Source organism: Kribbella sp. NBC_01510 (assembly GCF_045040325.1).
Lineage (GTDB): Bacteria > Actinomycetota > Actinomycetes > Propionibacteriales > Kribbellaceae > Kribbella.
The window spans coordinates 2266270-2321790 of the sequence record NZ_CP109418.1 but is presented as its reverse complement, the minus strand read 5'-3'; the positions used below and the strand labels follow the sequence as shown (position 1 = coordinate 2321790).

58 protein-coding genes (1 of these 58 only partly in view) are annotated in these 55521 nt (G+C 68.8%); 27 read left to right on the top strand and 31 right to left on the bottom strand.

All coding sequences use genetic code 11. The features are described 5' to 3' along the window. Together OG558_RS11575 and pknB are read left to right on the top strand one after the other, a co-directional pair. Positions 1-907, top strand: the 3' portion of a protein-coding gene (locus OG558_RS11575; protein WP_405070210.1) for a peptidoglycan D,D-transpeptidase FtsI family protein. It extends 548 nt beyond the left edge of the window; 907 of the gene's 1455 nt are visible here — the last part of the coding sequence; the start codon falls outside the window, past its left edge; its stop codon occupies positions 905-907. Positions 908-1019: 112 nt separating this feature from the next. Further along, the gene (pknB, locus tag OG558_RS11570) at positions 1020-2864 is read left to right on the top strand and encodes a Stk1 family PASTA domain-containing Ser/Thr kinase (protein WP_329483200.1); all 1845 of its coding nucleotides are present in this window, start codon (positions 1020-1022) and stop codon (positions 2862-2864) included. A gap of 57 nt (positions 2865-2921) precedes the next feature. Here pknB and OG558_RS11565 read toward each other — a convergent pair whose 3' ends face one another. Both OG558_RS11565 and OG558_RS11560 read right to left on the bottom strand, forming a co-directional pair. Next, the gene (locus OG558_RS11565; protein ID WP_328524918.1) at positions 2922-3539 is read right to left on the bottom strand and encodes an aminodeoxychorismate/anthranilate synthase component II; all 618 of its coding nucleotides are present in this window, start codon (positions 3537-3539) and stop codon (positions 2922-2924) included. Between the two features lie 17 nt (positions 3540-3556). Continuing rightward, positions 3557-4327, bottom strand: coding sequence for a DUF881 domain-containing protein (locus tag OG558_RS11560; RefSeq protein WP_329483199.1), 771 nt, complete (start codon positions 4325-4327; stop codon positions 3557-3559). A 99-nt stretch (positions 4328-4426) separates the two neighbouring features. Between OG558_RS11560 and OG558_RS11555 the strand changes: the two genes are divergently transcribed. Continuing rightward, positions 4427-4687, top strand: coding sequence for a cell division protein CrgA (locus OG558_RS11555; RefSeq protein ID WP_328524916.1), 261 nt, complete (start codon positions 4427-4429; stop codon positions 4685-4687). Positions 4688-4870: 183 nt separating this feature from the next. Here OG558_RS11555 and OG558_RS11550 read toward each other — a convergent pair whose 3' ends face one another. Then, positions 4871-5317, bottom strand: coding sequence for an Lrp/AsnC family transcriptional regulator (locus tag OG558_RS11550; RefSeq protein WP_329483198.1), 447 nt, complete (start codon positions 5315-5317; stop codon positions 4871-4873). A gap of 81 nt (positions 5318-5398) precedes the next feature. Here OG558_RS11550 and OG558_RS11545 point away from each other — a divergent pair, with 81 nt between their 5' ends. The 5 genes from OG558_RS11545 (at position 5399) to OG558_RS11525 (ending at position 9153) form a co-directional block, all read left to right on the top strand. Beyond that, complete coding sequence (locus tag OG558_RS11545) at positions 5399-6016, top strand: PQ-loop domain-containing transporter (protein ID WP_405070209.1); 618 nt, start codon at positions 5399-5401, stop codon at positions 6014-6016. A gap of 47 nt (positions 6017-6063) precedes the next feature. Continuing rightward, positions 6064-6672 (top strand): hypothetical protein, encoded by a 609-nt coding sequence (locus OG558_RS11540; RefSeq protein WP_405070208.1) that lies wholly within the window; start codon positions 6064-6066, stop codon positions 6670-6672. Between the two features lie 75 nt (positions 6673-6747). Next, positions 6748-7272 (top strand): EXLDI protein, encoded by a 525-nt coding sequence (locus tag OG558_RS11535; protein WP_405070207.1) that lies wholly within the window; start codon positions 6748-6750, stop codon positions 7270-7272. 133 nt (positions 7273-7405) lie between these two features. Next, positions 7406-8365 (top strand): ATP-binding cassette domain-containing protein, encoded by a 960-nt coding sequence (locus OG558_RS11530; protein WP_329483194.1) that lies wholly within the window; start codon positions 7406-7408, stop codon positions 8363-8365. Further along, on the top strand, positions 8362-9153 hold the full coding sequence (locus OG558_RS11525) for an ABC transporter permease (RefSeq protein WP_329483193.1): 792 nt from the start codon (positions 8362-8364) through the stop codon (positions 9151-9153). Before OG558_RS11530 ends, OG558_RS11525 begins: the two co-directional genes overlap by 4 nt. Here the strand turns inward: OG558_RS11525 and OG558_RS11520 are convergent. From OG558_RS11520 to sigJ, 3 genes are all read right to left on the bottom strand, one after another. Then, positions 9150-9830, bottom strand: a complete 681-nt coding sequence (locus OG558_RS11520; RefSeq protein ID WP_328524911.1) for a pyridoxamine 5'-phosphate oxidase family protein — start codon at positions 9828-9830, stop codon at positions 9150-9152. The two genes, OG558_RS11525 and OG558_RS11520, sit on opposite strands and share 4 nt — an antisense overlap. A 54-nt stretch (positions 9831-9884) precedes the next feature. Continuing rightward, positions 9885-11057 (bottom strand): NAD(P)/FAD-dependent oxidoreductase, encoded by a 1173-nt coding sequence (locus OG558_RS11515; protein ID WP_405070206.1) that lies wholly within the window; start codon positions 11055-11057, stop codon positions 9885-9887. A gap of 93 nt (positions 11058-11150) precedes the next feature. Next, positions 11151-12095, bottom strand: a complete 945-nt coding sequence (gene sigJ / locus OG558_RS11510; protein WP_405070205.1) for an RNA polymerase sigma factor SigJ — start codon at positions 12093-12095, stop codon at positions 11151-11153. Positions 12096-12113: 18 nt separating this feature from the next. On the opposite strand from sigJ, the gene OG558_RS11505 reads away from it, so the two are divergent. Then, the gene (locus tag OG558_RS11505) at positions 12114-13499 is read left to right on the top strand and encodes a PLP-dependent aminotransferase family protein (RefSeq protein WP_405070204.1); all 1386 of its coding nucleotides are present in this window, start codon (positions 12114-12116) and stop codon (positions 13497-13499) included. Positions 13500-13646: 147 nt separating this feature from the next. Here the strand turns inward: OG558_RS11505 and OG558_RS11500 are convergent, their stop codons facing one another. From OG558_RS11500 to OG558_RS11480, 5 genes are all read right to left on the bottom strand, one after another. After that, a complete protein-coding gene (locus tag OG558_RS11500) occupies positions 13647-14021 on the bottom strand; it encodes a helix-turn-helix domain-containing protein (protein WP_405070203.1) in 375 nt (124 codons plus the stop codon). Further along, positions 14018-14422 (bottom strand): hypothetical protein, encoded by a 405-nt coding sequence (locus OG558_RS11495; RefSeq protein ID WP_405070202.1) that lies wholly within the window; start codon positions 14420-14422, stop codon positions 14018-14020. The genes OG558_RS11500 and OG558_RS11495 overlap by 4 nt, the downstream gene beginning before the upstream one ends. 132 nt (positions 14423-14554) lie before the next feature. Then, the gene (locus tag OG558_RS11490; protein WP_405070201.1) at positions 14555-15457 is read right to left on the bottom strand and encodes a glycoside hydrolase family 43 protein; all 903 of its coding nucleotides are present in this window, start codon (positions 15455-15457) and stop codon (positions 14555-14557) included. Between the two features lies 1 nt (position 15458). Further along, on the bottom strand, positions 15459-17687 hold the full coding sequence (locus OG558_RS11485; RefSeq protein ID WP_405070200.1) for a family 43 glycosylhydrolase: 2229 nt from the start codon (positions 17685-17687) through the stop codon (positions 15459-15461). A 19-nt stretch (positions 17688-17706) separates the two neighbouring features. Beyond that, positions 17707-19194, bottom strand: a complete 1488-nt coding sequence (locus OG558_RS11480) for an alpha-N-arabinofuranosidase (protein ID WP_405070199.1) — start codon at positions 19192-19194, stop codon at positions 17707-17709. Positions 19195-19320: 126 nt separating this feature from the next. Between OG558_RS11480 and OG558_RS11475 the strand changes: the two genes are divergently transcribed. After that, the gene (locus OG558_RS11475; RefSeq protein WP_405070198.1) at positions 19321-20319 is read left to right on the top strand and encodes a LacI family DNA-binding transcriptional regulator; all 999 of its coding nucleotides are present in this window, start codon (positions 19321-19323) and stop codon (positions 20317-20319) included. A gap of 235 nt (positions 20320-20554) precedes the next feature. Then, positions 20555-20815, top strand: coding sequence for a hypothetical protein (locus tag OG558_RS11470; RefSeq protein WP_405070197.1), 261 nt, complete (start codon positions 20555-20557; stop codon positions 20813-20815). A 14-nt stretch (positions 20816-20829) separates the two neighbouring features. Here the strand turns inward: OG558_RS11470 and OG558_RS11465 are convergent, their stop codons facing one another. Further along, positions 20830-21975, bottom strand: a complete 1146-nt coding sequence (locus tag OG558_RS11465) for an FAD-dependent oxidoreductase (RefSeq protein WP_405070196.1) — start codon at positions 21973-21975, stop codon at positions 20830-20832. A gap of 92 nt (positions 21976-22067) precedes the next feature. Between OG558_RS11465 and OG558_RS11460 the strand changes: the two genes are divergently transcribed. Continuing rightward, positions 22068-22619 carry a TetR family transcriptional regulator gene (locus tag OG558_RS11460; RefSeq protein ID WP_405070195.1) on the top strand — a complete coding sequence of 184 codons (552 nt, stop codon included), beginning with the start codon at positions 22068-22070 and terminating at the stop codon, positions 22617-22619. Here the strand turns inward: OG558_RS11460 and OG558_RS11455 are convergent. Then, the gene (locus tag OG558_RS11455; RefSeq protein ID WP_405070194.1) at positions 22616-23401 is read right to left on the bottom strand and encodes a sugar phosphate isomerase/epimerase family protein; all 786 of its coding nucleotides are present in this window, start codon (positions 23399-23401) and stop codon (positions 22616-22618) included. The two genes, OG558_RS11460 and OG558_RS11455, sit on opposite strands and share 4 nt — an antisense overlap. A 129-nt stretch (positions 23402-23530) precedes the next feature. On the opposite strand from OG558_RS11455, the gene OG558_RS11450 reads away from it, so the two are divergent. Then, positions 23531-24613, top strand: coding sequence for an IS110 family transposase (locus tag OG558_RS11450; protein WP_405070192.1), 1083 nt, complete (start codon positions 23531-23533; stop codon positions 24611-24613). 287 nt (positions 24614-24900) lie between these two features. On the opposite strand, the gene OG558_RS11445 is transcribed toward OG558_RS11450, so the two are convergent. Beyond that, positions 24901-26940: a DUF4328 domain-containing protein gene (locus tag OG558_RS11445; RefSeq protein ID WP_405070191.1), complete on the bottom strand. Its 2040-nt coding sequence runs from the start codon at positions 26938-26940 to the stop codon at positions 24901-24903. 301 nt (positions 26941-27241) lie between these two features. Then, positions 27242-27967, bottom strand: a complete 726-nt coding sequence (locus tag OG558_RS11440) for a DUF4328 domain-containing protein (RefSeq protein ID WP_405070190.1) — start codon at positions 27965-27967, stop codon at positions 27242-27244. 109 nt (positions 27968-28076) lie between these two features. On the opposite strand from OG558_RS11440, the gene OG558_RS11435 reads away from it, so the two are divergent. Together OG558_RS11435 and OG558_RS11430 are read left to right on the top strand one after the other, a co-directional pair. After that, positions 28077-28550, top strand: coding sequence for a methylated-DNA--[protein]-cysteine S-methyltransferase (locus OG558_RS11435; protein ID WP_329483178.1), 474 nt, complete (start codon positions 28077-28079; stop codon positions 28548-28550). 177 nt (positions 28551-28727) lie between these two features. After that, on the top strand, positions 28728-29060 hold the full coding sequence (locus OG558_RS11430) for a hypothetical protein (RefSeq protein WP_405070189.1): 333 nt from the start codon (positions 28728-28730) through the stop codon (positions 29058-29060). A 116-nt stretch (positions 29061-29176) separates the two neighbouring features. Here the strand turns inward: OG558_RS11430 and OG558_RS11425 are convergent, their stop codons facing one another. Then, positions 29177-30022 (bottom strand): hypothetical protein, encoded by an 846-nt coding sequence (locus tag OG558_RS11425; RefSeq protein WP_405070188.1) that lies wholly within the window; start codon positions 30020-30022, stop codon positions 29177-29179. Between the two features lie 360 nt (positions 30023-30382). On the opposite strand from OG558_RS11425, the gene OG558_RS11420 reads away from it, so the two are divergent. Both OG558_RS11420 and OG558_RS11415 read left to right on the top strand, forming a co-directional pair. Next, a complete protein-coding gene (locus OG558_RS11420; RefSeq protein ID WP_405070187.1) occupies positions 30383-30925 on the top strand; it encodes a peptidylprolyl isomerase in 543 nt (180 codons plus the stop codon). Between the two features lie 60 nt (positions 30926-30985). Continuing rightward, positions 30986-31726 carry a rhomboid family intramembrane serine protease gene (locus OG558_RS11415; RefSeq protein WP_405070186.1) on the top strand — a complete coding sequence of 247 codons (741 nt, stop codon included), beginning with the start codon at positions 30986-30988 and terminating at the stop codon, positions 31724-31726. Positions 31727-32580: 854 nt separating this feature from the next. Here the strand turns inward: OG558_RS11415 and OG558_RS11410 are convergent. Genes OG558_RS11410 through OG558_RS11400 form a run of 3 tightly spaced genes read right to left on the bottom strand, consistent with a single transcriptional unit; the run spans position 32581 to position 35939 of the window. Then, positions 32581-33612 (bottom strand): S-adenosylmethionine:tRNA ribosyltransferase-isomerase, encoded by a 1032-nt coding sequence (locus OG558_RS11410; protein WP_405070185.1) that lies wholly within the window; start codon positions 33610-33612, stop codon positions 32581-32583. Next, positions 33609-34328, bottom strand: coding sequence for an SDR family NAD(P)-dependent oxidoreductase (locus OG558_RS11405; protein WP_405070184.1), 720 nt, complete (start codon positions 34326-34328; stop codon positions 33609-33611). The genes OG558_RS11410 and OG558_RS11405 overlap by 4 nt, the downstream gene beginning before the upstream one ends. Before the next feature lie 45 nt (positions 34329-34373). After that, positions 34374-35939 (bottom strand): FAD-binding oxidoreductase, encoded by a 1566-nt coding sequence (locus tag OG558_RS11400; protein ID WP_405070183.1) that lies wholly within the window; start codon positions 35937-35939, stop codon positions 34374-34376. A gap of 118 nt (positions 35940-36057) precedes the next feature. Here OG558_RS11400 and OG558_RS11395 point away from each other — a divergent pair, with 118 nt between their 5' ends. The 3 genes from OG558_RS11395 to OG558_RS11385 all read left to right on the top strand — a co-directional run bounded on the left by OG558_RS11395 (position 36058) and on the right by OG558_RS11385 (position 39284). Beyond that, positions 36058-36678, top strand: coding sequence for a helix-turn-helix domain-containing protein (locus tag OG558_RS11395; RefSeq protein WP_329483171.1), 621 nt, complete (start codon positions 36058-36060; stop codon positions 36676-36678). 38 nt (positions 36679-36716) lie between these two features. After that, positions 36717-38249, top strand: a complete 1533-nt coding sequence (locus OG558_RS11390; protein WP_405070182.1) for a glycerol-3-phosphate dehydrogenase/oxidase — start codon at positions 36717-36719, stop codon at positions 38247-38249. A gap of 75 nt (positions 38250-38324) precedes the next feature. Next, entirely contained in the window at positions 38325-39284 is a 960-nt protein-coding gene (locus tag OG558_RS11385; protein WP_405070181.1) for a DUF4328 domain-containing protein, read from the top strand. Here the strand turns inward: OG558_RS11385 and OG558_RS11380 are convergent. Together OG558_RS11380 and OG558_RS11375 are read right to left on the bottom strand one after the other, a co-directional pair. After that, a complete protein-coding gene (locus OG558_RS11380) occupies positions 39281-40036 on the bottom strand; it encodes a protein phosphatase 2C domain-containing protein (RefSeq protein ID WP_405070180.1) in 756 nt (251 codons plus the stop codon). The genes OG558_RS11385 and OG558_RS11380 overlap by 4 nt on opposite strands. A 12-nt stretch (positions 40037-40048) precedes the next feature. Continuing rightward, on the bottom strand, positions 40049-40936 hold the full coding sequence (locus OG558_RS11375) for an NAD-dependent epimerase/dehydratase family protein (RefSeq protein WP_405070179.1): 888 nt from the start codon (positions 40934-40936) through the stop codon (positions 40049-40051). A gap of 124 nt (positions 40937-41060) precedes the next feature. Here OG558_RS11375 and OG558_RS11370 point away from each other — a divergent pair, with 124 nt between their 5' ends. Beyond that, positions 41061-41666 (top strand): pentapeptide repeat-containing protein, encoded by a 606-nt coding sequence (locus OG558_RS11370; RefSeq protein WP_405070178.1) that lies wholly within the window; start codon positions 41061-41063, stop codon positions 41664-41666. A gap of 96 nt (positions 41667-41762) precedes the next feature. Here the strand turns inward: OG558_RS11370 and OG558_RS11365 are convergent, their stop codons facing one another. Continuing rightward, positions 41763-42407: a VanZ family protein gene (locus OG558_RS11365; RefSeq protein WP_405070177.1), complete on the bottom strand. Its 645-nt coding sequence runs from the start codon at positions 42405-42407 to the stop codon at positions 41763-41765. Between the two features lie 323 nt (positions 42408-42730). Between OG558_RS11365 and OG558_RS11360 the strand changes: the two genes are divergently transcribed. The 3 genes from OG558_RS11360 to OG558_RS11350 are packed head-to-tail and all read left to right on the top strand — an operon-like array spanning position 42731 to position 44995. After that, positions 42731-43144, top strand: coding sequence for a hypothetical protein (locus tag OG558_RS11360; protein WP_405070176.1), 414 nt, complete (start codon positions 42731-42733; stop codon positions 43142-43144). Positions 43145-43154: 10 nt separating this feature from the next. Continuing rightward, the gene (locus OG558_RS11355; RefSeq protein WP_405070175.1) at positions 43155-44378 is read left to right on the top strand and encodes a sensor histidine kinase; all 1224 of its coding nucleotides are present in this window, start codon (positions 43155-43157) and stop codon (positions 44376-44378) included. Further along, the gene (locus OG558_RS11350) at positions 44375-44995 is read left to right on the top strand and encodes a response regulator (RefSeq protein WP_405070174.1); all 621 of its coding nucleotides are present in this window, start codon (positions 44375-44377) and stop codon (positions 44993-44995) included. Before OG558_RS11355 ends, OG558_RS11350 begins: the two co-directional genes overlap by 4 nt. Position 44996: 1 nt before the next feature. Here OG558_RS11350 and OG558_RS11345 read toward each other — a convergent pair whose 3' ends face one another. Together OG558_RS11345 and OG558_RS11340 are read right to left on the bottom strand one after the other, a co-directional pair. Next, positions 44997-45608, bottom strand: coding sequence for an FMN-binding negative transcriptional regulator (locus OG558_RS11345; protein WP_405070173.1), 612 nt, complete (start codon positions 45606-45608; stop codon positions 44997-44999). Positions 45609-45699: 91 nt separating this feature from the next. Further along, positions 45700-46338, bottom strand: coding sequence for an SDR family NAD(P)-dependent oxidoreductase (locus OG558_RS11340; RefSeq protein ID WP_405070172.1), 639 nt, complete (start codon positions 46336-46338; stop codon positions 45700-45702). 80 nt (positions 46339-46418) lie between these two features. Here OG558_RS11340 and OG558_RS11335 point away from each other — a divergent pair, with 80 nt between their 5' ends. After that, positions 46419-46634: an amidohydrolase family protein gene (locus OG558_RS11335; protein WP_405072151.1), complete on the top strand. Its 216-nt coding sequence runs from the start codon at positions 46419-46421 to the stop codon at positions 46632-46634. On the opposite strand, the gene OG558_RS11330 is transcribed toward OG558_RS11335, so the two are convergent. From OG558_RS11330 to OG558_RS11315, 4 genes are read right to left on the bottom strand one after another with little or no spacing between them, the layout of a single operon-like run. Further along, positions 46624-47412 carry an LLM class flavin-dependent oxidoreductase gene (locus OG558_RS11330; protein WP_405070170.1) on the bottom strand — a complete coding sequence of 263 codons (789 nt, stop codon included), beginning with the start codon at positions 47410-47412 and terminating at the stop codon, positions 46624-46626. The two genes, OG558_RS11335 and OG558_RS11330, sit on opposite strands and share 11 nt — an antisense overlap. Before the next feature lie 36 nt (positions 47413-47448). Then, positions 47449-48369, bottom strand: coding sequence for an NAD-dependent epimerase/dehydratase family protein (locus OG558_RS11325; RefSeq protein ID WP_405070168.1), 921 nt, complete (start codon positions 48367-48369; stop codon positions 47449-47451). Further along, the gene (locus OG558_RS11320; protein ID WP_405070167.1) at positions 48366-48866 is read right to left on the bottom strand and encodes a dihydrofolate reductase family protein; all 501 of its coding nucleotides are present in this window, start codon (positions 48864-48866) and stop codon (positions 48366-48368) included. Before OG558_RS11320 ends, OG558_RS11325 begins: the two co-directional genes overlap by 4 nt. 9 nt (positions 48867-48875) lie before the next feature. Beyond that, entirely contained in the window at positions 48876-49826 is a 951-nt protein-coding gene (locus OG558_RS11315; RefSeq protein WP_405070166.1) for a PrsW family intramembrane metalloprotease, read from the bottom strand. 336 nt (positions 49827-50162) lie between these two features. Here OG558_RS11315 and OG558_RS11310 point away from each other — a divergent pair, with 336 nt between their 5' ends. Continuing rightward, entirely contained in the window at positions 50163-50738 is a 576-nt protein-coding gene (locus tag OG558_RS11310; protein WP_405070165.1) for a DinB family protein, read from the top strand. Between the two features lie 162 nt (positions 50739-50900). On the opposite strand, the gene OG558_RS11305 is transcribed toward OG558_RS11310, so the two are convergent. Both OG558_RS11305 and OG558_RS11300 read right to left on the bottom strand, forming a co-directional pair. Then, positions 50901-52526 (bottom strand): ABC transporter permease, encoded by a 1626-nt coding sequence (locus OG558_RS11305; RefSeq protein WP_405070164.1) that lies wholly within the window; start codon positions 52524-52526, stop codon positions 50901-50903. Next, positions 52523-53458 carry an ATP-binding cassette domain-containing protein gene (locus tag OG558_RS11300; protein ID WP_405070163.1) on the bottom strand — a complete coding sequence of 312 codons (936 nt, stop codon included), beginning with the start codon at positions 53456-53458 and terminating at the stop codon, positions 52523-52525. The genes OG558_RS11305 and OG558_RS11300 overlap by 4 nt, the downstream gene beginning before the upstream one ends. Before the next feature lie 272 nt (positions 53459-53730). Here OG558_RS11300 and OG558_RS11295 point away from each other — a divergent pair, with 272 nt between their 5' ends. Next, the gene (locus OG558_RS11295; protein ID WP_405070162.1) at positions 53731-54120 is read left to right on the top strand and encodes a nitroreductase/quinone reductase family protein; all 390 of its coding nucleotides are present in this window, start codon (positions 53731-53733) and stop codon (positions 54118-54120) included. A 276-nt stretch (positions 54121-54396) separates the two neighbouring features. Here OG558_RS11295 and OG558_RS11290 read toward each other — a convergent pair whose 3' ends face one another. Further along, the gene (locus OG558_RS11290; RefSeq protein WP_405070161.1) at positions 54397-55245 is read right to left on the bottom strand and encodes a hypothetical protein; all 849 of its coding nucleotides are present in this window, start codon (positions 55243-55245) and stop codon (positions 54397-54399) included. Between the last annotated feature and the right edge of the window lie 276 nt (positions 55246-55521).

Sequence of the window (55521 nt, the reverse complement as noted above, 5' to 3'; positions counted from 1 at the left end):
GCACGATCTGAACAAGGTCGGCGCCGCCTGGAAGAAGCTGAACGCCGACAAGGACAGGCCACTGTCCAACCGAGCGGTCCAGGAGCTCTACCCGCCTGGCTCGACGTTCAAGCTGGTCACCGCCGCCGCGGCGCTCTCGAGCGGCAAGTACACGCCGGAGACCAAAGTGAACTCGCCGGCCGAGCTGCCATTGCCGCAGACCACTGTCCCGCTGGTCAACGAGGACCTGAAGAACTGCGGCGGGAGCAACAACGCGACCCTGACGATCGCGCTGCGGTACTCCTGCAACACCGCCTTCGGCAGCGTCGGCCTGAACCTCGGCCCGGACGCGCTCCGCGAGCAGGCGGCCAAGTTCGGCTTCGGCGACCGTCCGCTGGACGAGGTGCCCGGTGTGGCCACGAGCCAGTTCCCGGGCGACCCGAACCAGCCGCAGACCGCGCAGTCCGCGATCGGCCAGTTCGACGTCCTGGCCACTCCGCTGCAGATGGCGATGGTCTCGGCGGGGATCGCGAACAAGGGCGAGGTGATGAAGCCCTACCTGGTCCAGAGCGTGAAGACGGCGGACCTGAAGACAGTGTCGGAGACCAAGCCGGAGACGCTGCACCAGGCGGTCACCCCGGAGGTCGCGGCCCAGTTGACCACGATGATGGTCGACGTGGTGAACAACGGCACCGGGCGGCCCGGCCAAATCAACGGCATCCAGGTGGCCGGCAAGACCGGTACGGCACAGACCTCGAAGGAACGCCCGCCGTTCGCCTGGTTCACCGCGTTCGCGCCGGCCAACGACCCGAAGGTCGCGGTGGCGGTGTTGATCGAGGACGCGAACATTCCCCGCAACGACATCGCCGGTGGCACCTTGGCGGCACCGATCGCCAAGAAGGTGATGGAGGCGGTGCTGGGGCAATGAGCACGATACGGAATGATGCCGTCACAGCGCGTCTTTCCAACGGGGCTCCACGTGTGGCGGCCGCTACCGTGGGCAAATTGAGTGTTTCCGGACAGGTTGGAAGGCTGAGGTCATGACATCGCAGGCACGTCTCGTCGGCGGCCGATATGAAGAAGGCGAACCGCTCGGCCGCGGCGGCATGGCCGAGGTCCGCAGGGGTGTGGACAACCGGCTCGGCCGGTCCGTCGCGATCAAACGACTCCGGGTCGATCTGGCCAGCGACGCCACCTTCCAGGCCCGATTCCGCCGGGAGGCCCAGTCGGCCGCCTCGCTGAACCACCCGACCATCGTGTCGGTGTACGACACCGGCGAGGAGCCGGACCCGAACGGATCCGGCGTCACCATCCCGTACATCGTGATGGAGTTGGTGACCGGCAAGACGCTGCGGGACCTGATCCGCGAAGGCCGCAAGATCATGCCGGAGCGCGCCCTGGAGATCACCTCCGGTGTGCTCGAGGCGCTCGACTACAGCCACCGGGCCGGCATCGTGCACCGCGACATCAAGCCCGGGAACGTGATGCTGACCCCGCAGGGTCAGGTCAAGGTGATGGACTTCGGCATCGCCCGCGCGGTCGCCGACACCTCGTCCACGATGACCCAGACCGCGGCCGTCATCGGCACGGCGCAGTACCTGTCGCCCGAGCAGGCCCGCGGCGAGACCGTGGACGCCCGCTCCGACCTGTACTCGACCGGCTGCCTGTTGTACGAACTGCTCACCGGCCGGCCGCCGTTCGTCGGTGAGTCGCCGGTCTCGGTGGCCTACCAGCACGTCCGGGAGCAGCCGCTGCCGCCGTCGTCGTTCGACCCGGACATCCCGCCGGAGGTCGACGCCGTCGTCCTGAAGGCGCTGGCGAAGAGCCGCGAGGAGCGGTACCAGAGCGCGTCGGAGATGCGCCAGGACATCCACCGGGTGCTGGCCGGCCAGCAGGTGACCGCGCCGATGGCGCCGGTGGCCGCGATGTCGGAGACCCGGGCGATGGCCCCGACCGCCGTCGCGGCGGCCGCTGCGACCCAGGCGTACCGGCAGTCCGGGGACGACGACCTGCTGCCCCCGGGCGGCGACGACCTCGACGATCAGGACTCCCGGTCCCGGCGCAACCGCGGCCTCGCCTACTTCCTGCTCGGCCTGGCCATCGTCGCGGTCGCGGTCGGCGCGTACGCCCTGTTCACCAACCTCGGCAACAACAACGGTGGGGCTACGGCGACCAACACGCCGCCGGCGAAGGTCGCCGTACCGGATGTGAGTGGCAAGTCGGTGGCCGACGCGACTGCGTTACTCGCCGACAAGGGCCTGAAGCTCGCAGTGGGACCGGCGGAGACCAGCGACACGGTCGGCCGCGGCTCCGCGATCCGGCAGACCCCGGAAGCGGGGATCGAGGCCGACCAGGGTTCGACGGTCACCGTGGTGTTCTCGTCCGGGCGGAGTGCGTTCCCGGTGCCGGATGTGATCGGCAAGTCGGAGAACGCGGCCCGCAAGGCGCTGGAAGGCACGGCCGGGAACTTCAAGGTCAAGGACGCGACGGTCAAGCAGGACAGTTCGGAGAAGGAGGGGACCGTGCTCGCGGTCAGCCCGGACCCGAACGGACAGTACCCGTCGGGCCAGGAGTTCACGCTGACCGTGTCCAGCGGCAAGGAGCAGGTGGAGGTCCCCAACGTCGTCACCCAGGTGCAGGACGACGCGGCCGCCACCCTGAAGCAACTCGGCTTCCGGGTCGGCTACACGTCCGGCGTCGACCCGAGTGCTCCCGATCAGACGGTGCTCCAGCAGAGCGTGAAGGGCGGCACCAAGGCGCCGAAGGGCAGCTTGATCACGCTGACGATCAACAACCTGCCGCAGAACTCGCCGCCGCCGAGCCAGCCGACCGACACTCCGTCGAGCACGCCCACGGACACGCCACGGATCACCATCGGCGGCTGAGCACCGTAGGCACGAAGAAGCCTCCCGCGGGGTCCGCGGGAGGCTTCTTTTCTTGGGTCAGCTGACGATCGGGGCCAGACCGGCGGAGCGGGCGACCGCGTCGGGGTCGCCGCAGATGGCCAGCCAGTTGGCCAGCATCCGGTGGCCACCCTCGGTCAGCACCGACTCGGGGTGGAACTGCACGCCCTCGACCGGGCGGTCGCGATGCCGGGCCGCCATGATCACGCCGGCCTCGGTCCGGGCGGTCACCTGCAACTCGTCCGGCACGGTGTCCTGCGCGATCGCGAGCGAGTGGTACCGGGTTGCGGTGAACGGCGACGGGAGTCCGGCGAGCACACCGGCGCCCTCGTGGAACACCTGGCTGGTCTTCCCGTGCAGCAACTCGTCCGCGCGCCCGACGACACCGCCGTACGCGACGCCGATCGCCTGCAGGCCGAGGCAGACACCGAAGATCGGGACCTCGCCGCCCTTCTCCTTCACGATGTCCACGCACGCGCCGGCCTCTTCCGGCGTACCCGGTCCGGGGGACAGCAGGACGCCGTCGTACTCGGAGACCTGGTCAGGGGTGACCTCGTCGTTGCGCAACACGGTGGTGTCGGCCTGCAACTGCTGCAGGTACTGAACCAGGTTGTAGACGAAGGAGTCGTAGTTGTCGACGACAAGGATCCGCAGCATGCGGACCATTGTGACAGCTAACGACCGGTCGTAGTCGGGCTGGCCGAGGGAGTGTGCTCGAAGCCGGGGACCGTCGCGCTCTGCAGGTCCAGCGTGCCCTCGTACGCCGGCATCTGGATCGAGGACTCGTTCTTCACCTCGTACCCGAGCTGGAACTTCACCACGTAGTCCTGCAGGTTCTCGATGTACTGCGAGTCGTCCAGCGCCTGCTGCAGCTTCCGCCGGTCGCCGATCGCGGTGATCCGGTACGGCGGCAGGTACGGGACGCCGTGCAGGACGACGGAGTTGCCGACGCACTTGATCCCGGTGGTGGAGATGACCCGCTGGTTCTGGATCGACATGGCCTCGGCGCCGCCGGCCCAGAGTGCGTTCACCACGGCCTGGATGTCCTGCTGGTGGATGACCAGCCAGTTCTCGTCCACGTCGGGGTTCTCCTTGACCACCTCGGGCGGTGCGTCCTGGAGGGTGACGGTGAGTCCGGGCCCGGTGACCGGCCTCGTCCCCACCTGCTCGGACAGATCGTCGAGCTGCTTGGCCAGCTTCGGGTCGATCGATCCCTGCTGCGCCTGCAGGGTTTCGATGTCGTGGGTCAGCGCCGCGTGCTGGCGGACGAGGGTCGCGCTGCGCCGGCTCTGTTCCTCCACGAGCCCGGCAAGCGTAGTGTTGCGACTGGGCCGCAGGTCGGTGCCCCGGGCGTTGGTGGCGCTGGTCGCGAACAGCAGACCGGCGCACAGCAGCGCCAGCGGCGCCCCCACCCGCCACAGCGAAATACGCCTCAACCTACGCACCCGTGATCTCCGTGTTCCTCTCTGCACTACGCTAACCCGGGACCGGACCCCTACAGGTCCTCAGCGGTCAGCTTATGCGTCCTTACAAGGAGTTCAGTCGTGCCCGAGTCGAGCAGTCGCAACAAGAAGAAGACCGAGAAGGTCAAGGCGGAGAAGACGCCGAAGAAGCCGCGCACCACCAGTCGCGCGTGGGTGGCGCCGCTGATGCTTGCCTGCTGGCTGCTCGGTCTCGCCTGGCTGGTCGTCTTCTACGTGGCCGGCCAGGACATCCCGGTGATGGACAAGCTGGGCAACTGGAACCTGCTGGTCGGCATGGGCCTGATCGCCGTCGGCTTCGTCGTCTCGACCCAGTGGGTCTGATCCCGGCGCGGGTGCACGGCTGAGAATCACAGCGGTGGAGTTGTCCACATCCGTATCCCCAGCTGTGCACACCATTTTCGCGAAGTTATCCCCACCTGATCCCCGAGTTCTCCACCGAATCTGGCGAAAACTCGCCCCAATCTGTGGATAACTGAGGTTTGAGCCGATCAGTTTCCACACCGTTCACGTAGGCAGCGGGCGGTTGTCCACGACCTTCTTCATCACGATCGTCGACGTCATCCGCTGCACCCCGGGCAGCCGGGCCAGCCGTTCGTCACGCAACCGCTGGAACGCCGCGATGTCCGCAGTCGCCACCCGGACGAAGTAGTCCGGCTCCCCGAACAGCCGCTCGGCCTGCACGACCTCCGCGATCTCCGCGAGCCCGGCCTCGAACGCGGCCACCGATTCCTCCCGGTCCATCGTCACCGCGAGCAGCACCTCGAACCCGTGGCCGACCGCGGCCCCGTCGATGACGGCCCGATATCCACAGATCACCCCGGACCGCTCCAGCTCCCGCAGCCGGCGATGACACGGCGCCGCGCTCAGCCCGATCCGCTGAGCCAACTCGGTCACCGTCAGCCGGCCCTCCGCCTGGAGCACCGCAAGGATCTTCCGGTCGATCGCATCCACGGCAAGGATTCTATCCCGGAGCGCCTCAACAGAGCATGAATTCGCACGATATGGTCGCGGACTCAGCCGTAATCTTGCGCCATGCTCGACTTCCTGCCGATCGCCGCTGCCGTTTTCGGGATTCCGCAGTACCTCCCGCAGATCCTCAAGCTCCGCCGGACCGGCGACACGGCCGGCGTCTCCTGGTCCTGGGCGACGCTGACGAGCATCAACAACGCCGCCTGGTTCGGCTACTTCATGGCCTCGGGCTACTGGTCCGCGAGCCTGCCGTCTACCGCCGCCAGTGTCCTGGCCGGCACGGTCTCGGTACTACTGGTACGACGTGGCGCGGTGAATCGGCGTGCGATCGGCTGGATCTGCGCCTGGGCTGGGCTGCTCGTAGCCGCCACCGTCCTCGGCGGGCGGCTCGGCTTGGGCACGCTGCTCGCCGCGGCCTCGATCGTCCAGGTGACGCCTTCCCTGTGGACGGCGTACCGGACCGCTCACCCGACCGGGATCTCGCAGGGCACCTGGGCGCTGGTCTTCGGCGAACTGTCGTGCTGGTTGACGTTCGGCCTGTGGAAAACCGATCCCCGCTTGATCACCCTCGGCGCCATCGGCGTCCTCGCCAGCCTCTTGATGCTGGCCCGGGCACGTCGCGCCGGCCACCCGTCGGCGATCAGGACAACGGGCGTCGACGAGGTGCAGCCGCAGGCGTAGCTTCGAAATGACCGCAGCGACCTGGGGGACACAGGGAGGGTCGCACTATGTTCGTTCAGGTCATTCAGGGACAGGTCACGGACGCCGAGCAGGCGCACGCCGCGTTCGATCGGTGGATGGAAGAACTCGCACCCGAGGCGACCGGCTGGCTGGGGACCACGGCCGGCGTCACCGAGGACGGCCTGCTCATCGCACTCGCACGCTTCGACTCCGCCGACGCCGCACGGCGCAACAGCGAGTCGGCGGCGCAGGACAAGTGGTGGCACGAGTTCTCGTCGGTGCTCAGCGGCGAAGCCACCTTCCACGACACCGACGACGTGGAACTCGACCTGCACGGCGAGCCGGACTCGGCCGGTTTCGTCCAGGTGATGCAGGGCCGGGTGACGAACCCCGAGCGAGCCCGGGCGTTGATGGCCCAGAACCCGGAAGAGTGGGCTGCGTTCCGGCCCGACTCCGTCGCCAGCATGTCCGCGATGTACGACGACGGCGGCTTCACGACGGCGATGTACTTCACCTCCGAGGTGGCCGCCCGGGAAGGTGAGCGGAAGGAGCTTCCGGAGAACCTGAAGCCGATGATGGACGAGCTGAACTCGCTCGACGCCGAGCCGACGACGTTCTTCGACCTGAAGCAGCCCTGGTTCTACTCGCCGAGCTGATCCACCTCTACGTAGAGATATATGTAGACATCTGCGTAGCCTTCTGCGTATAGTTCTACGTAGGAGGAGTCAAGGATGCCCAACAAGACGATCTACGTGTCGGACGACGACCTGCCGCTGTACAAGCGGGCGCAGGAGCTGGCCGGGAACCTGTCCTCGGCGATCTCGATCGCGCTGCGCAAGTACGTCGAGCTGGAGGAAGGGCGGCTCGAGGGGTACGACGAGATCACCGTGCGGGTGGGCCGGGGCGCCGGTCGCAAGCAACGGTTCTCCGGCGTACTGCTCGCCGAGGGCGGCCGGGCCAGCAAGTCGGGTTACGAGGCCTTCAAGGTCTACCGGAGCCGGACGGGCAAGTTCGTGCTGCACGCGGACCGCCGCAACCAGTACATCGTCGGCGCCGACGACGAGCGGTACCTGTCCGGATGGCGCTCCTGGGTCGGCAACTGGAGCAGTGACCAGTCCTGGAGCATGGCCCAGGGCGAGGCGACGCTGGACGTCGTCGACACCATCGAGGAACTGCGCGAGCTGGTCCCCGAGGACCTCTACGAACTGGTCGAGGAAGCCGCCGGCCAACCCGCGGTGGAGGACCTCGACATCTAGTCCCCTCAACTGAACACACCTGATCCGGGGCCCGGCCGGCCGGCTGGATCAGTGCGCCCTGAACCTCCTCCCGAAGACCCTTCAGCCACCTGGGTCAGGTTCACCCTGCCCGAAAACATCCGAGGAAGAAATCATGTCAGCAGCGATCGACGTCCGTGGACTGCGCAAGTCGTACGGCGAGAAACTCGTGCTCGACGGCATCGACCTGAACGTTGCCGAAGGCACCATCTTTTCCCTGCTCGGCCCGAACGGCGCCGGCAAGACCACCGCGGTGCAGATCCTGTCCACCCTGATCACCGCCGACGCCGGCGAGATCCGGGTGGCCGGCCACGACCTGCACGCCGAACCCGAAGCGGTCCGCGCCGCGATCGGCGTCACCGGCCAGTTCTCCGCGGTCGACGGTCTGCTCACCGGCCGGGAGAACCTGATCATGATGGCCGACCTCTACCACCTCGGCCGCCGCGAGGCGCGCCGCCGGGCTGACGAACTGCTGGAGCGGTTCGACCTGGTCGAGGCCGGCCCGAAGACGGCGATGACGTACTCCGGTGGTATGAAGCGGCGGCTCGACCTGGCGATGACGCTGGTCGGCGACCCGCGGATCATCTTCCTGGACGAGCCGACCACCGGCCTCGACCCGCGCAGCCGGCACAGCATGTGGCAGCTGATCCGGGAACTGGTCGCCGGTGGCGTCACGGTCTTCCTGACCACGCAGATCCTGGAGGAAGCCGATCAGCTCGCCGATCGGATCGCCGTACTGGACCATGGCCGATTGGTTGCCCAGGGCACCCCGGAGCAGCTGAAGCGGCTCGTGCCCGGTGGACACATCCGGTTGCGGTTCACGTCGCCGGAGGCCTTCACACTGGCCGGTCAGGTCCTGCCCACCGCGGTGCCGAACCACGAGTCCCTGGTCCTGCAGGTGCCGAACGACGGCAGCGTGCACGCGCTGCGCGCCCTGCTGGCCCGGATGGACGACGCCTCCCTCGAGGTGGACGAGCTCACTGTCCACACGCCCGACCTGGACGACGTGTTCTTCGCCGTTACCGGTCAACCCACCGCTCACGAGAACACCGACGAGAAAGTGACGAGCAAATGAGCACCGCGTCCTACCAGTTGGCAGACACCGCCACGATGCTGCGGCGCAACCTGCGGCACGCCCAGCGCTACCCCGGCCTGTCCCTCGGCGCCCTCGGGATGCCGGTCATCATGTTGCTGCTGTTCGGCCTCGTCTTCGGCGACACCTTCTCGGCCGGCCTCGGCGGGGCGAGTGGCTTCGACTACATCGACTTCCTCACCCCGGGCATCCTGCTGATGTCCATCGCGTCCGGGACCATGTCGCCCGCGGTCGGCGCTGCGATGGACGTGACCGAGGGCATTGTCGCGAGGTTCCGGACGATGGCGATCTTCCGGCCCGCCGTGCTGGCTGGACACGTACTGGGCAACGTGATCGTGACGACCGTCAGCCTGGCCCTGGTGGTCGGCTTCGCCGTCCTGATCGGGTTCCGGCCGAACGCGTCGGTCACCGACTGGCTGCTGGCGATCGGACTGCTGGTGGCGCTGACCTTCGCCCTCACCTGGTTCGCGATCGCGCTGGGTCTGAAGAGCAAGACAGCGGAGGGGGCGAGCAACATCGTCCTGCCGATCAGCCTGCTGCTCCCGTTCCTGAGCAACACCTTCATCCCGCTGGAGTCGATGCCGAGCGGCATCCGCTGGTTCGCGGAGTACCAGCCGTTCACCCCGATCATCGACACCTTGCGGCATCTGTTGCTCGGCGCCCCGGTCGAGAAGGGCACCGGCTGGCTCGCCCTCGCCTGGTGCGTCGCGATCGCCCTGGTCGGCTACTTCTGGGCACAAAAGAGCTACAACAAGGGGACCGTCGCCTAAGAAGGTGCGCCTAGGAGGTTCGCGCGGGTGCGGATGTGTGCGGGCACCAGCAGGTCGCAGTCGGGGTTGTTCTCCGGTACGCCGGCCACGACGTGGAGCGGGATCACGCCTGTCCAGTAGGGCAGGTCGAGGTCCTGCTCCTCGTCGTTGGCGGGTCCGGAGCGGGTCTTCACCGAGGCCTCGGTCAGCGACAGGGCGAGGACTGAGGTCTTCGCCAGTTCCTTGCGGTTCGGCGGGCGGGTGGCGGAGGACCGGCCGGGCACCAGATGGTCGACGATCCGGTTGAGGCCGTGCAGTTTCTCGTCGGGGTCGGTGATCAGCCGCGGTACGCCGAAGACGACCGCCGAGCGGTAGTTCACCGAGTGGTGGAACGCCGACCGGGCCAGCACCAGACCGTCCGCGTGCGTGACGGTCACGCAGACGGTCTGCTCCGGCGCCGCGACCACACTGCGCGCCGCGACCGAGCCGTGCAGGTACAGCGTCCCGTCGGGTCCACGCTCGAGATCCACGCCGTACGCCGTTGGCAGCACCAACGGATCGCCGTCCACCACGACGCCCAGGTGGCAGAACATGCCGTCGAGCAGAACGTCGTACAGGACTTGGCGATCGGTCGCGGCGCGTTCCTTCGAGCGTCGCAGGGAGGTGCGGGCGGTCGGCTGGAGCGGCGTAGTGGTCATGCAACCAGACTCACGCCGCGAGTGGCATGGTGGCACGGTCCATTCCGGCTCGAATCAGGTAGTCCATTCGTGTACCCCGACGGCGACGTGGCGGCGCCGGGTCGGCATCCCGAGCATCGGGTTGGCGACATGCCAGGCGGCGCCTTTGCAGATCAGCTCCTTGTAGACGGCGGCGAACCGTCCGGTCAGCGCCGCGTTGACGGCGCGGTCGTCGGTGGTGACGTACTGGATCAGGCCTTCCGTGCGGCCCAGCGAGATGCACTGGTTGAAGTAGAAGAGCGGCGCGTGCGGAAGCTTCCCGCCGGTCAGCAGCGCCACGATGGAGTCGGCGGCCTGCCACGCCATCGGCTGCCCCGAGGCACACGACATCCGCAGCGGCTTGTTCTTCGCGCCCATCGCGAAGGCCGCGTCGCCGATGGCGTACACGTCGGGGTGCGAGACCGAGCGCATCGTCGCGTCGACCACGATCCGGCCGGTGTCGGTGACCTCGAGGGCGGTCGCGGCCACGATCGGGTGCACTGCGAAGCCCGCGGTCCACACGGTGACCGCGGCCGGGATCGTCGTACCGTCGGCGGTGGTGACGTGGTCGGCCTCGACGCCGGTCACGGCCGCGCGCTCGTGCACGGTGATGCCGAGCTTGCCGACGACCTTCCGCAGGTGTCGGCGGCCCTTGGGTGAGAGCCAGTCGCCGAGGCCGCCACGGACGGCGAGGGCGATGTCGAGGTCCGGGCGGGCGTCGGCGATCTCGGTCGCGGCCTCCAGCCCGGTGAGTCCACCGCCGACGACGGTCACGGTCTGCCCGGCGTCCAGCTGGGTCAGGCGCTCACGCAGCCGAAGCGCTCCGGCGCGGCTGGCGAGTTCGTACGCGTGCTCTGCGGTGCCGGGGACGCCTTGGGCGTCCCAGCCGCTGCCGAGTGCGTAGACGAGGGTGTCGTACTCAAGCTCCTCTGCGCCGCCGTCGACGGTGACGGTCTTGCGGTCAACGTCGACCCCGGTAACCGTCGCGAGCTTCAGTAAGACGCCGGTGCCCGCGAACATCTCACTGAGCGGCCTGGGCTTGAGGTCCTGGCCCGTCGCCAACTGGTGCATGCGGACCCGCTCCACGAAGTCGGGTTCAGCGTTGGCGAGGGTGACGGCGACCTCCTCGCGGTGCAGCCGCTTGGCGAGCCGCCCGGCGGCGATCGCTCCGGAGTAGCCGGCTCCGAGGACGATGATGCGGTGCTGCATATCCGTACTCCTGTCTGCTGCGGGTTCGCCCCTTGAACCGGGCAGCCCGCCGTTTCCTGACAGGAACGCGCTGTGAAGCACCTCACAGCATGGTCAGAAAGCCTCGAACAGCGGTTCCCCGTGGTCGGTGGCCGCGAACCGCTCGGTCGCGCGGGCCAGCTTGTCCGGGTTGGCCTGGCTGAGGAACGCGGCGATGCCGTCGGCGGTGACCTCCAGACACATCACGCCGACGACGTCGCCCTTCACGACCACGACGACCGCTGGGTCGCCGTTGGCGGTCCAGGCGTAGATCTCCGGCGTACCGCCGAGCCAGACGCGCTTGGCCTCGGCGGGCTTGAACACGCCGCGCAGGAAGCGCGCGACCGCGAGCGCGCCCTCGGTCGCCTTCGCGCGAGCCGGAACCTTCCCGCCGCCGTCGCCGATCGAGATCGCGTCCGCGGTGAGCAGCCGCGTGAGCGGCTCGGTCCGGCCGCTGGTGGCGGCCGCGAGGAACTCCTCGACGATCCGCCGGGCAGCGGTCGCATCGACCTCGGTGCGGGCCTTCCCGTCCGCGATGTGCTGCTTGGCCCGGTGATAGGTCTGCTGGCTGGCGGCCTCGGTGACGTCGAGGATCTCGGCGATCTCCCGGTGTGGGTACTCGAAGGCCTCGCGCAGTACGTAGACGGCCCGCTCGTTCGGGGACAGACGCTCCATCAGGGTGAGTACGGCGTACGAGATCGACTCGCGCTGCTCGGCGGTGTCGGCCGGACCGAGCATCGGGTCGCCGACGAGCAACGGCTCGGGAAGCCACTGCCCCACATAGGTCTCGCGCCGCGCCCGGGCCGAGGCGAGCTGGTTGAGGCACAGGTTGGTGAGCACCTTCGTCAGCCAGGCCTCGGGGACCTCGATGCGGTCGAGGTCGGCGGCCTGCCAGCGCAGGAACGTCTCCTGGACGGCGTCCTCGGCCTCGCCGGCAGCGCCAAGCAGGCGATACGCGATGGCCTCGAGACGATGCCGAGACGCCTCGAACCGGTCGATGTCCGCCGCGGTCAGGGCCATGCTGCGATCCTAGCTTTCGTGGAAAGCTCGCTGCCGCTGACGATCGATCGCGCCGCCGGTCTGCCGCTGCACCTGCAGCTGGCCGAGCAGTTCCGGGCCGCGGTCCTGGACGGCCGGCTCCAAGCCGGTCACCGGCTCCCGTCCACCCGCGACCTCGCCAGGGATCTGTCCGTGTCCCGGTCCGTGACGCAGGCGGCTTACGACCAACTCCATGCCGAAGGCTGGATCGAGGGCCGCACCGGCGCCGGCACCTTCGTGACGGACGTCGTACCGCTGCAGCCCGCCGTACGCCGGCGAGCGGCACACCGGCCGGATCCCGGCACCAGGCTCCTCACTCTGCGACCGGGCATCCCATACATCGCCCCGACGCCTGACCCTGGCTGGCGCCGCGCGTGGCGGGAGGTGTCGACACAGTCGCCGCCGCCCGGGTACGACGATGCCGCCGGCCTCCCAGCGCTCCGCGCTGCGTTGGCCGATCACGTCGGCCGGGTCCGCGGGATCGCGTGCGGACCGGAGAACGTCCTCGTCACCAACGGCACCATTCACGGCCTCCGATTGCTCCTCACCGTCACCCGTCGACCGGGCGACCGGATCGCGATCGAGGACCCCGGCTACCTCAACGCGGTCGTCGCCGCCCGCGATCACCAGCTCGAGATCGTCGACGTGCCGGTGGACGAGGACGGCCTGCGGGTGGCCGCGCTGACCGACGTACCCGCCGTCTATGTGACGCCGTCGCACCAGTACCCGCTCGGCGGCCGGCTACCCGTTGCCCGACGCAACGAACTGATCCGGTGGGCACGCCGGACCGGGGCGACGCTGATCGAGGACGACTACGACAGCGAGTTCCGGTATGACGTCGCGCCGCTGCCAGCACTGGCCCAACTGGACCTGGATCGCGTCATCCACCTAGGCACCCTGTCGAAGACCCTCAGCCCGGCGCTCCGCCTCGGCTGGCTGGTCGCATCCGAACAGACTGTCGATCGCCTGGCCACCTTCCGCGCCGAGTCCGGCGACTGGCCCGGCTGGCCCATGCAGGCGGCCCTACTGGCCATGCTCCGCGACGGCTATCTGGACCAGGCCGTCCGCCGCGGCCGCCGTCTCTACGCCGAACGCCGTACCCACACCTGCGCCGTCCTCTCCCCGTACGGCCAAATCATCGGCCAGGACGCCGGCCTCCACATCACGCTCCTGCTACCCAACACCACCGACGACTTGCAGCTCGCCGCCGCGGCCCGGCAGGCCGGAGTGGTCGTGGCGCCATTGTCCGAGTACCGCCGTACGACGCCTGGCCCGCCCGGCCTGGTCATCGGCTACGCAACGCCATCCACCCCCGACTTACACGATGCCCTAACCACCCTGACCCAGGTCCTGGACCATTTCACCGGCCACCGAAGCCCGGACTGACCTGGCCGGAGGCCCGCCGGCCCTCGAGCTCCAGAGCGCGGCCGATCCCTCCACGGCCGCCCCACCGCCCGAGCAGCCAACGCAACCGCGCCCGCTACCAGTCATCACACCTACCTAGATGCGAGACCAGCCGAAAAGGTTGCGCCCCTACGCCGAGCGCGACTCGCGGAACTGGTCGAGATCCAGCTCGACCTCCACGCCGTTGAGCACCGCAACAATGCGAGGATGCTCCGCGCCGGTCGCGTGCAGGTAGTCCGCCAGCGTCGACAGGAGCATGTCACTTCGCCGCTCGAGCCGGGAAACAACCGCCTGCCCGACTCCAAGCTTCTCAGCGACCTCGACCTGAGTCAGATCACTGGCTCGACGGATCATGGCAAGGTTTTCGGCATAGACCCGATCCATCTCCCGCGCCTCGACCTCGACCTCGGCAACACCGGCCGCGATCTCCGGCCGAGCCAGCAACTTGTCGAGCCGCTCATTGCCACGAACGAACGTCCTCCGACCTGACTTGCGACTGGTCATGACCGTCCTCTCATCGCTTCTCGTTTCCATTGGTCGATGAGACCGTCAGCGCGACCGCCGACGGAGTTGTAGAACGCATCGCCGATGCGCGCCTTGTCGCCTGCGAACAGCGCGACGACCACGGTGTCGGAGTCTGGTGGAAACCAGCAGATGAGCCGCACAGCAACGCCGGCCCGGTAAGGATGCGAGACCCGCCAGAGGGCGTACCGCTTCGATTGCCGTATCCATCGCAGCGTCGCCGTCTCCGTGTCACGGGTGGGTGGTTCCTTGAGTTCCTGGAGATGCTTGAGCGCTGCGGTGACCAAGATGAGGACCTGCTTCGCGTGCGCCTCTCCCTTCTCAACCCGAGCCTCGAGGTCATCGAGCCAGACATCGAAGTCAGCCGGCCAGTCAATCTTCACAGGCCAGACTATGACATCCGCGTCATATGACTCTCAAATCATATCGGATGCCGTCGGCGCAGGCCATTGCTTTGCTGGAACCGTTACCTTCTTCGGTCAGACCGGGTTTGGGTAGCCGGTCGCGGGGGTTGTTTACGGGTGGGTTGGGTTGTTGTGGAGGGGTGGTTGTACGGCGGGGGTGTCGTCGGTCCAGGTGAGTTCGGAGAGCCACATGGTGCGGCCGGTCGGGTCTGTGCCTGGGGCGGATGGGTTCCAGGCGTGGTAGACGAACCAGTCGCTGTCGGCGACATGGAGGACCATGTTGTGGCCGGGGCCGGCGGCGTCGGGAGAGGTGCGCAGGATGGGGTCGCCGGACTTGGTGCACGTGCCGGTTGGTGACTCGCACAGCGCGTGGCCTACGGCGTACCCCGCTTTGTCGAAGGCGTTGGCGGAGTAGAAGAGGTGGAACTTGCCGTTGCGTTCGACCATGTAGGGGGCCTCGACCAGGTTGCCTTCCCAGGGGAGGGTTTGCTTGATCAGGCGGTGGGTCGGGCCGACGAGGGTCAGACCGTCGGCGGAGAGTTCGGAGGCGTAGATCCAGGTGTCGACGCCGATCGCGTTGCCGTCGTCCTTCCAGTACAGCCAGCGTTTACCGGCCGAGTCCTGGAACGGCGACGCGTCGATCGAGCCGCCCTCGTCCACCTGGTTGATCAGGGGTGAAGGCGATTTGTCGACATATGGACCTTCGGGTCTCGACGCCACCGCGACCCCTATCGCCTGCCGGCCCGAGGCAGTGTCGGCGGACGTGTAGTACATGACGTACCGGTCCGCGGCGTGGGCCGCGACCTCCGGCGCCCACACCCGGCCCGGCGCGGTCCACGGCGCGAGCGCGGGGAGCGCATCGCCGACCGGCTCCCACGAGACCAGGTCCGGCGACGTCAGCGTCTGCACGTTGCCGAGCGGCCCATTGGTCGCGAACGCGTAGTACACGTTGTCTACGGCAACAACCTGCGGGTCCGCGAAGTTGTTGCCGTAGACCGGATTGGTGAAACCCATCTCACTCGCTTTCGTAGAAGCGCAGGTAGTCGAAGGTGGCGACGGGTGGTGGGTTCGCGCCGGTGGATTCACCGTGCGCGTACAAGCCGATCCTCGCCTGAGCGGGCAGCACCCACGACGCGCCCCACGTCCAGTTCGTCCCGTCCACCGAAGTCCCCGCGCGGTACACATGCTCGCCCGCTGCGTTCTTGTGGTACGCGAGCCGCATCCACAGCGTCGGCGCCGACCGTCCGATCGCGGCCGCACCATACGAAGTCGCACCGTCCGACGGCCGCGCCACCAACTCACGCCCGTACTCCGTCTGCCGGGTCTTCCAGATCGACACGTTGCCGAGTCGCGCGAAGTCGCTGTCGTTCAGATACGCGACCATCCCGGCCTGTTGATAGTTGCGGACATCATCGACACCAGTGTCGAGGTGCAACTTGGTCTCCGCGATCCAGCTGTCGACGGCCGGCGTGGTGTGGAACAGCAGCCCGGCGTTGTTCGCGGCACCGACCAGGTCCGCGTTCTCCAACGGCCACGACAACTTGCCGTCGGCAACAACTGCGGCGGAGTCCTGGCGCACCCACGACCAGTCCGCGCCCAGTCCACCATCGAACTCGTCCCCGGCCAGCAGTTTCCCGGTCCGCGGTACATCGGCCATCCGTCGTACCGGCGGTGCCACCGGACGCACAGTCAGGTTGTCCACCTCCGCCGACCCGACCCACCGCACCGGCGCGGACCCGAGCTTCAGACCGGGTACGGCGAGCTGCGCCTCGGCGTACACATCACCCAGACCCGCGTCGTTCAACCGCGCACTCACGGTAGAGCCGGAGACCTGGACACTCAGCTTGTTCCACTGCGTCCGATCGAAGTCCGCGGGCAGCGGCGCCGATGCGGTACTTCGACCAGCCGCGATGCTGACCTTGTCAGTAGAGACCGTGACGACGACCGCAGCACCTCCGAGCACCGTGGTGAACGAAGAGCCGAGACGAACATCGGCCTCGACACGCAACGATCCGCCAGGAGCGGGCTTGCGAGTCTGCGCAGCATCCGAGATCGCAGCGGTTGCGCCGCCAAGTGCATCGCCAGGCTTCTGCTGAGCGCCGAGCAGGCCGCCGGCCGGGTCGGTGGAGTCGATACCCAGCCCGGATCCCGTCGTCGGCGCGGGCACCGGGCCGTCGGACGGACCGAGCCCGGCCCGCGTCCGCGGCCAGCCGTCGATCCAGTCGATCCGATCGATCAGCATCGGCCGACGGTTGATCCCGAACGGGTCGGTCAGCCACGGCGTACCGCGATCAATCGCGTGGTAGACGATGTGGTCCTGCCCGGCCGCGTCGGTGATGAACGCATGGTGGCCCGGGCCGATCCATTTGTTGCCGTTCTGCGTGATGACCGTCGTACCGCCCACGCGCGAGTCGGTGAGAGCGGCACCGTCCGCGTCGACGAACGGCCCCCGGGGAGACCGCGATCGCCCCGCGAAGACGGAGTACCCGGTGGTCGGGCCGGCGCAGCAGTTCATCGACGAGCCCATCAGGTAGTACCAGCCGTCGCGGTAGACGACGTACGAACCCTCGTACCTGTCGCCGATCGTCACCTGAGTCGGCGAGCCGACCGCATGCATACCGTCGGGCGAGAGTTCGGTGACGGAGATGCCACCGTAGAAGCCGCCGTAGTACAGGTACCGCTTGCCGTCGGCCGCGGTGAGAAGGGCCGGGTCGATGGTGCCGAAGTAGCCACCGGCACCGTCAGGCCGCGGCGCGACCACCGGGCCGTCGCTGGCGGTCCAGGGCCCCGCCGGCGTCGGGGCGGTCGCGACACCGATCGCCGGGTCACCGCCTGGGTTGGCCGCCGTGTCGGTGACGGTGAAGTACATGACATACCGGCCGCCGAAGTACCGGATGTCCGGCGCCCAGAAGAAGGACCCGGGCGCAGCCCAGGCCGGCTTGGTCTGGTCGTTGAAGACGGTGCCGAGGTACTCCCACGAGCTGAAGTCCTTGGTCCGGGCCATGTGCATCAGCCCGAACGGGCCGTTGGCAACCAACGGATCCGACGTGGCGTACGCGTACCAGTAGCCGTCCCGGCCCTGGATGATCGACGGGTCGGCGAACGTATCGGCGAAGGACGACGAGATGGCGTTCGTCATCGTCACCACGGGTGCTGCTGTCGCGGCCGAGGTACCGGCGGCTACCGCGGCCACGGCCAGCGCTGCGGCCAGGAGTTTCTTGACTGCGTTGAACTCTTTGGGCACGGGCGGGTCCCCTCTCGAATCAACGGTGCAGGCGGATCAGATGCCACGACGCCGGCGGCAGCGTGGCGGTACAGGTGCCGTTGACGACCTCGGTGCCGTCGACCGCGCGCGGCACCACGCGGTCCGGATCGTCGGCGGTGTTCACCGCGAAGCGGTCGTCGTCGTACAGGGCGATGTGTTCGATCAGTCGCAGGCCGAGCGGGATCTCCAGGTCGACCTTGTCGGTCTCGCTCCGGTTCACCACGAAGATCGCGGTCTCCCCGGTCTTCTCGTCGTACGTCGCTGTGCTCCACAGCGCCGGGATCCGGCCGAACCGGGCGGTGTCGATCTCCGGCCCGCCGGTCACCGCGGTCTGCAGCACGGTCGGACCGGCGTACCGCGCGGTCAGCGCGAACGGGTGGAAGATGGTCTGCCGCCACGCGCGACCGCCGGGCTCGGTGCGGATCGGGGCGATCACGTTCACCAGTTGCGCGAGGCAAGCGATCTTCACCCGGTCCGCGTGCCGGAGCAGCGTGATCAGCAGACTGCCGACCACCACCGCGGCGTCGACGGTGTAGCTGTCCTCGATCAGCGGACCGGCCTCGCGGATGTCGAGGCCGAGCTCTCCGGGGAAATGCTGCTGGTACCAGACATTCCACTCGTCGAACGACAGGGTGATCTCCTTGTCGCTGCGCTTCAGCGCCTTCACGTGGTCCGCGGTCGCGACCACCTCGGAGATCATCCGGTCCATCTCCTCCGACGCGGCCAGGAAGCTCGCCTGGTCACCGTCGTGCGGTTCGTAGTACGCGTGCAGGCTGATGTGATCGACGAGGTCGTAGGTGCGTTCCAGGACGACGCGCTCCCATTCGCCGAAGGTCGGCATGCCGGCGTTGCTCGAGCCGCACGCGACGAGTTCGAGCCCGGGCTCGACCCGCCGCATCGCGTTCGCGGTCTCCTCGGCCAGCCGCGCGTACTCCTCGGCGGTCTTGTGACCGATCTGCCAGGGACCGTCCATTTCGTTGCCCAGGCACCACACTTTGATGCCGTGCGGGTCCGGGTTGCCGTTCGCGACCCGGCGGTCGGGCAGTTCGGTGCCGGCCGGAAGGTTGCAGTACTCGAGCAGTTCGACGGCTTCCCTGATCCCGCGGGTGCCGAGGTTGACCGCCCAGATCGGCTCGATCTCCGCCTTCCGGGACCAGGCGACGAACTCGTCGGTGCCGAACTGGTTCGGCTCGATCGCCCGCCAGGCCAGGTCGAGCCGCCGCGGCCGCCGGTCCTTCGGCCCGACGCCGTCCTCCCAGTCGTAGTTGGAGACGAAGTTCCCGCCGGGGTAGCGAATGGTGGTGACGCCGAGCTCGCGGACCAGGTCGAGCACGTCCTGGCGGAAGCCGTCCGGGTCGGCGGTGGCGTGGCCGGGTTCGTAGATGCCGGTGTAGACGCAGCGGCCCATGTGCTCGACGAACGAGCCGAACAGCCGCCGGTCGAGCGCGCCGACCACGAACGCCGGGTCCACCACAAGCCGCGCCACAGGACCTCCCGGAGGGTCTTTACAACGTTTAACGTGGATGTCTACAACGATTGACAACCCGTGTAAAGGGTTCGCGCTGAACGGCCGTGACACACTCAGGCTCAGGCCGGTGACAGGAGGTTGGCGATGACGACCAGGCTGAGCGATGTGGCCGCGCGGGCCGGGGTGTCGGTGAAGACCGTCTCCAACGTCATCAACGACTACCCGCACATCACCGCACAGACCCGGGCCAAGGTCGAGGCTGCGATCGCCGCCCTCGACTACCGGCCCAACGTCAGCGCCCGCTCGCTGCGCAAGGGCCGGTCCGACTTCATCGCACTGGCGATCCCCGAGATGGCCTCGCCGTACTTCGCCGAACTCGGCGCCGCGATCAGCCGGGCCGCGAAGCGCCGCGGCATCACCGTGCTGATCGACCAGACCGAGGGCGAGGCCCCCGCCGAGAAGGTGGTCCTCGACGGCATGCGCGGGCAGTTGATCGACGGCATCATCTTCTCCCCGATCAGCACGTTCCCGGCCAAACTGACCGTTTCCGAAACGGGGAAGCCGCTGGTCCTGCTCGGCGAGCGACCGGCCGGCGGCCAGTTCGACCGGGTCGCGGTCAACTCGGTCCAGGCGTCGTACGACGCCACCACGCATCTGATCGCGCTGGGACGGCGCAGGATCGCGGCCATCGGCGTCGGCGGGACGAGCACCGGAGCGGTCCGGCGGAGGGGCTACCGGAAAGCACTCAAGGCGGCCGGGATCCCGCACGACCCGGCGCTCGAGCTGGCCGGGACCGGGTATCACCGGCCCGACGGCGCGGCCTCGATGCGCGAGCTGCTGGCGTTGCCGGAGCCGCCGGACGCGGTGTTCTGCTTCAACGACCTGCTGGCGCTGGGTGCACTGCGGACCCTGGCCGACGCCGGCCTCAAAGTCCCGGGCGATGTCGCGGTCGTGGGCTTCGACGATATCGAGGACGGCCGTTACCACGCGCCGTCGTTGACCACGATCTCGCCGGACAAGGAATGGCTGGCCGACAACGCGGTCGGTCTCCTGCTCGAGCGGATCGCCGGGACCGGTGAGGCTGCTCGCCGCGACCTCACCGTCCCGTACACGTTGGAGATCCGGGAGTCGACCGCTGGTTAGCAGGTGAGGTTCGCGGTCACGCTCGCGTCCCGGCCGACGGTGATCGGCCGGCTTTGATGGAGTGCCGGGCTGGATTGACGGTCGACTCGGCGCCCAGTCCTCGCCAAGCACCGTTGAGGTCGTTACCGAATCTGGCTTCCGCTCGGGTCAATTTCGGGGGAGAACCTCGCAGCCGCACCCTTCTGCCCACCGCATACGTGGGGTGGAGGGGCCAGATCAGGGGTGAACCCCGCACTTGGCCGCCGGGGGTCCGGGCCAGGTCGAGATCGAGGCCGGCCAGCCGCATGCGGTCGGCCTGCGTCGGCGTGTTGACCCGGAGCAGGTGGATCAGTTCGTCGGCCTGCTCGGCCTCCGGTCCGGTGACGGTGTGGCCCGCACGTGGCTCGCGGCGCCGAAGGCGAGGACGGCCGCGAGCGCGAGCGGAGTGATGCGGGTCCATCGGGTGGGGCGGAACACCACGACCTCCAGTCGTCGAATGGTTGCTTGTGGCAACTGAAGGCTAGCGGCCGGTCAGCGCTCTGGGAAGCCTGCCAACTGCTTGGCGAACTTGACCTGGACCTTCTGCTGCCGGCCGGCCAGGCCGACGATCGTGTTGCGCACCTGGCGCAGCGGCCGGGGGAGGTTCGCGAGCCGGGTCAGCCGGTGCGCCAGCCCGATCACCCGGACCGCCTCGGCGCGGCTGTTGGTCGCGTAGGCGTCGAGGTCCGCCTCGTCGCCGCGGGTCAGCGCTACCGAGAGGGCGTCGGCCAGCGTCACCGCGTCCCGCAGTCCCAGGTTCATCCCCTGGCCGCCGGCCGGGCTGTGGGTGTGCGCCGCGTCACCGGCCAGCAGGATCCGGCCGGCCCGGTACTCGTCGGCGACCCGCTCGTGGATCCGGAACCGCGAGCCCCAGACCACCTCGGTGACCTTCGGCGAGGTCTTGCGCGGACCGCGGTCGATCAGCAACTGCTGCGCGTATGCGGCGTCCGGGTGCTCCGGGGCGTCGTGCACCTCCGCGACCAGCCGGAACGATCCGTCCGGCAACGGCGCCACCACGAGCAGGCCTTCGTTCGAGAAGTACAGGGCGACCTCGTCCAGCGGCAGACCGCCGTCGACCCGGACATCGATCAGGCTGCAGGACAGCTGCAGGGTGTTGCCGGGCATCCGCAGACCGGCCAGCTCGCGGACCGTGCTGTTCATCCCGTCGGCGGCGACGACGTACTTCGCCTTGATCACGTCGCCGCTGTCCAGGGTCACCTCGGCGCCGTCCACGGTCTGGGTCACGGCGGTGGCGGCGTACGGCCGCAGCACCGAGCCACCGAGCTCCTCGAGCCGCTCGAGCAGGATCCGCTCGGTGTCCGATTGCGGGATCATCACGATGAACGGGTACTTGGTCGGCAGCTCGGCGAAGCCGACCGGGATCAGGCGGCGGTCGGCGTCGCGGACCGCGAACTCCTCCAGCTCCAGGCCTTCGTCGACGAGCCGCTTGGTGGCGCCGATCTGGTCCAGCATCTCCAGGGTCCGCGGGTGGATCACGCAGGCCCGCGAGGTGTTCGCACCCGCGGCCTGCCGGTCGACCACGGCCACCGAGTGACCGTGCAGGCGGAGCCCGGCTGCCACCGCGAGCCCCACCGGACCGGCACCCACCACGACGACATCAGCACTCTCCGGAATCATGTTCCTCCCCTTCGCATTTATCAACGCTTGTTGACTTTTACTGTAGGAGCGGTCTCGGGAAAAGTCAACAACCGTTGGCATATGCTGGGGGCATGGCGGAGAAGAAGTCGGACCGGACCCGGGCGGCGATCCTGACGGCGGCCCGGGAGCGCTTCGGCGCGGACGGGTACGAGCGGGCCACGATCCGGGCGATCGCGGCCGACGCGGCGATCGACCCGGCGATGGTGATGCGGTACTTCGGCAACAAAGAGAAGCTGTTCGCCGCGGCGGCCGAGTTCGACCTCCGGCTGCCCGACTTCCGCGACGTCCCGCCGGACCAGCTGGGCGAGGCTGTCGTGCGGCACTTCGTGACGCGATGGGAGGGCGACGACACGCTCCGGGCGTTACTGCGGTCGTCGGTCACCAACGAGGCGGCGGCCGACCGGATGCGTGAACTGTTCGCCGCCCAGCTCGCGCCGACGCTCCGCGACCTCGCGATCGAGCAGCCGGCCATTCGGGCCGGTCTGGTCGCGAGCCAGACTCTGGGCTTCGCGCTCTGCCGCTACATCCTGGGGATCGCGCCGATCGCGACCATGTCCCACGACGACGTGGTCGCCTGGCTCGGCCCCACCCTTACGCGCTACCTGACCGCGCCGACGCCCTAGCTCAACCAGGCGAGCGCGGCGGGGAGGGCTTCCTCCAACGGCGGGAGGTGCGGGTGCCACTTGAGCTCCCACTCGAGGGAGACCGGGTAGTCGGTGCCGTCGAGGGTCTGCAGCAGATCGTGGACCGGGAAGTCGCCGGCGCCGATGGCGACGGGGCGGTAGTCCTGACGGGAGTCACTGTCCTTGACCTGCACGAACTCCAGCCACGGCTGCAGCAGGTTGAACGCCTCGGCCGGGCTCTCGCCGTGTGACCAGGTGTGCGAGCTGTCCCAGATCACCTTCACGTTGTGGTCGGGGACGTCGGTGTCGAGCAGCGCACAGAGCGCGGCGACCTGCCGGCCGGCGGAGTGCGAGTCGTGAGTTTCCAACAGGATGTGGACATCCCTGGGGGCGGACGTGACCCGATCGAGGGCCCGGATCTCGCCGGGGGTGGGGGAGTCCGCCGTACCGGCGTCCGTCGCGTCCGTCGTACCGGGATCGTCGCCGGGGAAGACGCGGACGCCGCGGGCACCGAGGTCGGCGGCGAGTTCGAGGTGGGCCTCGAGAGGCTGGTCCTCGACCGCGCAGAGCTTGACGTAGCTGCTCACCGCGAGGATCTCCAGACCGGCGTCCTCGATCCGGGTCCGCAGCTCGCGCCGCTGCGCCGCGGTCAGCCCGGTGTGGGTGAACTCGTCAGGCGCGGCGCGCAGTTCCAGTCCGGAGATATTGTTGCCCTTGGCAAGCTCCAGGACATGGTCGAGGGGCGCTCCGGGGCAGCCGAGCGTGGCGAAGGCTAGATGCATACGGCTAGACGGTATGTAGTGGCGCCGTCGTCGTGACGGGGTTGCGGGCCGGGGCCTCACTCACAACATTCGTGGGTTACCGAGTAGGGGCTGCCTGCTCGGCCTATCCGACATTTGTGGGAGGCCCCGGTGTTTGTCGAGCGTACGAGTGTGGGGCTGGATGTGCACGCCCGATCGGTTGTCGCGGCGGCGATCGATGGCGTGACGGGTGAGCTCGTCCAGGCGAGGCTGACTCCGTCGCATGAACACATCCGGTCCTGGTTGGGTGATCTGCCGGGCCCGGTGGCGGTGGCCTATGAGGCCGGTCCGACCGGGTTCGGGCTGGCCAGGTCACTGACCGCGGCCGGGATCCGCTGCGAGGTGGTCGCGCCGAGCAAGCTGCAGCGACCCAGCGGTGATCGGGTCAAGACCGACGCGAAGGACGCGGTGCATCTGGCCCGGCTGTTGCGGCTGGACGAGTTCACGCCGGTGTCGGTCCCGACCGTGGAACAAGAGACCGCCCGGGATCTGGTCCGGGCCCGCGAAGACGCCCGCGCGGATCTGATGCGTGCCCGGCACCGGCTGTCCAAGCTTTTGCTGCGCCAAGGCATCGTCTACTCCGGTGGGCAGGCATGGACCGGTGCGCACGACGCGTGGCTGCGAGGTCAGCGGTTCGACTCGGTGGCGCTGCAGCTGACGTTCGAGTCCGACTACGACGCCGTCCTGGCCGTCCAGGCCCGCCGCGACCGCCTCGATACCGCGATCACGGCGATGGCCGCCGACAGCCAGTTCACACCCTTGGTCCACCGGCTTGGCTGTCTGCGCGGGATCGGTGCCCTGACCGGGTTCGCGCTGGCGGTCGAGATCGGCGACTGGCACCGGTTCACCGGAAACACCATCGGATCTTTCGTCGGCCTGGTCCCCTCGGAGTACTCCTCCGGCCAGTCCCGGGTCCAAGGATCGATCACCAAGACCGGCAACACCCACGTCCGCCGGCTCCTCATCGAAGCGGCCTGGCACCACCGCGCCCGCTACGTGGCCGGCAAGACCATGCGCGACCGATGGGAACTCGCGTCGCCGGCCGCCCGTGCCCGCGGCGACGCCGGCAACCGGCGACTGCATGATCGCTGGGACGCTTTCCGGACCCGTCGTAAGCGCCACGTGGTCGCCAACGTCGCCATCGCCCGCGAGCTGGCCGGCTGGTGCTGGTCCCTGGCCGTGCTCGAGGAGTAGATCCCACAAGCCGGCTTCGTCGACCACCGAGGTGGAAGCAGCGCGTGGAGCGACCCGCGACACAGCTATGAGCAACCCGGCCCGGCCGGGCGACGCTCGATCCTAGACACGCGGACCCGCTCCTGCCGAACACCCCGTCCTGCGGTAACCAACCCGCGCATATCAGTCTGACCGCGCGTCGCCAACGACACACCAGCCGACAAAGCCAAGAGGCGCCCGCCCCGAACACCGTCCGGGACGGGCGCCTCAACCTGCCCATTGACAAGAGGTCCCTACATATCAGCTGATCAGACCCAGCGACGGCGCGGGTGGGTGCGCGGCGTGGTGGGCTGCTCGGGAGCGGGCTGCTGCTGCTCGTAGGAGTACGGCTGCTGCTGCTCGTACTCCGTCGGCTGCTGCTGCTCCTCAGCCGGGGTGTAGTACGACTCCGACGTGTAGTTCGGGCTGTAGGTCTCGTAGGGCTCGTTGCTGCTGTACTGCGAGCCACTGTAGGAGTCGTACTCGTAGTTGCTGTTGCTGTTGCTCGAGTAGTCCGAGCTGTAGCCGTAGTCGGTCTGCTGGTCGTAGCTGCTGCTCGGGTACTCCGGGCTGTACGACGTCTGGTAGTCCGAGGGGGCCTCGTACGACGACGGCTGGTAGCTGGACTCGCCGTACGACGAGTTGCCGTAGTCCGAGCCGTGGTTGTCGGCCTGGTACGACGGCTCCGGGCCGTACTCGGGAACCGGCGGCAGCGGCTTCGACGGGGTCAGGAAGTCGTCCTGCTGCGTCACAGCCGGTGCCGGCTCGTAGTATCCGGAGCCCGCCGTCACGTGCGACGACGGCATGGTGTGCTCCGACGGCGCGTACACGGTGTGCTCGGGCGGGGTGTCCACGGCGTGCGACGGGATCGCTGGCTGGATCGCCGACGGGCTGTCCACCGCGACCCGAGCGGCCCGGCGACCGGCGCGCGCAACTGGCGCGGGCTCAGGCTCGGGTGCGGTCTCGACCTCCGGAACGGAGGACGTCGGGGTCAGGTAGTCGGGCGTCTCGTACGAGTACGGCTCGGAGTAGGTGGCCGCCCACGACGGCTCGGCCGGCTGCTCCGGCTGGTACGAGTACGGGTCCGGCTGGGCGACGGTCATCGGCGCCGCCTCGTCCAGCCAACGGCTCCCGGTGTCGGTGGAGAGGATGTCGTCGCTGCCGGAGTCCAGGTAGTCGCTCCAGGACGTCTTCGGGCTCTCGTACGACGTCTCCTCGGCCTGCCGCTCGTGCTGCCAGGACTCGACCGCGTTGAACTGCTCGGTGGCCGGACCGGTGTCGTTGCCGTCCTGCCAGCTCTGCACGACCGGAGCGAACGGGCTCCACTTCGGCGGCTCCTCCGGAGCGTTGTCGCCACCGAATGCGGCGGGCGCGGCACCGGCCGCGAAGGGGCTGCCACCGCCAGGGAATCCACCCGCGGCCGCACCGTCACCCGGGAAGCCCTGCGGAGCGGGGGCCGGGGCCGGGGCCGGAGTCGGAGCCGGAGCGAACGGGTTCGGCGCCGGGGCCTGGCTGACGCCGGCCATCTGGAACTCGGGCTGGCGCTCCAGCCGCCGCGAGGGTGCCGGCATCGGGGCGGACTGGGCGATCGGCTCGGAGATGGCGGGCTGCTCGTCGGTGTCGTCGTTCGCGTAGGTGGGCACCGCGGTGAGCTTCGGCTCGCGCTCGTCCCACCACGGGACCCACGCGCGGCCGGTCTGCATCCCGTTGATCTTGCGGATCACCATCGTCGCCGCGACCGCGGACACGGCCGTCAGCACGAGCGACGCCGTACCGGCCAGGGCGATCCCGCGCAGCGACCCGACGGTCGCCTCCATCCACATCAGGAAGCGGCGGACCACCACGTCGAACGCGAGAGCGCCGACCCAGGCCACCCACCACGCGGAGGTGAGGGTGGGAGTCCGGAATCGGCGCAGGTCGTCGGTGTACACCGGGGTCTTCGGATCGCTGGCGAGCCAGACGTCGTCGACGATCTGTTTCGGATACCAGAGATTCGGGCCGGGGACGAACCAGCTGGCCAGCACCCAGCCGTGGCTGCGGCGGTGGTCGGCCTGGCAGAACACCTCGGAGTTGATCCGGGCCCGCCAGAGCCAGATGACGAAGACCACGGCGGCGGTGACCGAGATGATGACGTTCGGGACCGCGGTGACCTTGGCGATCGCGTCGGCGCGGTTCAGGTCCGCGTCGTCGACGTTCGGCATCCCGCCGAGGTAGCGGTGGACGACGGAGTACGTGTTCCAGTCGGACCAGGTGGAGAGCAGATGGGTGACCGTCGATGCACCCAGCAGACCGATGGCGATCTTGCCCACCGTTCCGACTTGCTGGAACTCCTCGGCAGCGTGTGGCTGCCATTCTTCGTGGTCTTCAAGGGCAGACAGGACTGCTGGCTGCGGGTGGCTCACGTCTCGCGTCCCTCGCGTTGCTGGAACTCCGTCGTTCGTTGGGCGTCTCGGCCAGATCCTGCCCCCGCATGACCGAGCCACATTGATACCACGAAGTAGGTACGCGACGGGAGTCGGCCCCTGCACGGAGGGTGTCGACTTAACATGTTCTTTTCGTACGCCCATCACCACTTGTAACGACGCATTGGACGGTGCGTGACGGTTTGGTTTACCGCGCAGGAGGTTGGAACCCGTTCTGCGGCTGGTCGATCGCCCACCACGGCACCCACGGACGTTTGGTCTGCAGCTCGTCGATCCGCCCGACCAGAATCACCGCGAGCACTGCGGCCGCGGTGGTGAACACGGCCGAGATGCTGGACAGTACGACGTTCGTCCGCAGGTCACCGAGCTGCGTCGAGCCGGCCAGCACGCCGCGCTGCACGATGTTGCCGGTGACGAGGCCGACCACCCACGTGAGCCACCAGATCCAGACCAGTTGGGTGCCCGGGATCTCCTTCAAGCTCGCCGTGTGCGGATCGGTCCGCGGGTCGCTGGCCGCCATGATGTCGTCGACGACCTGCTTGGGGTACCAGAGGTTCACGATCGGGCAGATCCAACTGCCGAGCACCCAACCACGGGTCAACCGGTGCTCGCCGCGGCAGAACATCTCCGCGTTCCACCGGACCCGCCAGAGCCAGACGATGAACACCACCGCGGCCGCCAGCAGTGCGAGCGCGGCGACGATGCCGAGCGAGCCGGAGATGAGGTCGGCCTCGGCCAGTCGGCCCGGGTCGTCGGCGTACTTCTTCAGCGTCTGGTACGAGTACCAGTCCGACCAGGCGGTCGCCCACGTGAGGACGGTGACGAGCCCGATCAGGATCGACGCGGCCAGGCCCATCGCACGCTCGGAACTGAACCAGCGGTCCAGCGGGGGTTGCGACGCCCGGCTCGGCATGGATCAGATGTAGCACAACACGGCGTGACCAGGCGAGGACATCACGTCGCGGTCGTTTGGTGGCGCATTTCCGCCGGAAACTGTCGGTGGGCAGCGGCAGGATGGGGGTATGCGCTGGTCCGTGATCGACTCGCCCATCGGCGACCTCACTCTCGCGGTCGACGACATCGGCCTCTGCCGCCTGCACTTCGGCTCGACCGATCGGCCGGTCGACGCCGACCCACTGCTCACCGAGACCGCCGAGCAGCTGAAGGCGTACTTCGCCGGCGAGCTCCAGCAGTTCACCGTGCCGCTCTCGGTCCCCGGCGGCTCCGACTTCGAGCGCGCCGTCTGGGCCCAGCTCGGCCGGATCCCCTACGGCGAGATGCAGACGTACGGCGACGTCGCGAAGATCGTCGGGGATCCCGGCGCCGCCCGGGCCGTCGGCGTCGCCTGCAACCGGAACCCGATCGCCATCGTCCTGCCCTGCCACCGGGTGGTCGGCGCCGGCGGGAAGATGGTCGGCTTCGGCGGCGGCATCCCGACCAAGCGGCATCTGCTCGAGCTCGAGGCCCGGGTCACACTCGAGACGCTCTGGACCTGAACCGGTGTAACCGGCGCGGCACGCTGCGAAACCTGACGAAGATCTGACACCGCGATGGTGCTTATCAGCGCGCGGTTGGGGTTACCAGAGGACTACCGTTGCTCATAGCGATCGAGTCGTCACGTTTGAAGCGAGCGATTCAACCGCGCCCTCCACCCTGCCCCGGAAGACTCATAGATGACCAAAACCCGCTCGACTGCCCACCTCCACCCCGACCTCAGCGCGCTGATGGACAAGAGCGCCGAAGACTGGTCCGCCCCCGAGATCCAGGACGCCGCCCGTGCGGCGCTCCAACTGCACGCGCCGGACCGTGAGCCGCTGACCTGGATCAAGCGGTTCGGCATTCTCCCGTGGCTGCACCGCAACGACGCGGTCTGCCTGCACTGCGGCGGCACCTATCCGTGCATCACCCACCGGTACGCCACCCAGCTGCTCTCGGCCGGCCGTTACACGATCGCCAAGCCGGATCACGCCGACGCCGATACTGATCCCGAGCCGCAACCGAACTGACGTCGTACGCGCAAGGCGACGCCGAACAAACGAAGGCCGCGAACCCCCGGATCGGGTTCGCGGCCTTCGCCGTTGCGGTGGTCGGTCAGTCGCGGTTGGTCAGTTGCGGTGGTTGGTCAGGAGTCGGTCGGCTTGGACTCGGTCGAGCCGGTCGGCTTCCGGGAGGTGGTGGTCTTCTTGGCCGCCGGGCCGTTCGACGTGGCGCCGTTCGCGGCCGCCTTTGCCTCGGCGTCCGCCTTCGTGGCTTCGGTCTTGGCGGTGTCGGCGGGCTTCGCGGTGTCGGGCTTGGCCGTGTCGGTCTTGGCGGTGTCCGGCTTCGGCGACTCGGCCTTCGGGGCGTCGGTCTTGCCGTTGGCGCTCGGGCTCTCCGGGCGCGACGTCGTACCGGCCGGGGCGGAGCTGTAGTCGCGGCCGCTGGTCGGGGTCGACTGCCAGGCCGGCTCCGGCGGGGTCAGCAGCTTCTTCACCGCTGCCGCGGCCAGGGCGCCGAAGCCCAGGATCAGCACGACCGTGCGGAGCTTGTGGCTCTTCTTCTTCGGCACGTCGATCTCACCCTTGAGCGCGGCCTTGGTGGCCTTGCCCCGGCGCGAGGTCTCCTCGACCACCGGCTCGGCGGCGGCCGCGAGCGAAACCAGCGCGGCGGTCACCTTCGGCAGCACGTCGTCGTTGAACCGCACGCGCGCCTTCTCGGCGGCGGCCCCGGTGGCCGGTCCGACGCGGGCCAGCGCATCGTCGATCACCGGGCTGGCCTTCTCGACCGCCACTCCTGCATAGTGCGCGCCACGCTCGACGGCCTTCTCGGCGTACGGCGACACCTTCTCCCGTGCGGTGCCCACAGCGGGGCCGAGGTGGTCACGGACCTGGCCGACGGCCGGTCCGATCTTCCCCGACGCCGACTCGGCGAGTGGCCGGACCTTGTCCTTCTTGGTCTCGGCCCGGCCATTGGACTTCCTTGAACCCACGGTTCCCTCCTCGGTGCCACCCGTCATGACGGACAGCGCTCCGGCCCATCGGCGTCATGGACCCTGCTGATACGGCTCTGGACAAATCCGGTGTCATCTGCATCGTACGACGTACCCAGCCGATCACCCGGTGCCCCATCCCCGCCCCACCCATTCCCCAACGCAGTTCTCCCCTTCCCCTACCCGGGAGCAAAGCCGAGGCCCGGGCGATTGTCCAGCGCCTGGGCGATCCGGTTCTGCTTGGCCCCGGAGCGATGCGGAGGGGTGGCGTATTGGTTTCCGGCCGGTCGGTGCGGTTCTGCTTGGACTCACATGACAGGATCGAGGGCGTAAGCCGTAACTGATCTAGGAGTGACTCCCGTGGCCGAAGAGCTGTACGCGACCCTGCAGACGACGAAGGGTGACGTCGTCATCAGGCTGTTCCCCAACCACGCGCCGAAGACGGTGAGCAACTTCGTCGGCCTGGCCGAGGGCACCAAGGAGTGGACCGACCCGCAGACCGGGCAGGTCACCACGAGGAAGTTCTACGACGGCCTGACCTTCCACCGCGTCATCGACGGCTTCATGATCCAGGGCGGCTGCCCGCTCGGCACCGGCACCGGCTCGCCCGGGTACGCCTTCGACGACGAGATCCACCCGGAGCTCCAGTTCGACCGCCCGTACCTGCTGGCGATGGCGAACGCCGGCATCCAGTTCGGCCGCGGCACCAACGGCTCGCAGTTCTTCGTGACCGTGGTCCCGACGCCGCACCTGAACCGCAAGCACACGATCTTCGGTGAGGTCGCCGACGACGAGTCGAAGAAGGTCGTGGACGCGATCGCGACCGCGAAGACCGCGCCGGGCGACCGGCCGATCGAGCCGATCCTGATCAACACCGTCGTGATCGAGCGTAAGAACGCCTGATTTCCCGGTCCGGGCCGGTCAGCCGGCCCGGATCCGCCGTCCTGTGGAGGATCCAGCCGCGTGACCGAGACCGTCTGCTACCGGCACCCGGATCGGCCCGCCGGGGTCCGTTGCCAGCGCTGTGACAAGCCGATCTGCCCGGCCTGCATGAACAGCGCCGCGGTCGGCTTCCAGTGCCCGAGCTGCTTCAACGAGGGCGTGAAGTCGGTGCCGCGCACCCGCACCTCGCTCGGCGGCATCCAGCGCGGTAGCCCGCAGGTCGTCACGCTCAGCCTGATGGCGATCAACGTGCTGGTCTTCATCGCCGTCCGCACCGGCAGCGCCCGGATCCTCAACGACCTGGTGCTGGTCCCGGTGCTGGTGGACAACGAGCCGTGGCGGTTGCTCACGTCGGCCTTCACGCACGTGCAGATCTTCCACATCTTCTCGAACCTGTTCATGCTCTACGTGCTCGGTCCGCCGCTGGAGCAGATGCTCGGCCGGATCAGGTTCTTGACCCTTTACCTGCTGTCAGCCATCGGCGGCGGCATCGCGGTCTGGCTGCTCGCGGCCCCCGGCTCGGCGACCCTCGGCGCGTCGGGCGGCGTCCTCGGCCTGGTCGGCGCCCTCCTGGTGGTCAACCGTGCCCGCGGCCTCGACGTCACCTGGATCCTCGGTTACGTCGCGATCACCGCCGTCCTCTCCTTCGTCATCCCCGGCATCTCCTGGCAAGGCCACCTCGGCGGCTTCCTCACCGGCGCAGCCGTAGCCTGGGTCTTCCTCCAAACCAGCAACCACCGCCGCAAGAAGACCCGCACCTGACCCAGCTCCGACCGAAGAGCGGTTGGTGCAGGGTGACCACACCCGCCGCACAGTGCTGCGGCGGCAGCTCTCCGGACGGGGCGGCAGCTCTCCGGACGGTGAGTCGGCCGGGTTTCGCGCGTTCAGGATTCGAACCGCTTGACCCCGACGACCAGATCGCCGGCACGGCGGAACCAGTCGCCGCCTCCCGCGTCCCGCCTCCCGGCCCGGCCCGGCGCCTGCCGCGTTCGAGGGCATATCCGGCGCTCAGGTCGGTTCGGTGGGTGTTTGCCCGTGCCGTCGACCGGATCGCCAGGCCATCACAACGAGGCGAGGACGAAGGCCTCCCGCCGACGATCGCAGCGTCTCGGCGATTGTGATGGCCTGGAAGTCCGCCACCCCCCGCCCGGCGGCGAGTTCAGCGATGCCGGCCGTGACCGGACCTGTGCCACTCGCCAAGCAGCGCGATGCCAGAGATGGCACGCTCGGCCGCGAGCACTCGGCGGCTGCCGGACCGGGTTGGTGAGTGTGCCACGTCCGCCCAGGCCGAGACCTACGGCCGACGGCCGATGTCGGGGCCAGGGACACCTCACGACCTGTCCCAAGTCCCGCCATCTTGTCCCAAGGCCCCGCGTGCGTCCGAAGACGCGGCCGCGGCACGCCGCGTACGCTGCCGGCGGTTCAATAGGCAACTAATCGGCCTAGGCCACAATTTGCGCTCGGTTCGATGAATGCGGATGACAGCGAGGGCCAGATACTCGTCTAATCAGGTGACGTCCCGACGGGGGACCCAAGTGGTAAGGACACCTGCGATGAGTCCACGTGCGGTGGAGAAACGTGCACGGCCGGGCAATGAGGGGCAGTTGCCGACGTCGTCAGCGCAGCAGCAGGCAACTGTCGCCGAACTCGTGCCAGAGGTAGTGCTCGTCCAGGGCCGCGTCGTAGGCGCGCTGGACGGTACTGCCTCCGACGACCGACTCGAGAAGGAGTAGGTGCGAGGCCTCGGGTGCGTGCATCCCGGTCACAAGGCCATCCACAACGCGCACCGAGTGGTCCGGGCCGAGGACGAGGTCGGTCCAGCCGTGCGCCGCGCTGACAGAGCCATCTGGCCTGACGGCTGACTCGATGGCTCGGACCGCGGTCGTGCCGACTGCGATCACGCGCCCTCCGTTGGCCTTGACCCAGTTGACCAAGCGGGCCGTGTGCGCGGGTACGTCGTACCGCTCGGGCAGAGGTGGTTCGTGGCTCTCGAGTGACGACACGCCGCAATGCAGGAGGATCGGCGCGATCAGCACGCCCTGCGACGCCAGGTGACTCACCAGCTCAAAGCTGAACGGCCTTGCCGCACTGGGCATCTCCGCGCTGCCAGGCTCGCGGGCGAAAACAGTCTGGTACGACGCCAGCGGCCATTGCTGACCGACGTACTTATAGGTGATCGGACGGCCATGGCGTTCCAGGTAGCCGAGCACATCCACCGCTGGAGGCTTGGCACGCCATAGGCGATTGGAGCCCGGTTGGTACGGCGACAGCAGCGTCAGCACACCCTCTGGCAGTTCGACGTGGTCGCCCGCCGTACCGCCGAACATCGGTGCACCACCGTTGCGCAGCTCGACCACCCAAGTGCCGTCGTCGAGCGCAGTGGAGAAGTGCACGACCACTGGCTCCACACCCGACCCGCTGATCCATGAGCCGTCGACGGCCGCGGGCAATGTGCCGGAGGTGTTCACCAGGAGCAGGTCTCCCGGTCGCAAGTGTTCGCCGATCCGGTCGAAGCGGGTGTGCGTGACGGTCGACCTCTCCGTGACCAGCAGCTTCACCTGATCCCGCGACAGCCCCCGGGCCTCGGGTGGTTCGCCGGCGTTGAGTGAATCGGGCAGGACGAATCTGGTGTGGGGATGCACCCTCACGACGTCACCGCCGGCGTGAACTCGGCGGCTCGGTAGCGACCACTCTCCGGCCGGCTGTCGAGCAACTGCAGGAACGCCGGTACGACGGTCGCCGGCTCGGGCCGGTCCGAGATGTCCTCACCGGGGAACGCGGCCTGGTGCATCGCCGTACGCAGATCACCCGGATCGACGGCGTACACGGACAGCGTGGGGTGCTCCGCCGCGAGGACTCGGGTCGCGTGGTCAAGTGCGGCCTTGGCGGAGCCATAGCCGCCCCACGTCTCATATGCCTCCACTGCGGCGTCAGAACTGATGTTGAGCAGCACACCCGACGCCGCGGTGAGTGATGGCAGCAGTGCTTGGGTCAGAGCGATCGGTGCCAGTACGTCGACCTCGTAGACGCGACGCAGTTCGTCGAGATCGGCGGACCCCAACGCCTGCAGAGGGCTCGGGCCGAGGTAGCTCGCGTTGTTGACGAGCAGGTCGAGCCGGCCGAGCCCGGCCACGGCGTCGACCAGGTCGGCGCGATGCGTGGGGTCGGTGACGTCGCCCGCTAGCGGGATCACATCGGTGTGGCTCGCCAGCGCGTCGGCCGCGTCCTTCAGTGCTTCGGCGCCGCGGGCGTCGATCACCAGCGTCCAGCCGCGTCCGGCGAGTCCGTGCGCCAGCGCGAGTCCGAGACCGGCGGACGCACCGGTGATGAGAGCGACAGGACGGTCGGAGGATTCAGGAGTCATGCCCCGACTGTCATCCCTCAAGTGAACTTGAGGTCAAGAGTTCCGTCAGATCAGAATGCCGGGGTTGAGGACGGCGCCGGGGTCGAGGACGTGCTTGACGGCTTGGAGGGCTTCCAGCGCAAGCGGACCGATCTCGTCGGCGTAGGCCGCGCGGTGGTCGGTGCCGACACCGTGGTGATGGGAGATGGTGCCCCCGACGGTCGCGATCGCCTGGCTGGCGGCGGCTTTCGCCGTACGCCATTGCCGCACGGGATCGCCGGTCTGCGCCGAGATCACCGTGAAGTACAGCGAGGCTCCGGTCTCGTAGACGTGGGACACGTGGCAGAGAACCAGTGGTGGCGTGCCTTGCTCGGTCAGCTTCTGCACCAACGCCGCGGTGACGGCAGCCTTCAGCTCGGGGATGCGGGACCAGAAGGCGGCCGTCTCGAGGGTCTCCACCAGCGCGCCCTCGTCGAGCAAGGGATCACGCAGGTACGGCGCTCGGTAGCGGCCGACTCGCCACGTCTCACCAGGACCCTCGCCGAGGTTCTGCCCACCGGCGGCGGTCAGGACCTCGGCCGTCCCGGAGTTGTACGGCCCGTCGAACCCGATGATCGCCAGTACGCCGCCCGACCCGCCACCGAGCACATCTGGATCGGCCAGGTTCACCGCGGTCTCGACCTCGTCGGACAACCGCAGCACTGTCGGCAACGGCCCGTCCTGCGCCAGCCGCCGGATCGCGGTCAGACCGTCGGCGAAGCTCTCAAACCGCCACCCCTCGAAGTGCCGCTCGGTCGGTCGCGGCCGGATCCGTACGACGACCGACGTGATGATCCCGAACGCGCCCTCGGACCCGAGCACGAGCTGGCGCAGATCCGGCCCGGCCGCGGACATCGGCGCCCGGCCGAGCTCGATGGTCCCGCGCGGCGTGGCCAGTGTCAGCCCGACCACCATCTGGTCGAAGCGTCCGTACCCGGCCGACGACTGCCCGCTCGACCGCGCGGCGGCATAGCCGCCGATCGACGCGCCCTCGTAGGACTGCGGGAAGTGGCCGAGCGTATAGCCGCGTTCGGCGAGGAGCGCTTCGGCCGCCGGACCCCGGACACCCGCCTGCAGCGTCGCCGTCCGCGAGATCTCGTCCAGCGCGACCAGCTGATCCAGCCGGCGCAGATCCACGGTGATGAAGCGGCGATCGGGAGCGAGTCCGCCGACCACCGAGGTGCCGCCGGAGTAGGGCACAACTGCGAGGTCGTGGTCAGCAGCGCCGGCGAGGAGAGCGAGCACCTCGTCGTGCGACCCCAGGTAGACGACGGCGTCGGGCATGTCGGACGTATCACCCGAGCGGTGGCGGAGGAGGTCGGTGGTCGAGTAGCCGCGGGTGTGCGCCCACCGCGATTCCAGGTCGGAAGCAACGTGCTCCGCACCGACGACTCCGGCTAGGAACGACAGTTGCTCCGGGCTCAGACCCGGTCGGTCGACTGCGGCCGGCGGGTCCACGGGATCCGTCGTCGGGCGTCGTACGCCGAGGTGCTTCAGGGCTTCGAGCGCCGCGGGCCGCAGGGCGACGGGGTGGGCGGGGTCGCCCCAGCGGCCGGGCGTGAGATGCACCACCGGAAGGTCCGACTCGGTCATCGTGGGCTCCCTTTCGGGGGTGCTGCGAGGTAGCGTCCGTGGGAGGTGGAACCCCCTGGCTCCCACCTCCCACGGACAGTTTCGGGATGGCACAGTCGCTGATACACTCTGACGTGTGATGTCTCAGCGTAGCAGCGAGTCGGAGCCCGAGACCAGCGCCCGTCCGGCGCCCGCGAACGCGATCGGCGAGGAGCGGATCCTGGACGCGGCCTACGAGCTGCTGCTCGCGATCGGGATGCGCCGGATGACGATGGCCGACATCGCCCGGCATGCCGAGGTCTCCCGCGCGACCCTGTACCGGCGCTGGCCGAACGTGCAGGCCGTCGTCGCCGCGCTGATGACCCGGGAGTGGACCACCGCTCTGGTGTCGGCGTTCCAGCCGGACGCCGCAGACGCCCGGTCCCGGCTGGTCGAGGGCGTGGTCGAGGTGGTCGCGCAGACCCGGGTCCACCCGTTGATGCGCAAGATCATCGAGCTCGACCCCGAGTTCCTCACGCCGTACCTGCTCGAGCGCCGCGGCAGCAGTACTGTCGCGCATCTCAAGCTGGTCGAGGAGGGCATCAAGTTGGGCCAGGCCGACGGCTCGATCCGGACCGGCGACCCGGTCTGGCTGGCCCGGCAGATCATTCTCGTCTCGCTGGCTTCGGCGGTCTCCGGTCCGGTGATGGCCGCGAAGGACGAGTATCCGAAGCTCGACGACGAGCTGCGCGACATGCTCACCAAGTACCTGACGCCATGATCGACCGGGGCGGCGGGGCGGGGAAGGAGTTCAGGACGGTGGGCAACGCCAGCCTGAACGCGGCCCGCCGGACCCGCGAGCTGGACTGGCTGGACACGACCGGCAAGGTCGACGTCCTGGTCATCGGCGGCGGGGTGACCGGCGCCGGCGTCGCCCTGGACGCGGCCGCCCGCGGCCTGTCCGTTGCCCTGGTCGAGAAGCACGACCTCGCGTTCGGCACCAGCCGCTGGAGTTCGAAGCTCGTGCACGGCGGGCTGCGCTACCTCGTGTCCGGTCATGTCGGCATCGCGTACGAGAGCGCGGTCGAGCGCGGCATCCTGATGAAGACGACCGCGCCACACCTGGTCCACCCGATCCCGCAGGTCGCGCCATGGTTGCCGCAGGCACAGTTCGCGCAGGCGGCAATGCTGCGGTCGGCGTTCCTCGGCGGCGACATCCTGCGTACGTTCGCGCGGACCAGCGACGACTTCCTGCCGCACTCGCGCCGGGTCAGCTCGGCCGAGATCCTCCGCTACGCCCCGACCCTGCGGCCGGAGGGCCTGCGCGGCGGCTTCCTGACCTGGGACGGTCAGTTGTACGACGACGCCCGGCTGGTGGTCGCGATCGCGCGGACCGCGGCGCAGTACGGCGCCCGTGTCCTCACCCGGGTCGCCGCCACCGAGGTCACCGGACGCGGTGCGGTCCTGGTCGACGAACTGACCGGGCACCGGCTGTCCGTGGACGCGAAGGTGGTGATCAACGCCGCCGGGATCTGGGCCGGTCAGGTCGCCGCCGGCATCAGGCTGCGTCCCAGCCGGGGCACGCACCTGGTCTTACCTCAGTCCGCCTTCGGCGGGTTGTCCGCCATCCTCACCGTGCCCGTGCCGGGTGAGCTGCACCGCGTGGTGATGGCGATCCCGGCGCCGGACGACCGGGTGTACGTCGGTCTGACCGACGAGGACGCGCCCGGCCCGGTGGACGACGTACCGCAGGCGACCGACGCGGAGATCGACTTCCTGCTCGACACCATCAGCAGGGCGGTGCAGACGCCGCTGACCCGGGCGGACCTGCTCGGCACGTACGCCGGCCTCCGTCCACTCCTCGACACCGGGCATCACAAGGGTGCGGACAGGACCGCGGACATCTCCCGGCGGCACGCGGTGATCACCAGTGACGACGGACTCGTGACGATCGTCGGCGGGAAGCTCACCACCTACCGCAGGATGGCGCAGGACGCGCTCGACAAGGCGCTGGAGCAGTCCACCCTCGAGGTACGCCGGCCATGCCTGACCCACCGGATTCCGCTGGTCGGTGCGGCCGATCGGGTCCGGCTGGCGGCCGTGCGGGCGCCGTCGCGATTCGTCCAGCGGTACGGCGTCGAGGCGCCCGAGGTGATCGCGGGAGCGCCAGGGTTGCTGGAGCCGATCGCGCCCGGACTGCGGACGACGTACGCCGAGCTGTTGTTCGCGATCCGGCACGAGGGTGCGCTGACCGTGGACGATGTACTGGACCGGCGGACCCGGATCGGGCTGTCGGCCGTGGATCGGGAGCTCGCGTTGCCCGCGGTCGAGCAGGCGTTCGCCACCGTCTAGTTGCAGCTTTTCACCTGTGGACAATGGTTGATCGCTCCTGGCCGTGGGTTAACTTGGCTGCGGGGAGGTGCACAGATGACGCAGCCGTATCCGGGCCAATATCCGCAGTATCCGGGCCCGTATCGCCCGATGCCGTACCAGCCGGCGCCGATCCCGCCGCGGTACCGGCCGCTGCGGAAGATCGCGCTGGTCAGCATCGTGCTGATGGGGCTGACCGCGGTCGCGGCGGTGATCCAGTCCGCGCTCCTGTGGAGTTCGTACGACGACGTCAAGCGGTTCGTCTACGGATTGCTGTCCGAGGAGGAGGTCAACCGCGGCATCCAGTCGATCGCCGGCACCGGACCGCTGCTCAACCTGGTCAGCTACCTGCTGATGGGCACGGCGGTCGCCTTCCTGATCTGGCTGTGGCAAGCGCGGGAGAACACCGACTTCCTGCACTCACCGCTGGCGCCGCGTCCCGGGCCGCCCGTCGACCCGGCCCGCGGCCTGCATCGGCGTGCGCAGGGCTGGGTGGTCGGCTCGTGGTTCTGCCCGATCGTGCAGTTCTGGTACCCGTTGGAGATCGTCCAGGACATCGCCACCGCAAGCGAGCCGCTCGAGCAGCCGGGCGCCACCCGGACCGGCCGGATGCGCGCGCTGCTGTACGGGTGGTGGGCGTCGTGGACGGGATTCTGGGTGATCCTGATCGGCGGCGGTGGTATCGCCTTCATCGGCTTCATCGTGTGGGTCGTCCGCCTGGTCGACGCGGCCGACGCCGCCGACGCGACCGGTGACTACGTCGACATCTACGGCCTGCAGGACTTCATGGTCCGGGTCGCGCTCGCGGTCAACATCGGCTTCACCGTAGCGACCGTCCTGCTGATCGTCGCGGGCATCGCCGCCTCGCTACTGCTCCTCGAGATCACTCGGTGGCAGCAGGACCGGGTCGACGTTCCGCGCGTTACCGATGTGGTGCGACCGCCCGAGCCACCGCAGTACGCGCCCCGCTACAACAACCCCGGCCCGACCTTCCCGTCGTACGGTCCACGTCCCTAGGGGCGGCAGAGTACGACGCTCGCGTCGTCGTACCGCTTCCCACGAACGCCGGCCGGCTGGGCCTCGTCGTACGCCCAGACCCGGTCGACCAACTCGCGCAGTCCGTCGGTGGTGAGGACGTCGACCAGGTCCTCCCACGGGTGGCCGTAGCGCTCGACGTACCGCGACGCGCCATCGGTCATTACGGCGACCACCTCGACGTCGGCGCGATCCGTCGTACCCGTGACCGCCTCGTACGCCGCCTTGGGATCGGTGCTCGCCACCCAGAAGCCGCCGGGCTGGTTGCGGAGCCGGCGGACGGCCGCCAGGGAGTATTCGGGGAGGAGGTCGATGCGGTCGTCGCTGTGGACGGTGATCGCGCCGGTCGGTGACCGTACGACTAGGGGCGAGTCGGCCAGGACCAGGTGCTCGACGTGGCCCGGCTGGATCCGGAGCATCGAGACGGTCGACGAAGGGCTGTCCGGGTTGGTGATGTCGCAGGTGTCGGCGTGCGCAGCTCGGACCGCGGAGATCGCGTCGGCCAGCAGGTCGGTGAGCGGCGCGGACGAGTGCGAGAGCAGCGGCGGCGCGAGCTGGGTCGCGAGGTGGCTGACCAGCCAGGCGACTGTGTGCCGGCAGCCGGAGTCGACACCCGGTGGGGCGGTGGCGCCGTCGAGTACGACGACGAAGTCGGGCCCGGTGAGCACCAGGTCCTCGTTCACCGCGGGCGGTCGCCGATCCGGCGCGGGCAGGCTGAGCAAGCGGATCTCCACCTGTCCAGTCTCCTACGGCTGATCGGACCAACCGTCGGCAAGCGACTGTTCGAGCGAGATCTTCGGCGACCATCCGAGCTGTGCGCCGATCAACCCGATGTCTGCCTGCTGCCAGCTCACGCCGGGACCGCCGTCCTGACCGTCCTCGACGATCTTCGCCGGCTGCCCGCTCCGCTCGAACAGCTGACCGGCGACATCGCGTGCGAGCGTCGCCCGGCCGGTGCCGACGTTCAGGACCGGCGGGAGCCTGGCGTCCGCGAGCGCCACCGCGACCACGGCCTCGGCGACGTCGCGGACGTCGACGAAGTCCCGCCAGACGTCGAGGGATCCGACCTCGATCAACTGGCGCGACCGGAGATCCCTGATCACGCGGCCGGGCAAGGTGCTTGCGGGCGCGCCGGGGCCGATCACGTCGAAGATCCGGAGCACGACGGCGTCCGCGCCGTTCCGCTGGGCGCGCAGGACGAGTTCGGAGCCGGCCAGCTTCGTGACGCCGTACGGACCGGCCGGGCGGGGTTCGGTCTGCTCGTCCAGGCTGGTGCCGTGCGGACCACCGCCGTACTCGGCGGCCGAACCGAGCTGGACGAAGCGGGCATGGCCTGCGTTGTCCCGGGTTGAGGCGAGCAGGGCCTCGACGGCGATCACGTTCGCCCGGACGAGGTCGGCCGGCTCGCCCAGCGTGGCGCCGGCGGCGTTGACGATCACGGTCGGCTTGTACATGCCGATCTGGGTGTCCAGGGCGTACGAGTGCATCGCGGCCAGGTCGCACAGCCGGTACGGCTCACCCCGGCTCCGGCTCAGGCCGCGGTACTCGACCCCGCGGTCGGCGAGCAGCGCGCAGATCCTGGCGCCGAGGAAACCTCCCGCGCCGAACACCATCACCCGCTCAGTTCCGGTCACCCCTCCATCGTGCGGCCCGTAGTTGTCGGTCGGCCTACCGTTCTCCGTCGTACCGATCACAACTAGGTCGTATCCGCGCGGGATGGCAGGGTGGGAACTCCAGGCGACCGAGCGAGGGAGATTCATGGCCGACCGTGCGCGACCGGGAGCGCCGACCGAGTCGACGATCCGCGACTGGGACGACGCCGACCCATCTGGGCAGACCTACCACCGGGTGCTGTTCATCGACTCCGACCTGACCGAGGTCGACAACCGCGGCGGGATCTTCGAGGAGTGCACGTTCCGCGGGGTCCGCTTCAACGCCTCGACCCACACCGACGCGGCGTTCGTGAACTGCACCTTCGTCCGCTGCTCGCTGTTCGACACCACCTTCACCCGGTGCAAGCTCGTCGGCAGTTACTTCGACGACTGCACCTTCAACCTGCTGAAGGTGTCCGGCGGCGACTGGTCGTTCACCGGCCTGCCGGGCGCGGACCTGAAGGGGACCGAGTTCACCGGGGTGAGGCTGCGCGAGGCGGAGTTGACCGGCATCCGGGCGGCGAAGGCGACGCTGCGCGACCTCGATCTGTCCGGCGCATCGCTGCAGCGGGCCGACTTCACCGGCGCCGACCTGCGCGGATCCGACCTGTCCACGCTCGACCCGCTGACGGTCACGCTCAGAGACGCCCGGATCGACGTCACCCAGGCGATGGTCGTCGCGGCCACCCTCGGACTGGACGTCCGGCCCTGACCTGTGGATATCTCCGCGTAGTTGCGCAGTCATCCCCCGTTCTATCCACAACCTGTGGATAACCATCCGGATAACTTCGTACACTTTTTGTGATATTCACCGCGCTCTGTCGACCGTGCGTAGTCCGTTGGCCGGTTTCGGTACTGGTACAGGCCGCTGAACCAGCCCGCCGCGCCGGTGCCGCGCCGGCCGCCGGGACCGTACGACGAGCATCGCGGCGTGCTCGACGACGTACGGGCCCGTCACCAGCCGGCGGCTGCGGGTGAGGGTCTGCAGGCCGGCCGCGAGACCGACCCCGCAGAACGCGCCGAGCGAGTTCGCGATCAGATCGTGCAACTGACAGGACCGCCCGAGCTGCGGGATCAGCGCCTGGATCGCCTCGACCGCGGCCGACATCCCGATCCCGGCGGCGATCCCGTCGCCCGGGCGGCCGCCGGCCAGCGTGAGCATGCCGGCGGCCGGGACGAAGAGCAGGACGTTGAGCAGGCCCTGGAGTGAGGTGAGCCCGCCGGTGGTGGTCAGGTGAGTGCCGCACTGGCCGACCTGGCCCAACCGGTGTGCGGTCGGGCTGAGGGTTGCCGCGAGTACCAGCGCGAGGGCCACCGGTAGGCAGAAGGCCGCCAGGCGGGGGACCAGGTCGCCGGGCCGGCGCAGCGACGAGATGGCGATCGGCAGTGCCATGCCGGTGAGCACGAGCCAAGTGTCCAGTAGATGTGGGATGCCGCGATAAGTCTCGAGCACGCGTCCGGACCCTCCCGTGGTCGACCGGCTGTCTCGATCTCTTCCTCGTCGATTGCGCTTCCTCACAAGACGATCTGCCCGTCGGCCCCGCGCCCGCCAGGCTTGCCCGGACATCTGCACGCACCCGCAAACAGTCCGTGACAATCCGTGCACAAACCGTCACGGAAGAAAGGTGCTCAGGGCAACGATCATTTGCCTGCCCTCCACCGATCGGTGGAGTGCCCGGTCAGCCGGACGAGGCGTGGATGTGGCCCGGCGGTCGATGTGGGCGAAGGGGCCGGACCACGACGCTGGAGTGGTCGAGCTTTCGAAAGGAGCCGGAGATGTCCACTGTGGACGTGCGTCACCCGCGGAGTGCGGCAGCGTTGCGGAGTGTGCAACTGCTGGTCGGCGGGTATCTGGCCATCAGCGTGCTGACGCTGGTCGCCATCATTGCCTTGCACAACGACACGGCGGCGGTCAACGCCGCGGTCTGGACCCGCGGCACGATCGTGGTCGCCAGCTCGCTGCTCACGTCCGCGTTCGCCCGGCGGGCGGCGCGCGGATCCCGCAAGGGGTTCCTCCGGCTGCGGCTGGTGTCGGCGATCATGCTGGTCGCGATCGTGGTGATCATCGCGTTGCCGGGCACCTTCCCGCTGTGGATGAAGTGCGAGCAGGCGATCTGCGGTCTGCTGTTGCTGGGGGTCGCCTTGCTGGTCAACGGCAAGCACCTACGGTCGGTGTTCACTGGTCGGTGAAGGAGGACGGATGAGCGAGCGGGTGTGGCCGGTGCGGGTGACCGTGGTGCCGTACGCGCTGCTCGCCTTCCTCACCGCGGTCACTGTGCTGGTTCGCCGTACCGACCCTCGGGCGATGCTTGTCGACGTAGTGCTGTGTGCGGCGGCCGCGCTGTGGATGCTCCTGATGTTCACGCTGCGCCCGGCCCGGCGCGAGCGGTACGGACCCATGGTGGTCTTCATCACCGGCTTCGTGCTGATCATGGCGGTGCTCGTGGTCCGCGACTCGTGGTTCGGCTTCCTCACGCCGGCCGGCTACTTCTACGCGTTCGTCTTGCTGCCCTGGCCCTCCCGCCTGGTCGGCGTCGCGGCCGTCGCCCTGGTCGCCGGCACGGCGCAGGCGTACGACATCCCGAAGACCGACGCGTTCGGCCTGCTCGCGTACGTCGCGGTGCTGGGGGTGAACGTGGTCGGGATGTGCCTGGCCGCGTGGCTCGGCTGGCGCAGTGACGTGCTCAGCCGGCAGCGCCAGGAGGCGGTCGACGCGCTGACCGAGACCAACCGTCGCCTCGAGGTGACCATGGCCGAGAACGCGGTCCTGCACGACCAGCTCCTGACCCAGGCGCGCGAAGCCGGCGTGCACGACGAGCGGCATCGGATGGCCCGCGAGATCCACGACACGCTCGCGCAGGGCCTGACAGGGATCGTCACCCAGTTGCAGGCGGCCGAGCACGCCGCGGGCTGGCGCCGGCACGTCCAGGCCGCGGTCGGTCTGGCCCGGGAGAGCCTGACCGAGGCGCGCCGCTCGGTCGACGCCCTCCGTCCACAGCCCTTGCAGGCGGCGACCTTGAGCGAGGCGATCGCCGACGTCGTACGACGCTGGTCGGCTCTGCACGGAATCGACGTACAACTGGCGACCACCGGCACGCCACGGATGATGACACCCGAGGCCGAGGCCGGCCTGCTCCGCGCGACCCAGGAGGCGCTCGCGAACGTGGCGAAGTACGCGCAGGCGACCCGCGTCGGTGTGACGCTGTCGTACATGGAGAAGGAGGTTGCCTTGGACGTCCGCGACGACGGCATCGGCTTCGACCCGTCCCGCCGGACCGCGTCCAATGGCGGCGGCTTCGGCCTGGTCGCGATGCGGCAGCGGATCGAGGCGCTCAACGGGACGCTGGAGATCGAGTCCGAGCCAGGATCCGGTACGGCGATCTCCGCGAGCGTCCCCATGACCGCGGCGGGGGCGTCGGCATGATCAGGCTGCTGATCGCGGACGACCATCCGGTGGTCCGGGACGGGTTGAGCGGGATGTTCGCGGCCGAGCCCGAGTTCGAGGTGGTCGGCGTGGCCGCCGACGGCGCTGCGGCGATCGGTCTGGCGCAGGCGCTACGGCCGGACGTGATCCTGATGGATCTGCAGATGCCGGGCGTGAACGGCCTGGCCGCGATCGCCGAACTCGCCAAGCGCGGGGTCGCCGCTCGGGTGCTCGTCCTGACCACCTACGACACGGACGGCTACGTCGTACCCGCGATCGAGGCCGGTGCGACCGGCTATCTGCTGAAGGACGCACCCCGCGACGAGCTGCTCCGCGCGGTCCGCGCCGCCGCAGCCGGCCAGTCGGTGCTCGCGCCGTCAGTCGCGAGCACACTGATGAATCGCGTCCGCACGCCACCCGCGCCTGGCGTGCTCAGCCCGCGGGAACTCGAAGTCCTCGGGCTCGTCGCAGCCGGCAACACCAACCGGGAGGCCGCCGCTCATCTGTTCATCAGCGAGGCGACGGTCAAGACGCATCTGCTCAATATCTACGCCAAGCTCGAGGTGCCGGATCGCGCATCCGCCGTCGCCGAGGGCTTCAGGCGCGGTCTGCTCTGAATCAGCGCCTGTGCTCGGCGACCGCGGCCGCGGTCCGGTCTTCCCCGTCCGCGCGGAGCCCCTCGATCACCCCGTCGACGTCTGCCTCCGGCCGGTTCTGGCTGAGCTTGAACTTCGCCTCGATCCGGTTGATCGCGATCTCCACGCCGACGATCGCCCGGAGCTGCCCACTGACGAACTTCTCCGGCGCGTCGTCGACCGACCACGGCTCGGCCCGGCCCGCCTCGTGGTGATCCGACAAGCGCCGTACGACGTTCTCGACCCAGGCCGGATCGTCGTGCACGGTCATGGTCCCGTAGACATGCGCGGTGATGTAGTTCCAGGTCGGCACCACACGGCCGTGCTCGCGCTTGGACTCGTACCAGGCCGGTGAGACGTACGCGTCCGGCCCGCGCATGATCACCAGTGCCTCGCCGACCACGGTCCGGCGCCAGTGGTCGTTGTTCCGGGCGAAGTGCCCGAGCAGCACGTTCCGCGAACGGTCGTGGACGAACGGCAGCATCGTCGCCACCAGCCCGTCCGTGGTCATCGTCACCAGGTCGGCGGCGCCGTGATGGGCGAGCAACTGGTGCACCGCCTCGTCGTCGGCGGCGAAGTGGGCGGGAACATACATCAGCGATCCTCATCGGTGGCGAACAGCAACAGTCTCACCGACGCCGGCCGCCCGCCGACAGGGCCAATCCGGAGGATCTTGACCAGTCCACTCACAGCAGGACTTCGTGCGTCCAGTCTCCCCGCTGTTGGGCGTGCAGGCGCCAGTAGTGGTCGGCGATGTCCTCCGGGTCCCACAGCGAGCCGGGAGCGACTCCACCGCCCACGGTGACGGTGGCTGCGTGGATGCCCGCTGCGCCGTACTGCTGGTCGAGCAGGGTGACGAGCGTCCGGACGCCGGCCTTGCCGAGGGAGAGGCTGACGTAGGCGGGCTTCGGCTCGGGCATGCCGCCGGTGATGATGAACGTGCCACGCCCGCGCTCGACCATCGACGGTACGACGTAGGCCGCGGTGGTGATCGCACCGACCACGTTGACTGCCCAGGCGTCCAGCTGCTGCTGAGCCGTCAGGTCGCCGACCGCGTCCGGCTGGATGACCGCCGCGTTGTAGACGACCACGTCCGGTACGCCGTGCGCGTTGATCACCCGGTCGAGTGCGGCCCGCAGCCCGACCTCGTCCGTGCTGTCGGCCGTGACCGCGAGGACCTCGGCGCCCGCGAGCGCGTCGGCCGCGGCCTTCACCTTCTCCTCCGACCGCGCGATCAGCCCGGCACTCATCCCTTCCCGCACGAACCGCCGGGCCACCGCCACGCCGATCCCCGGTCCAACTCCAACCACCACGATTCCAGCCATGCCACGACCGTAAAGCCTGACACCAATGTCAAGGTCAAATCAGCGCCGTGGGAGCACGGTGCCGGAGCGCTTGAGAGTCGATCCGTGGCTGGACCGCAGACGCCGCTACGGTGCTGGGTGTCGGGGATCGGCTCGGTTCGATCGAACCCGGGAAGCTCGCGGACTTCGTCGTACTGGATCGGGACATCCTGACGTGCCCGGTCGACGACATCCGGGAGGCTGTCGTCCTCACCACGGTGCTAGCAGGTGGGGATCCAGACGGAGGTCAGTGTGGGTTGCGGGACACTAGGCCTTGAGCTTCGCGGCGTTCTCGTAGGCGCGGCGCCAGTCGACGGCGGGCGGGAGGATCAGGCGTTCGACGCCCGCCGCTTCATATGCTGCGAGCTGCTCGGCCTGGTCACCGTCCAGCTGGGGTGCGACGACCGTTGCCTTGAGCGCCGGCCTGTTGCGTTCGGCGGCGAGTTCGTTGATCCGGGCAAGGTTCGTCCGGATCTCGGCCGGCGACATCGCGATCGTCGCCCACCCGTCGCCGTACGTCGCCGCCCGCCGGTAAGCCCGTGGTCCGTTGCCTGCGACAACGATCGGCGGCACCACCGACCCGGGTTCCAGGGTCGCCTCGAGGCCGTCCGCGAGTACCGTCGGCTTGCCCGCGATCAGATCGCGCAGCTTGTCGAGTGCCTCGTCGGTGAGGCGGCCGCGGTCCGCGAACTCCACGCCGGCCGCGCGCCAGCCGATGTCACCGTGCGCTGGATTGCCGGTGCCGACGCCGAGGACGAGCCGGTTGTTGGACACCAATTGCAGCGTGTTCACCTGCTTCGCCGCCCACGCGACCGGACGCAGCGCCAGCAGCATCACGTTGAACCCGACTGTGATCCGCTCCGTCACCGCCGCCGCGGTCGCCAGCACCACCGAGCTGTCCAGCATCGGCGCACTCGCGATCAGATGATCCGTCGACCACACCGAGTCCAGCCCGATCTCCTCGGCGAACCGTGCACTCTCGCGCACATCCCCGAGAATCGGTTGCTTTGGATCCGGCGTCGACGTCGGGAGAATCACGCCAATCTCAAGTCCCATACTCCCGCCAACCTCCACCCCGGCGGCCCTATTCCGTCAGCGGGGGTTCTTCGCTCGCCAGGTGACGTAGTCGGCCACGGCCGCGGGGACATCGAACGCCGGCGTGAAGCCGGTGTCCTCGGTGAGCCGAGTGATGTCGAGGTACGGATCGTCGCCGGGACCGGCCTGCCGTCCAGGCAGGAGGTCGAGCCGCCGGCCGGGGGAGAGCGCCTGCAGGGCGTCCACGATCTCGCGGTTGGTGTACGGCCGGCCGCTGGACACGTTGTACGTGTCGTGCCGCAGGACGTCCGTGGTCGTCAGGAGGGCGATCGCACGTCCAGCGTCCGGCGCGTAGCAGGAGTCGCCGCCATCGTCGGCGTACAGCGGCTGTGGTTCGTCACCACGCAGTACGGCGCTGATGTACGGCGGGATGTGGAAGAACGGTGTTTCCGGGTCGACGAGCGGTCCCCAGATGGTCCCGATCCTCAGTACGACCGGCTGGACGCCGCTGCCCTGGAGGCTGTGCGTTGTGAGTGGCTCGACCGCCTTCTTGAAGGCGATGATCAGGTGGGGCAGCGCCGTGGTGGGGAGCGCGAGGTCCTCCTGCCAGGGGATCTCGGTCCGGCCGGTGTACACGCCGAGGCTGCTGGCGACAGCGAACCGGCGTACGCCCCAGGTGCGGGCGGCGTCCAGCGCGTTGAGCAGACCGGTCAGGTCCGTGCGGAAGAACTGGACCGGGTCCTCGTCGGCGATGCTGCCCGCGAGATGCACGACGTCGCTGATGTCATAGCGGTCGCCGAGGGCCAGGAACGCGTCCCGATCGGTGACGTCGAGAGCTTCCACCGTGACGTTGCCGGCGAGGAACGATGGGACCTCGGTCCGGCGATGGGTGGTGACGACGACCTCGCGTCCGAGATCGACGAGCGCCCGGGCGGTGTGGGCGCCGATCATGCCCAGCCCTCCGGTGACAAGGATCATCGGACCACCTCGTAGTGGAGGTGCGTCACGCCCGGTGCCGCGATGGCCGTGAGCAGGCGGAGGTTCACGTGCTTCGGGACCGCCTGGAAGAAGCCGCGCCCGGCACCGAGCAGGACGGGCACCTGATGGAGGATCACCTCGTCGACGAGGTCCGCCGCCAGAGCGGAGGTCAGCGTGCCGCCGCCCATGACGGCGACGTCCTTGTCCCCGGCGGCCGCGCGGGCCGCCACGATCGCGTCCTCGATCCCGGTGGTGACGAGCGTCTGCTTCTCGCTGATCTCAGGTGCGGGCCGGTGGCTGAGGACGAAGAGTGGTGCAGTCGGATGTGGTCCAGCGCCGCCCCAGTGGCTGGAGTGCTCGTACGTCGTACGCCCGGAGACCGTCGCCCCGACTCGGTCGGCGACCACGTCGAGGAAGCGGGCGCTCGGCTCACTCAGCTTGAAGCCGTCGAACAACTGGCTGGGCGTGTCCCAGTCGAAGTAGCAGTCGAAGAGCATGCCCGGAGGCTAACTGGCGTTGGCTGTTGGGGGTGTGCTGGTGTGGCTTGCGCTGTGGCGCCAGGTGCGGACGACCCAGACGACTCCGATGAGGCCGATGACGACCAGGGCGCCGTCGTACATTACCTGGAAGACCCACATCTGTTGTTTGGTCGGGACACCCTCCCAGTAGCTGTCGTCTGGCCAGTCCGCGATCCAGCCGCTCCCGGTGAGTCCCTGGGTGACCCAGATGGCCCAGCCGTACGACGCGTCCCATGCTCCGTGGAGTGCGGCGACCCCGAGGAGTGTCCATCCGACCCGCGGGGTGAAGCGGAATCCGCCGTTGGTTGGCGCGGCAACGGCGAAAAGTGCGCCACCGAGCAGCGCCGTCCAGGTCAAGTGGCCGAACGGGGCGAGCATGGCTCGCGACACCTCGGTTTGCAGGATGCTCAGCTCGGGGTGGTCATCGGTGTGCTGAACATACGCGTAGAAGGCGTAGCCGGTGCTTTCGAAGGCGGAGAAGCCGGCGCCCACCGTGGCCCCCAGCACCAGTCCCCCGTGCACTGTGCGTTCGCGCACCCGCCAGGCGACCGCCACCAGCACAGCACCCTTGGAGACTTCCTCGATCAAGCCGACGCCGAAGAACCCGAGCGCATTACCTATCGGTCCGGACCCGGTCGGCAGCAGGTAGATCTCCGTCACAGCAGAGACGACGACGCCGATGGTGCCGGCGGCGATAAACCCGATGAGGACCACGCCGCTGGTCAGGCGACAGTCGTCCAGGCGAGCCATCGCGAACGTCACGACCGTGACCGGCACCAGAAAGCTGCCGATCAGGAACAGCGTTGGAACCAGGATCGCGTCCTTGGTGATCGCGGTGACGCCGGCCGCCAGCAGCCAGACCAGCACGCCGGCGAGCAGAATCGCGAGCCACGCACGCTTCCCCGCGGCAACGGAGAACCCCACCGATTGATCGGCCACGCACCGGAATCTGTCAGGCGAACGGCCGCGCGGCCTCCTCCCGCGCGGGTGAGATCTCAAATCGCATCACTGTGAGCGATGACGAACGGCGGCAGGACGCCGTCCTCGCCGGGCCAACGAATGGATCGCTGCACTGGGGCGGGTCTGGTCGGTGGATCGCATCCGCGGACCACTCCAGTCGGCGCGTTGCAACAAGCTGTAACGAGGGTTCTGTGCGGCGTAGTGGTTGCGCTAACACTTACCGTCCGCTGACGACGAGGCGCTAGGGGCAGGTGCCGCGGGCTTGAGGGTTAGGTCGGATGGTCTCGGTAGGGTCCGGTCAGGGAGGTGCAGGTGATGGTCGATCTGAAAGCTGAGCTGTTGAGGGTTCTGCAGGGCGGCCGGGCGCAGATGCTCACCAAGCTGGACGGGCTGTCGGAGTACGGCCGGCGTCGTCCGTCGACCCCGACCGGCACGAACCTCCTCGGCCTGGTCAAGCATCTGGCCGGACTCGAATACGGCTACCTCGGTCAGTCGTTCGGCCGCCCACCACGTGAGCGCCCATCGTGGTTCCGAGACGACCCGTACGCCGAGATCGACATGTGGGCCACGCCCGACGAATCGAGCGACTACATCACGGGCGTCTACCGGCAGGTCGGTGCGCATTCCGATCGCACTGTCACCGAGCTCGACCTGGACAGCCCGGGCCGCGTGGAGCATTGGGCCGACGGTCACCGGGAGACAACGCTAGGGGTGCTGCTGATCAGGATGGTCGCCGAGACAGCACAGCACGCCGGCCACGCGGACATCATCCGCGAACAGATCGACGGCCGGCTCGGCGACGACGAAGCGACCGTCGGTGCAGACGCCGTCTTCTGGCGCCACAGGAGAAACCGAGTCCAAGAGGCTGCTGACCACTACCGCGTGCTCTGAACAACCTCCTCGTCAGCGGACGGCGAGTTTGAAGATCCGGCTTGGGGTGGCCACGATCGGGAGGCCGTTCAGCGCCCTCGTCGGAACGACCACCCGCCAGGATCGCGGGCGGATCGGTGCTCAGTTTGGAACGGCGAAGACCAACTGGAACCTCGGAGTCCGTCAGGCTGGGAGTGCCAGGTTCCGGCGGCGCAGGGCCACGATGCTCGTGGCGGCCAGCAGAAGGCAGGCCAGGCCCAGACCCAGGATCGGTCCGGAGGTGACGGCGACGGCTGGTGCGTTGGGCACCTGGGTGAAGGGCGACAGGTCCAGCAGCCACGTCGGCAGCCCGAGTGAGGGGCCGAACATCGGCCCGACGATGATCGAGCCCACCACCAGTGCCCAGGACAGACCGACCGACCAACGCGGCAGCAACATGACCACCGTGACGACCGCGGCTCCCAGGACGCCGACGGCGGGGAGTTGGACCAGCGCGGCGATGACCAGATCATGCACCAGCGCTGCGGTGCCGCCGAACACCTGACCGCCGGTGATGCCCATCGCCACTGCGAAGACCAGGATCAGCAACATGGCCCCGGCCAGGGCGTTAACGGCGTACGCGCCCAGCCAGCGAAGTCGGGAGACTGCGGTGCCGAGCACCGACTCCAGCGTGCCGTGCGCTTCGTCGTGGTGCAGGCGAAGCAAGAGCGTGACTACGTAGATGGCCACGGCCATTCCCGCCATCTGCATCATCGAGGCCCAGTACGCGCCGAGCAGGTCGGCGTGACCGCCGAAGGTGGCGTACCACTCCGTGGCCGCTCCTTCGAGTCCCCCGATCTGGTCACTGAGCGCACCGAAGATCAGGCCGAAGCCGAACAGGCCGATCGCCCAGCCCAACAGCGTTCCACGCTGCAGCCGCCAGACCAGGCCGGCGGGGCTCAGCAGGACCGAGCTCGCGTGGGCGGCACCCCTGCGTTCGGGCCACATTCCCCGACCGACGTCGCGTCTGCCGACGAGGACGACGGCCAACCAGAACAGCGCAGCCAGGACCAGCACGGCGAGCCCGAGCGGCCACCACAGGTTGTCGGCGAACGGCCGCATCTGCTGGCCCCAGCCGATCGGCGAGAGCCAGGCCGGCCATGCGCTGGTGATCCTGAGGGCGGCGGAGTCCACGGTTCCGAGCATGTTGCCGAGCGCCGCGAGCATGAAGGCAACGCCGAGGCCCGCACCGGCAAGACCGATCGCGCCGCGCGTGGTCGACGCGAGCTGTGACGTCACCGCGGCGACGCCGGTGAAGGCCACGCCCACCAGGGCGATCGACGTACCGGCGACCAGGGACCCGGCCGCGGGTTGTCCCGCGACCACCATCCCGAGTCCGAGCAGTACGGCCAGGACAAGGTTCGCAACAAGCGCGACGATCACGGCCGCGGCCAGCGAAGCGTAGCGACCGACCACGCCGGCACCCAGCATCTCCGCGCGACCGAGCTCTTCGGCCTGACGGGTGTGTCGCACGACTGCGAGGATGCTCATCACGGCGGCGAGCACGGCGAGGGTCAGGGCGTCTCGGTGCATGGTGTAGCCCCCGACGCTGGAGCCTGTCACCAAGCCGAGCACGCGCATGCCGGGGTTATCTGTGACGATGCGGGTGTCCGGCTCCAGGAGCTGGGGGTGTTTGGAGTAGTTGTCCTCGAACATGGCGGTCGTCGCAGCCAAGAATGCGGCCATGCCGAGGATCCATGCGGGCAGCGTGATCCGGTCGCGCCGCAGCGCGAGGCGGACCAGCCGTGTCGTGCCTGTGAAGCCGCTCATCGTGCCGTCACCGCCTCGGCATCTGCATCCGCGGCAGCCGCGGCGATGTCCTCGCCGTAGTGCCGCATGAACAGCTCCTCGAGGGTGGGCGGCGAGGTCGTCATCGACCGCACCTGGAGGTCGACCAGGTGCTCGAGGACGTGGTTCAGCTCGCCCGGGTCGACGCTGAACTCCGCGTGGCCGTCGTGTGCCCGGGCGTCGTGGACGCCGGGCCACCGTGTCACCGACTCCAGCGGCTTGGCGGTGTCAACGACCACCGACGTGCGGGTGAGGTGACGCAGCTCGTCGAAGCTGCCGGTTTCGGCAGCCCGGCCCGCTCGGATGATGGTGACGCGGTCGCACAGCGCCTCGACCTCGGAGAGGATGTGGCTGGAGAGCAGAATGCTCCGTCCGTCGGCGCGCAGCTGCTGGACGACGTCCTGGAAGACCGCCTCCATGAGTGGGTCCAGCCCGGAGGTCGGCTCGTCCAGCAGGTAGAGCTCCACGGGGGAGGAGAAGGCGGCCACGAGGGCGACCTTCTGCCGGTTTCCCTTGGAGTAGGCGCGAACCCTCTTGGTCGGGTCGAGCTGGAAGCGCTCGAGGAGCTCCTCCCGGCGCCTCGGTTCGAGCCCTCCCCGCAGATCGCCGAGCAGGTCGATCACCTCGCCGCCGGTGAGGTTGGGCCACAGGTTCACCTCACCGGGCACGTAGGCCAGACGCCGGTGCAACGCCACAGTGTCGCGCCACGGGTCACCGCCGAGCAGGGCGACGTGTCCGTCGTCGGCGCGCAGCAATCCGAGCAGGACGCGGATGGTGGTTGTCTTCCCTGCGCCGTTGGGCCCGAGGAACCCATGCACCTCACCGGTCTCGACGTGCAGGTCGAGATGGTCAAGGGCCCGGGTCCTGGGGCCGAAGTCCTTCACAAGTCCGGAGATCGCTATCGCAGCCGTCACTGAGATCACTTCCCTTGGCACTTCTCGCCAATCCAGACGTCCCCAACTCTCAGCACATCGCAACCGCGCACGGGCAGGCAGGGCCGAACGCCACCGACAAGCCGGCCTTATGTCACCCGGAAGAGGGTCCGGTGGCACAAGGCGCGCGGAGAGGCGATATTCGCTGCACCCGCTACGGAGCCCGGCCTTGCACGGTGCGAGAACGTCGTCGGGCTCCAGACCCGGTCAGACCGCCACAATCACCGTTACCATGCATGCGGAGGTAGACCCTCATGCCCTGGCCGGCGTTCCTCAGACCCGCGCACGCAGCGATCAACCCGGTTGCGTTGCGGCTCGCGGGTCGAGCAGGTTCCCTTGCGGTCTTGGTGCATACGGGGCGGCGAACCGGGCGTACGTACCGCACTCCCGTCCGCGCGTTCAGACGGGGACACTGGGTCGCTGTCGGGGCGAACTTCGGCGCGGACTCTCAGTGGGTGAAGAACGTGGTTGATGCGGGCCATTGCGAGATGCTGCTCAGGCACGACCTGCTGTACCTCGCGCGTCCCAAGGTTGTGCCGCTCGACAGCCTGCCTGCAGTATTTCCAGGTTGGTACGCGTTCGGTCTCCGTCATTTCGTGCGTACCCGCGAGTGCCTGCTCTTGCAGATCGAGGACCGGCGTTGACCGGTTCGAGGAGCCGGGGAGCCAGGTCAGAACGTCCCAGGTACCAGCCACGGGGCGCGCCGTGAGCATCGTCAACCGGTACCGCCTGTTTCCGTCCGCGAACGCACGCGAACCCTGACCAGATCAGGCGACACCGTTGACGTTGCCGAAGGCAACGCAGACCTGCTCCATGATTGTTGCCCGCCACAACCACCTGCTGCCGCGGCGCGGCGAGACCCCGCTTGATGATGATCCGGTGGCCCGCCGCGGTGAGGGCAGGGCCACCGGATCAGTGGGTTAGCGCCCGGTGGCGAAGAAGGTTGCGAAGACGTTCTGGAGCGCGAGTGAGTCGACCAGGGTCGGGTTGGCGCTGCCCTGGTTGCCCCAGCCGTAGGTGTAGTCCATCACTGGGGACGGCACGAGCCGCTTCCACTCGGTCAGGATCGCGTGCTCCTGAGTCGCGGTCGGCAGGTTGTAGTAGTGGCTCGTCGTCCGCTCCTGGCCGAATGCCTGGTACACGGGCACGACAGCTGTCAGTGGGACACCAGCCGCCACGGCCGCGGCGACCTTCTCGCCGATCTTGCTCAGGTCACACTGGGGGTGGGCGATCGAGCAGGGGTACGGGTCGAGGCCGACCAGATCAACATGGCTGCTCGCCGGCGCGAACGGCTTGTAGTCGGCCACCTTGCTCAGCACGATGAATGACTTCTGCCGCCCGCCGCTCGCGGCGCGAATGTAGTCCGCCCGCGACCGCAGCGCCGCGGGACCGCCTGGGCAGTCCCCGATGTGCGGCTCGTCGGACAGGTAGTACGCGAACACCTTCGGGTTCGAGGCGAGGGCGTCGATCTTGGCCTTGAAGGTGCTGTCGGCCGGGGTCGGGCACTTCTGGCCCAGCCAGAACACCGACTGCACCCCGGTCGGCAATGTGCTCAGGCTGGAGATCGAGGACTTGTCGGCCAGGTTGTAGCCGAGAGCGAAGGGCGCGGTCGCCCCCTTGAGATTGGCCACGAAATGGCGGGTCGGCGTCTGTACCCCCGTCTGGGCCTCCGCCTGCGCTCCGCCGGAGGTCGCGTTCAGGGCAACAACGAGGCTGGCCATCAGAGCGAGCAGGCCGGCGCCGAGGGTGATCTTGGTCGTTCGCGTCATGAGCGGCCCCTCTCGCCGCAGGTCGCGACAAGGAAGGAGAACGACAGGTGAGCGGGGATGGCGGACATGCAGCAACCTTTCGGGGCGCGTCGGATTACCGGACGGAGGGGGAACCATCCGGTCGGCAGGTCACCATCGGCAGTCGTACTGCGACTCCCAGTTCCGCACCAGCCGCATCACGGTGACTCAGGGGCGATTTCCCCAGGCCACAATCGCCCTCTCTACTTGGCGCGTGACCTTACCGTGATGTTGCCGGGACGGCGAATGCCTACCGGA

What these genes read in the sequence shown, in the direction of transcription:
- OG558_RS11345 (WP_405070173.1), bottom strand. Translation starts at nt 45,608, where the DNA reads ATGTATGTTCCCGCCCACTTCGCCGCCGACGACGAGGCGGTGCACCAG.
- OG558_RS11540 (WP_405070208.1), top strand. Translation starts at nt 6,064, where the DNA reads ATGTTCGTTCAGGTCATTCAGGGACAGGTCACGGACGCCGAGCAGGCG.
- OG558_RS11475 (WP_405070198.1), top strand. Translation starts at nt 19,321, where the DNA reads ATGACGACCAGGCTGAGCGATGTGGCCGCGCGGGCCGGGGTGTCGGTG.
- OG558_RS11395 (WP_329483171.1), top strand. Translation starts at nt 36,058, where the DNA reads ATGTCTCAGCGTAGCAGCGAGTCGGAGCCCGAGACCAGCGCCCGTCCG.
- OG558_RS11500 (WP_405070203.1), bottom strand. Translation starts at nt 14,021, where the DNA reads ATGACCAGTCGCAAGTCAGGTCGGAGGACGTTCGTTCGTGGCAATGAG.
- OG558_RS11385 (WP_405070181.1), top strand. Translation starts at nt 38,325, where the DNA reads ATGACGCAGCCGTATCCGGGCCAATATCCGCAGTATCCGGGCCCGTAT.
- OG558_RS11515 (WP_405070206.1), bottom strand. Translation starts at nt 11,057, where the DNA reads ATGCAGCACCGCATCATCGTCCTCGGAGCCGGCTACTCCGGAGCGATC.
- OG558_RS11355 (WP_405070175.1), top strand. Translation starts at nt 43,155, where the DNA reads ATGAGCGAGCGGGTGTGGCCGGTGCGGGTGACCGTGGTGCCGTACGCG.
- OG558_RS11350 (WP_405070174.1), top strand. Translation starts at nt 44,375, where the DNA reads ATGATCAGGCTGCTGATCGCGGACGACCATCCGGTGGTCCGGGACGGG.
- OG558_RS11565 (WP_328524918.1), bottom strand. Translation starts at nt 3,539, where the DNA reads ATGCTGCGGATCCTTGTCGTCGACAACTACGACTCCTTCGTCTACAAC.
- OG558_RS11320 (WP_405070167.1), bottom strand. Translation starts at nt 48,866, where the DNA reads ATGCTCTTCGACTGCTACTTCGACTGGGACACGCCCAGCCAGTTGTTC.
- OG558_RS11490 (WP_405070201.1), bottom strand. Translation starts at nt 15,457, where the DNA reads ATGGGTTTCACCAATCCGGTCTACGGCAACAACTTCGCGGACCCGCAG.
- OG558_RS11310 (WP_405070165.1), top strand. Translation starts at nt 50,163, where the DNA reads ATGGTCGATCTGAAAGCTGAGCTGTTGAGGGTTCTGCAGGGCGGCCGG.
- OG558_RS11295 (WP_405070162.1), top strand. Translation starts at nt 53,731, where the DNA reads ATGCCCTGGCCGGCGTTCCTCAGACCCGCGCACGCAGCGATCAACCCG.
- OG558_RS11530 (WP_329483194.1), top strand. Translation starts at nt 7,406, where the DNA reads ATGTCAGCAGCGATCGACGTCCGTGGACTGCGCAAGTCGTACGGCGAG.
- OG558_RS11465 (WP_405070196.1), bottom strand. Translation starts at nt 21,975, where the DNA reads ATGATTCCGGAGAGTGCTGATGTCGTCGTGGTGGGTGCCGGTCCGGTG.
- pknB (WP_329483200.1), top strand. Translation starts at nt 1,020, where the DNA reads ATGACATCGCAGGCACGTCTCGTCGGCGGCCGATATGAAGAAGGCGAA.
- OG558_RS11430 (WP_405070189.1), top strand. Translation starts at nt 28,728, where the DNA reads ATGACCAAAACCCGCTCGACTGCCCACCTCCACCCCGACCTCAGCGCG.
- OG558_RS11520 (WP_328524911.1), bottom strand. Translation starts at nt 9,830, where the DNA reads ATGACCACTACGCCGCTCCAGCCGACCGCCCGCACCTCCCTGCGACGC.
- sigJ (WP_405070205.1), bottom strand. Translation starts at nt 12,095, where the DNA reads ATGGCCCTGACCGCGGCGGACATCGACCGGTTCGAGGCGTCTCGGCAT.
- OG558_RS11325 (WP_405070168.1), bottom strand. Translation starts at nt 48,369, where the DNA reads ATGATCCTTGTCACCGGAGGGCTGGGCATGATCGGCGCCCACACCGCC.
- OG558_RS11290 (WP_405070161.1), bottom strand. Translation starts at nt 55,245, where the DNA reads ATGACGCGAACGACCAAGATCACCCTCGGCGCCGGCCTGCTCGCTCTG.
- OG558_RS11545 (WP_405070209.1), top strand. Translation starts at nt 5,399, where the DNA reads ATGCTCGACTTCCTGCCGATCGCCGCTGCCGTTTTCGGGATTCCGCAG.
- OG558_RS11330 (WP_405070170.1), bottom strand. Translation starts at nt 47,412, where the DNA reads ATGGGACTTGAGATTGGCGTGATTCTCCCGACGTCGACGCCGGATCCA.
- OG558_RS11435 (WP_329483178.1), top strand. Translation starts at nt 28,077, where the DNA reads ATGCGCTGGTCCGTGATCGACTCGCCCATCGGCGACCTCACTCTCGCG.
- OG558_RS11370 (WP_405070178.1), top strand. Translation starts at nt 41,061, where the DNA reads ATGGCCGACCGTGCGCGACCGGGAGCGCCGACCGAGTCGACGATCCGC.
- OG558_RS11535 (WP_405070207.1), top strand. Translation starts at nt 6,748, where the DNA reads ATGCCCAACAAGACGATCTACGTGTCGGACGACGACCTGCCGCTGTAC.
- OG558_RS11305 (WP_405070164.1), bottom strand. Translation starts at nt 52,526, where the DNA reads ATGAGCGGCTTCACAGGCACGACACGGCTGGTCCGCCTCGCGCTGCGG.
- OG558_RS11455 (WP_405070194.1), bottom strand. Translation starts at nt 23,401, where the DNA reads ATGCATCTAGCCTTCGCCACGCTCGGCTGCCCCGGAGCGCCCCTCGAC.
- OG558_RS11525 (WP_329483193.1), top strand. Translation starts at nt 8,362, where the DNA reads ATGAGCACCGCGTCCTACCAGTTGGCAGACACCGCCACGATGCTGCGG.
- OG558_RS11460 (WP_405070195.1), top strand. Translation starts at nt 22,068, where the DNA reads ATGGCGGAGAAGAAGTCGGACCGGACCCGGGCGGCGATCCTGACGGCG.
- OG558_RS11440 (WP_405070190.1), bottom strand. Translation starts at nt 27,967, where the DNA reads ATGCCGAGCCGGGCGTCGCAACCCCCGCTGGACCGCTGGTTCAGTTCC.
- OG558_RS11400 (WP_405070183.1), bottom strand. Translation starts at nt 35,939, where the DNA reads ATGACCGAGTCGGACCTTCCGGTGGTGCATCTCACGCCCGGCCGCTGG.
- OG558_RS11360 (WP_405070176.1), top strand. Translation starts at nt 42,731, where the DNA reads ATGTCCACTGTGGACGTGCGTCACCCGCGGAGTGCGGCAGCGTTGCGG.
- OG558_RS11340 (WP_405070172.1), bottom strand. Translation starts at nt 46,338, where the DNA reads ATGGCTGGAATCGTGGTGGTTGGAGTTGGACCGGGGATCGGCGTGGCG.
- OG558_RS11405 (WP_405070184.1), bottom strand. Translation starts at nt 34,328, where the DNA reads ATGACTCCTGAATCCTCCGACCGTCCTGTCGCTCTCATCACCGGTGCG.